Source organism: Desulfofarcimen acetoxidans DSM 771 (assembly GCF_000024205.1).
In the GTDB taxonomy this organism is placed as follows: domain Bacteria; phylum Bacillota; class Desulfotomaculia; order Desulfotomaculales; family Desulfofarciminaceae; genus Desulfofarcimen; species Desulfofarcimen acetoxidans.
This window is the reverse complement of the sequence record NC_013216.1, coordinates 3,805,583-3,859,900: the sequence shown is the minus strand read 5'-3', so window position 1 is coordinate 3,859,900 and position 54,318 is coordinate 3,805,583. Positions and strand designations below refer to the sequence as shown.

The window sequence follows — 54,318 nt, the reverse complement described above, 5'->3', positions numbered from 1 at the left end:
AGCAAACCATCCGCAAATTGGACAGTGTGATTGCCAGGGATATGGCCAAGCTCTCGAATCCATTGATGTCAATCAAGGGAATTGGGCCAGTGTTTTCCGCCGGCATTATCTCTGAAATTGGGGATATTAACAAGTTCGAAGATCAGTCCCAGTTAGCTAAATTTTCAGGTATCACCTGGAATAGCAATCAATCCGGCGAATTTGACGGTGAAGATAAACCCCTGAATAGGGCTGGAAACCGGTATCTCAGGTATTATCTGATAGAAGCTGCGGACAGTTTGAGGAGACATAATGACGAGTACCGAGCTTACTATCAAAAAAAATTTCAAGAATCAAAAAAACATGCCCATAAACGAGCTCAGGTTCTTACAGCTAGGAAGTTTGTAAGGCTGGTTTTTTCCTTACTTTCAAAGAACCAGCTTTACAGGTCGGACAGGGGATAGCTGTTTAAATAACTGCGGTAACGGTGCTGATTAATATTCCTGCGGTTGTCTGCTGCCAACTGGCTAGGAATATTAATTATCATAGTTATCCACAGGTAAAAGAGTGGTGATGCACTGAAATATTATTTGTGCACCAATATATGTTTTTCCCTGAGCTTTATTGGTGCAAACAATAACCATATTTTAAGATTATGCCTTAATATCAGGGAATAATTTTATAGCCGCAACAGGAATTTTTGGGTGTTTCTGTGGTGGTTAATTTTTTATACCCAAAAACAAGGAAAAATATGTTTTTAAATTCCCTCTTGACATATTACCCTAGCACTTTTGGCAACTTAATCAACCCATGTATCAAGAACTGCCTCCAGCACTTTAAGCTTATCCAGTGATAGGCCCTTAACCTTATCTATTACCCGGTGAGCTTCTGGGGGGAGCGGCTCCTGTTCTGGTTCTTGAGTTGTAAAAAAGTCTTGAAGAGTTATTTCTAGGGCTTTGCAGATACGCTTTATTAACTCAACATCAGCAGAACGCTCATTGTTTTCTAAACGACTAATAACCGGTTGAGATATATCCGACAAATCAGCCAGCTGTCTGGTTGTAAGTTTTCTAGTTTTTCTTAGTTCCTTAATACGTTTTCCTATATCCATAATAACACCATATTCCAAAAAAGAATAATTAATATTTATTCTACAGGCTTACTAATAGTAAGCCAATATATAAGAATATTTTATTCTAAAATAGAATCAAATCAATTGACATCGATATGTTAATATTCTATAATAGAATCAATTAAGGGGGTGTGCGGGTTGATTGGCAACAAAATCAGAATCATTAGGGAAAGTAAACATATGACACAGGATGAACTAGGAAACTTGACTGGCTATAAGCAGTCTCAAATTAGCAAAATAGAAAGTGGCTCAAGAGAAGTAAAATCACGTGAGCTAGGTAAATTCGCCGCCGCCTTAGGTGTTAAAATAACCGAACTTTTAGAAGAGCAGGCCAGTTAATTCCAGAAGAAGGGAGGCAATAAACCATGATGCATGAAGAATTTTGCAAGTTAGTGAGCCATGTAGATACCAGTGTAGAATTGCCTGATTTAGTGACCTACAGCAACACGATAGAGCCGGTCTATCTGGACTACCCAACCCAGGGTAACTTAAAGAAGGATTTTTATGTTGATATGTACATTAATTTCGGGACCAGAATCTTTGAGGATATGCTGGCAAGAGCTCGGAGGGTTGAGAGTCTTACCTCACAGATAAGAAGTATGCAATCTGAGCTGAAAAGTTTATAAGGCAGGTGGAATTTCATGAAATGCAAATGCGGTACAGAGCTTGCCGAAAGCATAAAATTCTGTCCTGAGTGCGGTAAGAAGGTGGAAAAGCCTAAACCGATACCTCAGTCGGCAGAAACAGTAATAATGCAACTTCAGCCACTACTGACATTTAATGAAGCTACGAAGCTACTTAGGATTTGCCGTAATACATTGTATTCCCTAATAGAAAAGGGAGAAATACCGTTTGTCGTAATAGGCAACCGCAAGAAATTTTTAACTAAGGAGCTTTTAGAGTGGGTTGCCAGTAAGCAGACTACTGCAAGTTAGGAGGGGGTGAAAAACTATGAAACACGTCAATTTAACTCTAGAGGTTTTACCGGCTGCCAAGGCCGCATTCCAATTATTTAGGCCAGACTTTAGCTATTTCGTCAAACAAGGATTGTGGGAAAAGATTATGGACGAACTAAAAAACAACTACGGAAAAATAGATATTGAGAAAGCCGTGAAGGCTCTTAATGAGCTGGACAAGGAGATTGCGGAATCAATTGGCTTGCCGGAAACTGCAGTAACGTACTGGGTGGAAAAAGGACTCTTAAAATGCGTTATTAAAGATTGTGTGAAGTAAAACCGGCCGGGGAAGGAGCGGGCCGGGAAGCCCGCTAAGAGGTACTTGTGGTCAGCAAGCAAAGGTTAGTTTTATATAACAAATTTTACTATAACTCACTTAATTAGCGGTGAGATAAATTTACGTAGAAAGGAGGTGAATAACGGTGGAAATAGCGTTACGAAATTGCATACAGGAAGCACGTGAGGCTTACAACATTCCCAGGCGAGTTGCAGAGGTTGTGCTTAACTGTGGTACCAGGGTACTAGAAAACTACGAGCAGCACAAATCAAGAACCCCGCTGGAAGTGACCAGAAAGGCTGCAGAAGAATTTAAGGCACTCAGGCTAGGTTTCGTCATTGAAGACATGGAAGTGTTAGTGAAAAAGGACAAAGCTGCTGCGTAGGAGGTTGGCAGTGTGAGTGATTGGGAGATATGCGAATACTGCGGGGCTGAAATGGATTTAGTGGAGTACCTAACCAGCGAACCTACCTATGATTATAACGATATTGGATACCGGGAAGTTGTTGAATGTATGCCGGTTTGTATTAATAAGCAGTGTCCGAGCAAAGTGAGAGTGGATACTGATAGTATGCCGGATGAAGATGATACACCGTTTTGAGGAGGAATAACATGGATACGGTCGAGCAACTAGAGAAATTTCTTAGTGAGAATATAGACGAAGCTATAAAAACTCCTTTTGTCGTTGATTCTATGGAGAAGGCCATATGGGCCATGTCGTCCAAATCAGAACACATAATTGTAGCAAGCAGTTTATTTATTTCCTGATAAATATTTTCTGCTGTAGCAGTTTCTGTATCTAACATGAAACATCCCTCCAAAGTTAATAAATAACCGGGTTATTCAATCTATCCTGATTCCAGTAAATTGGAAATAATAAAGGTTTTTAAGCTGCTGCAGGGTTATTATTCATCGGCAAACCTTTCTTAATAAAGAAAATTAATCTCCGGGCAAAAGAATCTGCTTCATCCTCTACGGTTTTCCAATGCCCTTCATCTTCCTGATAACTGCAGGTCCATCGTGCGCAAGTTAAAAACTCTCTATGCAGTGCATAATGGCCTAACTCATGGGCAAGGGTAAATATCCTTTCTTCCAAGTTATCTTCCTGGTTGATTAGGATTAATTTAACACCGCTATCATCGTAATATAGACCTCTAAAATCATCCTTCAAATTATCCGGAAACAATACTTCCTTAGCACGTATACCACGTTTCTTTGCCAGTTTTTTGAGGGCAGTATATATTAAGCTATCCATAATCAGCCAACCCTCCCTACTGCAGCCTCTAAGTAAGTCCGTATAATCTCCAGTTCTTCCGGTGTTGCATCCTCCAGGTGCTGCATCAAGTGAAGTATACGCTTGTGTATTTCGTTCATTTTTTCCCGCCTCTTATTAGCCTGGGCATTCCAACCTTCCGAAGTGTTGATACTTTTCTCCGATGGCTTAATTGGTGGAAATAGTATATGTCCGAGAAACCTTCTTAACCGCTCACCAAATTTATCTGCCTGTTCTTCAATCTCTGTACGGTATTTTTGATTACTTTCGTAAGCAGTTATATCCAATATGTTTTTATGTAGCTTATAGTGGGCTAGTTCATGTGCTAATACCGTAGGTTTATACCAGTTAGGTAGCAATTTATTAATAAAAATATAGTCAAGACCTTTTCCGTTATTATAGTACAGTCCAAGAACCCGGTCTTTTTTCGAACCAAAATGCTTAACCAATACCTTTACTCCACGCTTTTTAGCCATGCTTTCAAGAGCCTGCCACATGGCATCCTTCCTGTAATCGCCATAACTCCAGAAATCATCTTCAGGCGGGGCTGCAACCCCTAAAACTTTCGGCCAGGTCATTATTTACACCTCCAGGGTATATGTTTACTTTCCCCGCGAGGCTGGTTATAATATTAATAACCGCCCTTTGGGGTAGTGTGTATCAGGAAAGGAAGCCGCCAAGCTAAAGCCTTTCCTGATTTTGTTTGTAATCCAACACAATTAATGCCAGGTATTCCTTCCGTATTTCCAGGTTATTTTCAATGCCTAAACTAAGTGCAACTGCAAACCAGGCAGATATAGAACCCATTACACATCCATGGTACCAGTCAATGTTACGTTTTGCTAAGGCCCAGTCAGTGGCGTGCATCATAATATTGCCGTGAAGGCTTTGCATTAGTCTTTCTGTTTGATTATCGGTAATCATTGTGGTACCTCCTAAGTAGCGTTATTTATTGCTCGTTGTGTATCATTGTTGTCCGTTGTTATTCGTTGACCTAAGTATAAAGCATTTAAAATTCATTGTCAACATATTTCAACGAAAATCCTTGAAAGAAAAAAGATTTTATGGTACCATGTTTTTGGAGGTGATTGTGTGGCTAATTTACCACCCGATAAACGTAGTTTTACTTTGACTATGAATAAAGAAACTTATGAGAAAATAGCTGCTATAGCTGAAAAAGAACGTCGATCTGTGACGTTTATGATAAATGAGCTAATCGAAGAAGCTTTAAAAAGGAGAGAGAAAAAATAACCCGGTACCCCGACAAGGAGGAATAACCTAATGCCAAACAGTGAATTAGCTAATATGCTTCGCTCTATTATCCAGGAGGAATTACAACCGGTGCGTCAAGAGTTCCAGGAGTTCCGACAAGAAGTTAAAACTCGCCTTGATACATTAGATAAGGGCCAGAAAAAACTCCAAAGAGATGTTACCCTAATCAGAAAAGAATTAAAGGAATCATGGAAGGATATTGGTAACTTTGATGATAGAATTACTAATTTAGAAAAAATGGTTATACGATAAAAAATAACCCGGCATAACCGGGATTTTTTATTATGAAGCTAGCTTACTCTCCTATGTTAGTAATTAAACTGAATCGCTGGTATACAGGTTTTCCGATTTCAAATCGGGAAAGTAGTTCCGCAAATCTGCGGAGTGAGTTTATGGATGTGTCATCCAAGTATAAAGGTCGGTTGTGACAACCAACCTTTTATCTGACACACAGTTATTATTGACTCTCCATAGTCGGCGAGCAAGAACACATTATTTAACTTCCGCTGGGAGAGGAAATAAAACAGGGTTTTTATAAAATTAAACGATTACTCCCCACCCCTCTATCAGCTTAAGATAGTCAATTTTCCAGGCAATACGACATTGACCATACCCGTCACCTGGCTCTGGCTCCAATAGTTCACGTATAACAGGAATGTGTCTGCCTATCATTTGTGTTTCTTTTAGTATGTTTATAGGGCATTTTACATCTGGAATTACTAATATCCTACTGCGTAGAATGGTATCCTCCCTGGGTGTATCGCATATGCCAGGGTTATCAATATAACCACTGCCGATTTTTTCTTTATATATTGAAATTAATTCTTCTAACTGCTCTTTGCATATTTCCGGTACATTCCCGTTAATCTCAGACAGGGTAATACATCCTCTTGATAGAAAAGTTCCTTTTAAAAAACTTTGACCGCTATTGCTTAACAGATTCCAAAAGGTTTCAGTGTTATTGTCCTGAATTGATTTTAGAAAGAGCTTAACAATTGTAACCTCTGGCAATTCCTCTTTTATTCTCTTTTTCATATACGAGTCTCCCTGCGGAGCTTGCTTATAACTATGTCAACCACTCCGGCAAGCTGATTTTTGTCGTTTACTCCTTTTACGGTTATTGTGCCGGTATGTTCTACTACCTGCTTTGAGGATCTACCCATCATATCCACAAAGTTATCATTCGACACTACCCCAACGCCGGCATTAAAATATGCTAATTCTGGGCCTTCCTCGCCCACAATAGCATACCCAGACTTGGTTATGCTTCCCCCAGTGGCCAGCTTAGGTATTTCAGGTATATTTACACCCCACGTCTGACCTCCGCCAAGTGATTCAGGAACCCAACCGGGTACATCAATACTTAATTTATTTAGACCATCTATAAGCCAATTCATACCATCGATCATGATATTTACAGCACCTTTAAATGCATCTGTTATGCCCTGCCATAAATCTGCGAAAAATTTCTTTATGGGTTCCCAGTGTTTAATAACTTCGTAAGCAGCAAAACCAACAAGAGCAAGCCTTTCCTGGGATTCACGTAAAGCTGCGATCATATCGCTTGTGTCAAGCATAAGCTCGACATTTAGACTACCAACTGCCATTTTAATACCAACTCCTGTTTTTATTATTAAAAAGTCCCCGGATAACCAAAGCTAAGTTATTCGGGGTTTAAGAGGAGGAAAACTATCTTAAACGGGGACCGTCATTCCCCCGGTTTAAGTGAATTAAACGCGGGTTTCTAATACTACAAACGGACTTATGGTATTAGTCCCACGGTATGGGCTTAGAGGTGCATTCCAGAAACTTTGACCTGAAACACGGTATGTGAATCTAAAGCACTGCTCATCGTAAATGAAGCGCACATGAATACTAACAGCGGAGGTAACCCCACCTTTATCAGCAATAACGTACTGCCCAAAATCCGCCAGTATAATATCCCCTTTTGTACCTAATGTTTCGCAATACTCAACAGGGATAACCGGCCGACCAAATAAGGTGCCATAAGGCATTTCACTTAAACCATTTGCCGGCATATAAAGAAGTTGTCCAGCAGTACCAATAGGGATCTTAAGTTGATATAATTCCGGGATTATATCTTGGTTAATTAACCAAACTGCATTAGGTTGAGAACGAGCCCATAACCTTGCCCACATATTTATAATGTTCTCTGCTGTAAGACTCCTGGCCGCCTGAGCATTTTCCTTTGGAACAGTGACAACTGCATTTGAATTTAAGATCCCCAGAGGCATTCCTACACCAGTACCCCGGATTACAGCATCGTCAACAAGGAATCCAAATTCTTCAGCAAAACCATCCATTAATACTGATTCAAGAGTGGCTTGATCTGCTAAAAGCTCATCCGTTGCATAACACAAACCAATAAGCTTTTGTAAGTTAAGCTCCATCTGCCTGAATTTAGGCTTAGATGCTGCCACAGTTTCAGCTTCAGCGGCCCAGTAAGCCCTAATACCACCCAAGCGGGAACCAGTGGCCCGACTGTTTTCATCAATTGCATTTATTTTCATGCCGTTAGCGTTTGTGCTAATTGGAAGTTTACGGCACCGGCTTGCAATGATACCGGTTTCATATGTCCTTTTTAATAGCTCAGAAGTGAAATCTTGCTGAATGAGAAAGCCACCGTCACTGGGAACTGATTCACTCATACCAGATGCAGCACCACGGATAAGCCTTTCGTCTAATCTGCCATCAGGCATATATTCTAAGATTGGTTTTAACATATCATGTCACCTTATTCCCATGCTTGCCCGGCCCGCTACCGGGCTTTTGTATTTATTTTAGCTGCCTAATTTTACACTTCTCCGGTTCCTCTACCCGTGTACTAGCTACTTCCTGTTCCGTTAAGAATCGAAGAATGCTTGACCGCCTAAATAGTACCCGCCTTTTTCCGATCCGTATATGAGGGATGGCTTTTTTTCGCACCAAATCATATACGCTCCAGGTGCTTAATCCCAATATTACAGCCACTTCTGCTGCTTCGATTGTTTCGCGAAGGGACTTCTTAGCATCTTCTTTAAGCTGCTCTGATTTTCGTTCCACTTATCGTATCTCCTCAAACAGTTGATCCGCTTTTGGACCATATACTCCAAGCGCTTTGGCAATACGTTTCTTCCAACCGGGGTACGGTCTTTTCCATCCATTTTCAATTGCAGAAATATCAGTTGAAGCAATCCCAGTCATTCCCGATAACTTGACCTGAGTCAAACCTCTCTGTTGACGTTCTTGACGTAATCGCAACATTTTACATTTCACTCCTTATTGACTTTTGACTAACTTAATTATAGACTATATGTAAGCACATGTATATTTTTCAGATGCTTACATTATGCGTATGCTTATTAAAAATAAAAATATGCTTACATTATGGTTGGAGGTGTATTAATGGCTGGACCATCAATATATTACTGGTCATGGATGAAAAGACCAGACGTAAAAACTGAAAACGGCTTAATAATTAAAGGTGATGAAATAGAACCATATCACCCAGGAGAACACCAGAAAGAACTTCTTAATGCTGTTCAGGGAATATATGATGATAAAACCGCTATAGAATTCGTTAAACAATGGGGTATGTTGGGTTTTGCGCAAAGTGCCCCGGAAGTTGAAGAACGTTCTAACCAAATCATTGGGGCAGTCGAATTCACTTATGCTACTCGCAAAAAAGATAACCAGGACATTGACTTCAAGAGCGTTCACCAGGAAGTGCTTCAATTTTTCAATCCAAATGGTGGATTTAATCTTACACCCATTGGTGAACCTATTTCTGATATAGTCCGTTTCGCCCAATGGGTTAGGTGTTTATCCGAAGTAAAAAGATTGTTAAATTTATACCAGGAAGATTTCACGGCAGCAGCTTATGAAGCAAAAGAATGGATAAATAATCTCTCCCCTGAATGGTATAAAGTTCTTGTAAAGGTAAATATAAAAATCCTGCAAGAACAGTACGGTCCTAGTCACACCGAACCAGGTTTTTATAAATATATCTTAGATATAATTTTGCATGGATCCCAGCGCTCGTTTTCCCATCGCTCCGAAAGAGGTGTTTGGATACAGTTAAGAACAAGTCCGATTAATAACGGTACACCCACGGGACAACCAATCATCCAGTTTGACGGTCTTTTTCGATTTATCGAATATCTCCTTCTTGTTGAAGGGGGACCATCTCCAAAACGATGCGCAGATCCTAAATGTAGGCAACTATTTTTCCCGACAAAAGCAGACCAAGAATACTGCCCGCCACCACTAGGCGTAAAACGATCAAGGTGTGAAAACCGTCACGGTCAATGGATGCGGCGGAATGGAATACAAAAACCTAAAATAAAAAAGGAGGCTAAATAATGGCCGGCTGGGTTGAATCTCGTGGTAAAAACAAATGGCGATTAAATGTCCCTGATGGGACTGGCCCGGATGGAAAACGTATCACTCACAGAAAAGTAGTTGAAGCTACCAGTGAGCGCGAAGCTAAAAAACTGCTGGACGTTTTCTCTGCTGAAGTCCAAAAGGGCCAGTATATCGCACCATCAAAATTAACTTTCAAAGAGTTCAGTCAAAAATGGCTTGAAAGCAAAAAGGACTTAGCACCAAAAACCTTATATCGGTATAAGGAGATATTAAACTCCCGAATATTACCGGCAATGGGGCACCTTAAGATTGAAGACATTAAGCCATTTCATATAATGCAGTTTTATGGCAATTTACAAGAACCCGGTATAAGGGAGGATGGCAAAGAAGGTACATTATCGCCAGCTACTGTCCTTTATCACCACCGACTGCTGACCAATATATTCAATGCAGCCGTTAAATGGCAAATAATCCTTACCAATCCCGCCCTACGTGTGGAGGCACCCAAGGCCAAAAAGCATAAGGCTACTTCCTATGAGGAAGAAGACACTGCAGCTTTACTCAGTGCATTGGAGGAACAGCCGCTAAAGTTCCAGGCAATTGTTTATATTGCCCTTGGTTGTGGTCTTCGTCGCGGTGAGATCATGGGCCTGGAATGGAAGGACATTGATCTCACAAAAGGTACACTGGAGGTAAGACAGTCCAGCCAGTACCTACCCGGTCATGGTACGTTTGCAAAGTCACCTAAGAATGAAAGCTCAGAACGCATTATTGCCGTTCCTACAGAAACAATGTCGCTATTAAAACAGCACAGAGTACAGCAAAATGAGCAGCGTTTACAAGTAGGCGGCCTGTGGCAAGCCTCAGATAGACTATTTACTACCTGGGACGGAAAACCGATGCACCCGGACAGTATAACAAAATGGTTTAGTGGTTTTCTAAAAAACAACAACCTGTCTCCATTGCCTTTTCATGGTTTGCGCCATACTGCAGCCAGCTACATGATTAAGGCCGGTATCCCGCTTAAAAATATAGCCAGCCGCCTGGGTCATAGTTCACCCAACACAACCCTAAATATTTATGCCCACAGTTTTAAGTCTGTTGATGCAGAAGCAGCCAATAAAATGAATGATATTTTAACCACACGAAAAAAAGGACAGGCTTAAAACCTGTCCTTTTACGCTCCCATTTATAGTTTTAGCGTAATTAATTTCTCGGTAAAATCCCTGCTCCCAGTGGGAGCAATTTGGGAGCAAACATTTTAAAACTGCTCCCAAAACCACCCTTTCAAGCAACTTACCAAAAACAAAAACCTAGCAAATTCAAGCCTTCGCAACCTTCTTCAAACCATGCAAACTGCTTACTTCTCTCTCGTAATGCGTAGGTCGAGGGTTCAATTCCCTCCATCAGCTCCAAAGAAACCCCGAAATAGCAAGGCTTCCGGGGTTTCTCTTTTTGTATAGAATAGCGAAAGAGCAGCGTAATGGGTTTTATTTGGGTTTTATTTTTAATAAACAATACCCAAATAGACAAAATAAAACCCAATAAAAACCTAAAACCCAATAAAAACCTAAAACAAATAGCCCCACATTTGCCGCCAAACAATAAAAAGGACAGGTTTTTAGGCCTGCCCTTTTTTGCGTTCTGGTTCTGTTTTGGCTGAATTGAGAAACTGGTCTATCTTTTCGGCCGTTTCTTTATCTTTTGATTTTAACATGTGGCCGTAAATATCATATGTGGTACCTATATTTGCATCAAGGTTTTGGCTGATTAACAGTGTAATGGTTACCTGATGATATGGACCGTGATCCTTGGGTATTAAATGTGCAAAATGGAAGCATTAATTTAAGAACTGCAGAACTGAGGAAACATGCCCAAGAGGACCTCATAACTAAAATACTATCAGTTGAGTTTGACCCTAATTCCAGGGCACCTACTTGGGAATCTTTTTTAAATCGGATTATGGCCGGTAACCAGAATTTAATTAGCAGGAGCCGGAAGGACCTTACTATCAATTTTTAAGAAAGGCAGTCCCATTGAACAATCAGGTTTTTTGAAAGAAAGGTATGGCAGTATAGGTGGCCGTATGTACCGGCAGTTTAACGCGTCGTGGCTGGATAATTTAACCGGTAATAGGTTGGGTAAGTTAGGTAATGTTTTGTCTCCTACAAAGGCCAGGGATTTTGCAGTATGGGCTATGGAAACATCTGACCGGATAGGTTCAAGTTTTATTTGGAATTCAGCCTACAGCAAAGCACTTGCAAAATTATGAAAAGCTAATCCGCAATGGCCGAAATAAAGAAGATGCGTTTAATAAGCTTGTTTTGGGCGGCAAAATATCTATATTAGAACGGGAAATATCCAAGATCATGAATGATAAGAGCATTCCGCGTGATGAAAAGACAAAAATGATACAAAAGCTTAAGCTTAAAAGGCAAGCTTTACTGGCAGAAAGGAGAGGCTAATCCCTCTCCTTTATAAAATTACCCGTTAAGTGCTGCTTGATGAGATAATGAAGCTTTGCGCACAAAAAACGCACTTGCGCAGGTGTGTGCTAGTGCGCGATTGTCTACACGAACATGCAGAAGGAATAACTTCGCATTTTAAAAATATATCACGTGGAATAATTTTATGTAGCTATCGGAACCGCTATGTAATCGGCACGGGCAGCCGGTTGAGGTAAAGGAATACCATCCTGAGTTAATCCATCTAAATGCATGGTCAATGCTTCGGTGATAGCTTTCGTCGCTTCTTCTGGAGTTTTACCTGTAGCCACACAGCCCGGAACGTCCGGAAGGTAAGCAGAATAATTGCCATTAGCCTTTTCAATTATAACCAGGTACTGCATTAATACCGCCTCTCTTTCATTCCAGCTTGTTTAAATATACTGTTAAGGGTACCAGGTGCTAAATCATCACTTGGGTGTCCCGCTATGGTTACACGTCCGGGCCTGACAGAGTGTTTATATTGTCGGTGACTACCCCGCTGGGCAACTAAATACCATCCCTCTTTTTCCAGCAACTTGATTACCTCACGAACTTTCAGACCCACTGCTACCGTCATCCCCTTCCGCCATACACTCAAATAGATCCCCAGGCTGGCAGTTTAAAGCCAAACAAATTTTCTCCAGCACATCAAAGGTTATTCCTTTTGCTCTTTCATGATATAAGGCTAGTGCTGTATTTTTAGCAATGCCAGCATCCTTGGCTAACTCTGACATTTTTATCCTGCGTTCTCCAAGTATCCGGCTAAGATTCGATTTTATAGGCATAATAACCCCTCCCAATATTATTCTAACACTATTAAGAAAAAGGTTCAATAGTCTGCGACAGAATACAAGTAAATTGATATAAAAGTATTGACTTATATATCAGGGTATAGTATCATTATATCAGATATTAGATATAAAAGCTCAGAACACTGAACCGTATAGGAGGGACTTACACAATGAAAACAACAGTAATGACCATAGCAAACCGCTTACACTACACCCAGGGCCTGAGCCAAAGCCAAGCATTAAAAGCAGCCTGGCAAATGGTTAAACAGGGCAAATTCTACACAAAGGTAAGAGGCGTAACCTTTGGCAACCGGCAAAAGGCACTGGCACTCAAATCCTTCACTGGAGGGTTGTACAGGGGCAAAAACAGTAGACAGGTATAATAAGAACCTGAATGCATATTTATCTTTTAGCCTTTCTAGGACCATCATGGTCTTGGGAAGTTTTTTATGTTTTACAGATTATGCCGGGCAGTGGTGGGTGAACTGGCCAACCAGTTCCCGCCGGTGCTGGTGGTCACCACTTCAACCAAAAGGGCGGCACACATACAGCAGCGGGTAAAAAATGAAAACACGGCAGGACTGGAATTTAAGGTTATGCTGTTGAACGAAATTAAGGAGGGATTACTTTGACGATTACGGTATTTTATGTTAGACCGCAAAGAAAATGTAACTCCAAGGTCATTATGACCCCGGAGAAGGGCTGTAAGCTGCAGTTATTTTGTGCCAGTGCTTTTATGGCTATAAGTACATTTCCGGCCCATGCAAGTACCGGTGCCATTGGAAAGGCTGCTTTATCTACCTTTGGAACTGGCGGGCCTGGCATTGTTATAGTGCAAATGATGCTCATTGCTTGTGTCGGCTGGCTGTCTGGTTACATAGCCTAGGCGGTAGGGAAAGGACAGATAGTAGATATGAGTAAAATAACTACTGTGTTTTCATATATAAGCTTTGTGGCAGGTACGGTGTTTAAGGCAATAACCACAGTGGCAGAATTTTCAGGTTAACCCGAAAGGGTTTATTTTTTTTGCGTCAACCGGGTTAGTTTTGGCATACAAAAACTGGTTGGTTTGGTTGACAGCGGAATCTAAAGGGGCATTCTGTTTAATACTGTGAATTATACAACTCGAAGTCCAAGGATAACTAAATCCTTTTCTCTGCCATCAAGAACAGCTATTTTGGGTAAATAACCCCATTTTTCAAAATTAAATTTCAGGAATAATTGTAAGCTTGGTTCATTGTGTCCAAAGATGAACCCTAAGATTGTTGTAATTCCTAATTTGGGTGACTCATGTATTGCCTTTGCCAGTAATTTCTTACCTATACCCTTTCCTTGGTACTCTTCAGCAATATAAATGCTAACCTCAGCGGTAGAATTATAGGCTGGTCTGTTATAAAAAAAAGAGAAACTTAACCAACCCAAGGCATTACCTCCTTCCTCTACAACCCAGATAGGACGATTATCTGGGTTATGTTCATGAAACCAAGCTAACCTACTTTCAATTGTTACCGGGGTAGTGTCAGCCGTAACCATTCTAGAAGGGACGGTGGAATTATAAATATCTACGATAATGGGTAGATCGTTTTCAGTAGCAAGTCTTATATTCAAAGCTGTCTCCCCCAACATTTTGATTATATAATACTATATTTTTCATAACAGTTATTACTTATTCCAAGGAAAATGTGCTGACACTAGCAGGTTTGGGTTCTAGTGAACGTACCCATAAGCGATGGGCCAAGATTCCTAATGGAACTCCTTCAGCGGATGCAGCAAGACAAGAATGTAGAAAGAAGCCGGAAAGACCCGCTTGACCGATAGGTCCCAACCCTTTTGTTTCTCGATGTAAGGTATAGTTGAAAATGGTGGTATCTTGGATGGCCAAAACCACCGGTTGATTCTTGATTTTTTCTATAGTGGCCTTTCTGTGTGCATCATATATGGCTTCAACAGTTACTTAACGATAGGCAGCCTTGACATCGCTCCACTGACCAAGTGCTTCAGGCAAAGATTTTTCTGGATGCTCAGTAAGGCTTGCAACCAGTGAAACCAGTCGATGAGTGAGATTGGTATCACCAAAGTTACCCAAACGTCCGGCACACCCCTCTATCGTATAACGAATACTCCAGACCGACACCACAACCGAGCAAGCACCTCACCGAAACGCCGTTATTTGCAAAACACATAAAGCCCACGAAATCAATTTGCGTATTTGGTATAATCATCGACCCTCCGACCCCCTAAAAGCCCCCCTGGGTATGAATATAATAATTCTGCGCTGCGGTATCACCATTCTATCAAAACACACGTTGAGACAGTCGTGTTGATAGAGCGTAAATAGGTTGATATCAAAGGCTTTTAACGTTTTGGGGTTATTTTTATGGTATTTTTTATGTTCCCTTAGACTTTTGTTTTAAGGGAACTTTTTGTTAGTTAGGGGGGTGCACTTTTACGCAGAAAAATACATTTGCGCGGAAATAACAAGGTTTTTGCGGAATTGTATGTATGTACGATTTATGACACCTACTCCATTTATTGATAACCGATTGCAGTAAAAAAAGTCGTGAACATTAATTCCAAATTCCTACACTAACAATGTCATTTATAGTTGAAGCATAGCAGGGGTATAAGAGTAGCCATAGTTCTTTGCATAACAGCTTAATGAGTTCAACGTGGATAAAGCAGCAAAAGGGGTTGTAAGCATTTTATGTTAAAATTTTTTAAAAATATATAAATCGTTGAATAAATTTAAGTTATAATATAAATCAATTAAAGATTACAAGATTTTTCTTTTATCCTAGTCCAGCGAGTCTTATTGCAAAGGAGTAAAAGCCAATGCGTTGTGCCCACATCAACCCGTCAATCGCCAAAGAACAAAGTGTCAAAGAACACCTGTACAGCGTGGCTGAATTAGCCAAGGAATTCAGTTCAAAAATTTCCCTGGCAGCGACTGGTGAACTGATGGGGATGCTTCACGATATGGGGAAAGGGACCCGGAAATTTGACGCTTACATACGCTATTGCGCTCAAAATCCCCAGGACAAGTCTCTTAAGGGACAGGTCAACCATTCCACAGCGGGAGCCAAGTTGATCTACGACAGCTTCTATAACACAGCGGATAGACTGCAAAAATTTACGGCTCAACTTATTTCCCTTGCGGTCTGCTCTCATCACGGGGGCCTGATTGATTGCTTGGACCTTAGAGGCAGGGATAAATACACGGAGAGAATGAAACCAGATGAAGACATTCTTTATGACGAGGCCCTGAATTACTTTAGGTCAGAATGTTTGGAAACAAACCAACTTAAGGACCTTTTTGCGAAAGCGGCAGAAGAGATTAAAGCTGTGATTACTCACATTAATCAATTAAACAGCTCAGCAGGCCAATGCTGGTTTGCTTACGGAGTTCTCGAAAAGTATTTGTTCAGTTGTCTTATTGATGCGGACCGCTACGATACCTATCTCTTCATGGAAAACAAAGCCAGAAAGGAGAAGGTCAATAAATACGCTTTATGGGCTGAGCTTGCCGGTATTCTGGAAGCGAAACTAAGCAGTTATCCTCAAGAGAGCAAAATCAATGGGCTTAGAGCGGAAATCTCTTTAGCCTGCAGAAATTTTGCGCGAAACGGTTCTGGCGTCTATCAACTGGCGGTACCCACCGGCAGCGGGAAGACCCTTTCCAGCCTGCGCTATGCCTTGAATCATGCCCAAGAGTGTGATAAGGACAGAATTTTCTATATCATTCCATATACTACCATTATTGACCAGAATGCCAGAGAAATTAAAAATATATTAGGCCATGAAGAAATGATTTTAGAGCATCATTCCAATCTGATTGTCGCTGATGATGAGGAAGAAGTGGTCAACTACAAGCTGCTGACGGAACGCTGGGACAGCCCGATTATTCTAACCACCATGGTACAGTTTCTTAATACCTTATTTAATGGCGGAACTCAAGACGTTCGCCGATTGCATCACCTCGCCAATTCTGTGATTATCTTTGACGAAATCCAGGCCATCCCTATTAAATGCATAAGTATGTTTAACAGTGCTCTTAGTTTTCTGGCCGGTGTCTGCCAAGCAACGATAATTCTATGCACCGCTACCCAGCCTCTTCTGGAAACGACTGAAATCCCTCTAAAGTTAAGTGAAAATCCGAACATCATTTCCGATGTCTATGAGAAGTTCAGACAGTTTAAACGGGTGGATGTGATTCCGAAGCTGGTAACCGGAGGGTATAGTGCTGCGGCTCTCAAGGATTTCATTCTGGACAGAATGGATCAATTCAACAGCTTATTGGTGGTTTTAAATACCAAGAATTCGGCCAGGGAAGTTTTCAACGAATTAAAAGCGGCAAATCAGGGGCTGCCCGAAGAGAAACAGTGTCAAGTGTTTCATTTGAGTACTAATATGTGCCCGGCCCACAGGCTGAAGGCTTTACAGGCCATGAAAGAACAGTTGGGGTGCGGGAAGGTGATCTGCGTCAGCACTCAGCTCATTGAAGCCGGTGTCAATATTTCCTTTGAGTGCTTGGTCCGGTCTTTAGCCGGTTTGGACAGTATTGCTCAGGCGGCGGGACGCTGCAACCGGCATGGGGAAAAGGAACGGGGTGACGTCTATATCGTCAATCTTGAGAGGGAAGATGTCAGCAAACTTGTAGATATTAAGAAAGGACAGGAGTGTACGGAGAGAGTCCTGCGGGATTTCGAGGACAACCCGGAGAGCTTTGATCGGGATTTGCTCTCTCCCCAGGCCATGGCCAGGTATTACAAGTATTATTTCTACGAGCGTAGAACGCAGATGAATTATAACCTGAAAGGGGACAATAGAGGCAAATCATTATACGAAGTTTTGGCCGGGAATAAGGAGGCAGCGGAGGCCTTTCATAGCCGCAATGGCCGTCCGGCGGACCTGATGCTGAAACAGGCCTTTAAGACGGCGGGCCAGGAATTTCAAGCTATCGACGAAAATACAACAGGTATTCTGGCCCCGTATGAAGAGGGCCGGGACCTCATAACCCTGATCAATGGTGAATGCAGTTTGGGCGAATTGAAACGATATCTGAAAAAAGCCCAGCATTACAGCGTGAATTTATATGAAACAGACCGCAGAAAACTGGAACAAATGAAAGGACTGGTTTGGTTAAAGGATAAAACCATTCTTGCTCTGCGTGAGGGATTTTATGATGAGCAAATGGGGGTGAATCTTGATAGGAAACCCCTGGATTTTTGCGGTGTCTAAGGAGGAGAAGCTTGATGGCAATGGAGCGGGAGAACCGGGTTGAATTCAAAGTTAACGGACGTTACGCTCTTTTCAGTGATCCTATCAACCGGGTGGGCGGAGAGAAAATTTCTTATCAAGTGCCCACCTACCAAGCCTTGAAAGGGATATTGGAAAGCGTCTACTGGAAGCCTACTTTAATCTGGATTATTGATGAAGTGCGGGTCATGAACCTGATAAAAACTCAATCCCAGGGCATACGCCCCGTTAATTACAGCGGTGGGAACACCTTATCCATTTATACCTACCTGACCAATGTGGAATATCAGGTGAGAGCTCATTTCGAGTGGAATCTTCACCGCCCCAACTTGGAGCAGGATAGAAACGAGAACAAGCATTATATTATCGCCAACCGAATGATTAAATGCGGGGGCAGGCGGGACATTTTCTTAGGCACCCGAGAGTGCCAAGGCTATGTGGAGCCTTGCCGTTTTGGGGAAGGGGAGGGGGCTTATGACCATTACGGTACCCTTTCCTTCGGGTTGATGTTTCATGGCTTTGATTACCCTGATGAAACAGGGAAGGGCAAACTGGTGGTCAGGCTTTGGAAAGCGGAGATGAAGGATGGTTATCTAAAATTTATCAGACCGGAAGAATGTACCGTGAAACGAGAGCTTTCAGCCATGCGGCCTAAGAAGTTTGATGAAACGAATTTCAGTGAGTTGGCGGAGTTGTGAGGAGGGAAGGGTATTGGGCTGGATACATAAGCTTTATGATACCTATGAAAATTGCCAAGCGGAAGTAGGTATGGCGGGACCCGACGGGCAAGTGATGCCTCTTCTTCCGATTGGTCATTCGACCCAGAATGCTCAGATTGAAGTTATTCTCAATGGGGAGGGCAATTTCCGCAGTGCTAAGGTATTGGACAAAGAAGAGACGGTTACAATTATTCCGGTCACGGAAGATTCTGCCACAAGAAGCAGCGGGATAGCACCTCACCCCCTTTGCGATAAGCTTCAGTATGTTGCCGGGGATTATATCGACTATGTGACGAAAAAAAATGGGCGGGAGTTTTTTACAAAATATATGGAACAGCTTGAGGACTGGTGCGGCTCGGTTTACAGCCACCCAAAGGTTCGGGCCGTTTTCAACTACTTAAAGAAGGAAAGCCTGATTGGGGATCTGATCAGTCAAAAAATCCTGGTTTGTGATGATAAGGGGTTACTGGCAAAGGGTGTGAAAATGGGAGCCGGTGAACAAAGTGATGCCTTTATCCGCTTCCGGGTGGAAACGGAGGGTGAGGAAGAATCAGCGGTTTGGCTTGATCCTCAGGTTTATGAGAGCTATATCAATTACTATCTGAGCAGGCAGAAGGAGATTGATCTCTGTTATGTCCGGGGACAAACCATTCCCTGCTCGGATAAACATCCTGCTAAAGTTCGGAACACAGGGGATAAGTCCAAGCTGATTTCGGCCAACGATACCGTGGGCTTTACCTTTCGGGGACGCTTTAATGATAAAAGTCAGGCGGTGCGGGTGGGATATGAAACCACTCAAAAAGGCCATAATGCCTTGCGCTGGTTGATTGACAGGCAGGGCTATAAAAACGGTGATCAAGCGATAGTAGCCTGGGGCACGAAAAACCAGTTCCTGCCGCCATTTCTGAATGATACTGAGGATTTCTTCCCGGAAGAACCCCCGTCGGTTGCCACGGAAAAGGAATTTGCTCAAAGGCTGAATAAAGCAATTGTCGGTTATGGCTGTGAATTGGATACTAAGGCTGAAATTGTGATTATGGGGTTGGATGCCGCTACTGTGGGACGTTTAGCCATAACTTATTACCGGGAACTGGACGGTTGGGATTTTTTAAACCGGATTAAAGCCTGGCACAGCAGCTGCATTTGGAAACACTCTTACAAAAAGGTTCCGGATGGGTTCAATGAAAAAGGAAAGCCAAATTTTAAGTATCTCACATTTATCGGTGCTCCTTCCCCCAGAGAAATAACTTGGGCGGCCTATGGAGATAAAGCCAGCGATAAATTAAAAAAAGCAACGGTAGAGAGATTGCTGCCCTGCATTATTGACGGTGCCCGCTTGCCTTACGACCTGGTCAGTTCAGCGGTCAATCTTGTTTCCAATCCCTTGGGTCTGGAAAACTGGGAGTGGGAGAAAGCCTTAACCATAACGTGTGCCTTGATTAGAAAATATCGGTATGATAAATCCGGTAAGAAGGAGGTATGGGAGATGTCACTTGATGAAAACCAGAAGGACAGGAGTTATCTGTTTGGCAGGCTGTTAGCCATTGCCCAGCAAATTGAAGAGTATGCCCTCTATACCACAGGAGAAAAAAGAGTGACCAATGCTGAACGCTTAATGCATCAATTTAAAATTCACCCTTATAAGACCTGGGGTATTATTATCGATAAGCTCAGACCCTATCTGGACAGGTTGGGCTCCAAAGCTGCTTTTTTAACGGAGTTGCTGACGCAAGTCAATGCCATGTTGCCCTTCGAGGAATTTACCAGCCGAGACAAGTTGCAGGACAGTTATATTTTAGGATATTACTGCCAAAGGGAAGTCTTTATGGAAGAGAGAAAGCAGCGCAGAGAGGAAAAGCAAAAGAAGAAGTTAGCAAACGTTACGGAAAGGGAGAATGAACATGAGCCGATTGATAAATAAAGTGGACTTTGCAGTGATTCTTTCAGTTAAAAACGCTAACCCTAACGGAGATCCTCTTAATGGCAACCGCCCCAGGGAAAACTATGAGGGCTATGGAGAAATTTCGGATGTTTGTATCAAACGAAAAATCCGTAACCGCTTGCAGGATTTGGGACAAGATATCTTCGTCCAGTCCGACGAAAGGAGGACGGATGGATTCAGAAGCCTAAAAGATCGGGCCGATGGTTGTGCCGAGCTTAAAAAAGCCGGTAAGGACAAAGAACGCTATGCAGCCATAGCCTGTGAAAAATGGATTGATGTACGGAGTTTCGGGCAGGTGTTTGCCTTTAAGAAAGGTGACGAGGACAGTTCTGTGTCCGTAGGTATAAGAGGTCCTGTTTCTATTCATTCGGCGGTCAGTGTGTTACCCATTGAAATATCCAGTATGCAAATTACCAAAAGTGTTAATGGAGAGACAGGGAAAGACCCGGATAAAAAAAGTCCGGATACCATGGGGATGAAGCACCGGGTGGAGTTCGGTGTCTATGTGTTCTGTGGCAGCATCAATACTCAGCTGGCGGCCAAAACAGGCTTCAGTGGGGAGGACAGTGAACTGATTAGAAAGGCATTAATCACTCTCTTCGAGAATGATTGTTCCTCCGCCCGGCCAGATGGTAGTATGGAGGTTTGTAAGTTGTATTGGTGGAAACATAACTCTCAGTCTGGTCAGTATTCTTCCGCCAAGGTGCACAGAAGCTTGAGGGTTGAGCCAAAAGCGGAAAACCCTAAAAATATTGCAGATTTTGAAATCTCCCTTGAGATCTTAGACGACTTGTCTCCGGAAATTTACGACGGGATATGATGATGGAATATAATGAAGAAGATTTCCTGCTGTTGTCCGGAATACAACACTTTTCCTTTTGCAAACGCCAGTGGGCCTTAATCCATATCGAACAGCAGTGGCAGGAAAATTTGCGTACCGTTGAGGGTGGAATCCTGCATGAGAAAACCCACGACAATACCATTAAGGAAAAGCGGGGAGATTTAATCATATCACGGAGCATGGCAATCTTTTCTCGGAAATTAGGGATTACCGGAGCTTGTGATGTGGTGGAATTTCACAAGTCTCGAGATGGGGTCACACTCTATGGCCGAGATGGGACCTACAAACCCGTTCCTGTGGAGTATAAACGGGGAAAGCCCAAGCAGGACAATATGGATGTGCTGCAGTTATGCGCTCAGGCCATGTGTCTGGAAGAAATGCTCTTGTGTACGATTCCCGAAGGGTTTCTGTTTTATGGGGAACCTAAACGCAGGCTTAAAGTGCTGCTTGACGAGGAGATCCGGGAACAGGTAAAGGCTATTTGCCAAGAAATGCATGAACTGTACGACAGAAGGTATACGCCCAAAGTAAAGCCGACGAAGGGCTGTAAAGCCTGTTCCCTCAGTGAACTTTGTCTGCCTAAGCTGTGTAAAAATCCATCGGCTTTGGCCTATATGAAGAAGACTATTTCGGAAATTGAGGTTGATGAATGAGAAAATTACTGAATACTCTCTATGTGACTTCGCCCAATACTTATTTATCCCTTGATGGAGAAAATATTGTGATTTTAAAGAACGATGCTGAGGTGTTGAGAGTTCCGCTGCATAATCTGGAGGGTATTATTGCGTTTGGTTATACCGGTGCCAGTCCGGCTTTGATGGGTTCTTGTGCCAAACGTAATATAGCTTTGAGTTTTATGAAGCCCAGCGGAAAATTCCTGGGCAGAGTGGTTGGCGAAGTTAAAGGCAATGTTACCTTGCGAAAGACTCAGTACAGGTTATCAGATGATGCAGCGAAGAGCCATAAAATTGCCCAATCCTTTATCTTAGGAAAAATATATAACACCCGCTGGGTGGTGGAGCGGGCTACCAGGGATCATAGGGCCAGGCTGGATGTGGATAAATTGAAAGGAGTCTGCCAAACCCTGGCCAAGGCTTTGAAGCTGGTTGAAAATAGTCAGAATTTAGAACAACTGCGGGGATTTGAAGGGGAATCAGCGGCCCAGTACTTTCGAGTATTGGATGATTTGATTCTTCAGCAAAAAGATGATTTTTATTTTCATGCCCGGAATAAACGTCCTCCTCTGGATAATGTCAATGCCCTGCTCTCCTTTATCTATACACTTTTGGCCCATGATGCTGCGGCGGCTTTGGAAACTGTTGGGTTGGACCCCTATGTGGGATTTCTGCACCGGGATAGACCAGGAAGAATATCCCTGGCTCTGGATCTAATGGAAGAGTTGCGGGCCGTGTATGCGGACAGGTTTGTTATTTCTTTAATTAATAAGAGGGAAATTAATGGCGGCGGCTTTACCCGGATGGAAAACGGAGCGGTCATTATGGATGAAGATACGAGAAAAGCTGTTCTTAAGGCTTGGCAAAGCAGGAAGCAGGAGGAGATAAGGCATCCGTTTCTGCAGGAAAAAATGGAATGGGGACTTGTACCCTATGCCCAGGCTATGCTGCTGGCTAGGTTTATCCGGGGGGATTTGGACGGATACCCGGCGTTTATGTGGAAGTAGGTGAGATGTATTTTAGTGCTTATCACGTATGACGTAAATACTCAAACGGCGGCAGGGAGAAAGCGGCTGCGTCAAGTTGCCAAGCAATGTGTGAATTACGGACAGCGTGTTCAGAATTCAGTCTTTGAATGCGTGCTGGATATGGCTAAGTTTCGTGAGGTTCAGCATAAGCTGGAGAAGATTATTGATACGGAGAAGGATAGTCTGAGGTTTTATTTTTTAGGAAACAATTACAAGAATAAGATTGAGCATGTAGGCGCGAAAGCTTCTTTTGATGTTGAGGATACCTTGATTATTTAGTGCGAATGTGAAGCGAACATAAAATCCCTGGTGGATTCGCACCGCGAAATGGTAGGAAATTTGTCGAAGCATGTATAAATACAGGGAGGGCAATAGTATATTTAATGAAAAATGGAAGAAGATGAATGAAATATATCTATTTAAAGATAGTTATAATTAGTATTTGCTGTCGCTCCCTACACGGGGGCGTGGATTGAAATCCGAAGCTCAATCCATTGCGAACGCCTTTGGAACGTCGCTCCCTACACGGGGGCGTGGATTGAAATAAAATTAACTGAGGAATTAAAGCCATTGCCGGAAGTCGCTCCCTACACGGGGGCGTGGATTGAAATTGCGTATATGTAGATACTTACAACAGCCTGGGCAGTCGCTCCCTACACGGGGGCGTGGATTGAAATAAAAAGCACTGGAAGGAATTATTGGTGGAGGAAGTCGCTCCCTACACGGGGGCGTGGATTGAAATAAAACCACCGGCTAAAAGAAATTCATCAAAAGAAGTCGCTCCCTACACGGGGGCGTGGATTGAAATTGCTTTTGAGCCATCCAGAAATCAGCTTTTCGAGTGTCGCTCCCTACACGGGGGCGTGGATTGAAATGTTTAGGGAGCGTACGCTTGCAAAGATTGAAACTGTCGCTCCCTACACGGGGGCGTGGATTGAAATATTCGAGTCAGCCTTCCAAGCTATTTTTATTTCTGTCGCTCCCTACACGGGGGCGTGGATTGAAATCTTTTCTTGCCTTTTCGCTTAACTTGCTTGCATCAGTCGCTCCCTACACGGGGGCGTGGATTGAAATTCTTTTGGTCAATTAGCCATTGTATCTCCTTTGGTCGCTCCCTACACGGGGGCGTGGATTGAAATGATACGGAGAACCGCCTGGTGCATTTGTATGCCGTCGCTCCCTACACGGGGGCGTGGATTGAAATCCTTGACTGCCATCCGGGAAGGAAAAGTAACCAAGTCGCTCCCTACACGGGGGCGTGGATTGAAATTGGACAGTGGATATTTTATAGAAGTCAAAAATGAGTCGCTCCCTACACGGGGGCGTGGATTGAAATAGATCTGGGTGAGGACAGCGAAGACTTAGTCAAGGTCGCTCCCTACACGGGGGCGTGGATTGAAATCTTTGAACAAACCACTGCCAGGGAGATTAGGCTGGTCGCTCCCTACACGGGGGCGTGGATTGAAATTAGTAGGGAGGAGGATAATGTGAGCGATATTCAGGTCGCTCCCTACACGGGGGCGTGGATTGAAATAGAAACGCTGGCAGACAATCACTTTAACCCCTCCGTCGCTCCCTACACGGGGGCGTGGATTGAAATATCTGTATGAATAGAGAAGTTTATAATGTCTACAGTCGCTCCCTACACGGGGGCGTGGATTGAAATAAAGGTTAGAGACTTATTGTTTCTAGCCGCACAAGTCGCTCCCTACACGGGGGCGTGGATTGAAATAGGCTCTACAATAAACGTTGGAACGAATGCGGTAGGTCGCTCCCTACACGGGGGCGTGGATTGAAATGATTGCGGCTATGTCAGCAACAGAACCGAATTGGGTCGCTCCCTACACGGGGGCGTGGATTGAAATTTTTACGACGCTGGGCGACTCCCCAGTATTGCGCGTCGCTCCCTACACGGGGGCGTGGATTGAAATGGCAAAAGAACAATTAAGCCACTATCAATCACAGGTCGCTCCCTACACGGGGGCGTGGATTGAAATACTTTCCGAACATGAAGCACTTAGGAGACATTAAGTCGCTCCCTACACGGGGGCGTGGATTGAAATACCCTTTCGAGTGCCATTTGTAAATAATTTTTCTGTCGCTCCCTACACGGGGGCGTGGATTGAAATTATATATAATATACCACATACATGCATGTATGTAGTCGCTCCCTACACGGGGGCGTGGATTGAAATCCAAAACAGTGCATCGCCTGGACCACTCACGGCAAGTCGCTCCCTACACGGGGGCGTGGATTGAAATTTTGCAAACAAAGACTCTATAATAGCTAAAATAGGTCGCTCCCTACACGGGGGCGTGTGTTTTTTGTATTTCTTGTTCAGTTATTTTTGTTGGAGGTCAGGATGAAGTTTAAAAAAATTTCCTATACTGACTCTCCCTCAGGCAAGGCTTTTGTTAATTTCAGCTTTGACTAAGAATAAAGATGAAATCCGGCACATTATCAGTAGAGTAAATTATTATATGAAACATAACAGCGTTGCTCATAAACCTTATGCTAAAAAACAGCAAAATTTAATTGATAAGGGTACTGCATGAAGAATTACCGCTGTAGTATTAAATTGTGGGATTTATGATGTGGTTAAGCATTTAAAAGAGGAGGCCATCGCTAATGCCAAATAGTGAATTAGCTAATATGCTTAGCTCTATTATCCATGAGGAATTAAAGCCCATACAAGAGGACTTACAGTCGGTAAAAGGAGAATTGCAGGTAGTTAAAGAAGAATTACAAACAGTAAATGATCGACTGGATAACCTGGATCAAGGCCAACTTGATCTAAAACAAGGTCAAATTAGCCTGGAGAAGGGGCAGCGGAAGCTAGATAAGGATGTTACCCTTATCAGAAAAGAATTAAAGGAATCATGGAAGGACATTAGTGATTTTGATGATAGGATTACTACTTTAGAAAAAATGTTTATACTATAAAAACCGGCCAATTAACCGGGCTTTTTTATTTCTATGAAACATCCCAAGTGAGATAATCTAAGCCTTTTCAGCATTAGTAGGTCTTGTAGACTGTCTTTTCTGTACGGGCCTGTCCATACCATAGTAGGCAGAAGGTTCATACTACGCGGCTATGACAATGAAGGCAAATTGACGTCTTAAGAGAAACAGGCGGCGTTCTATGTTATTTGCTCGATTCAGATGATTTGTGTCGCTTATTTTGAAAGCCGCGAGGAATACAAGCAGCTAGCCAGAATCAATCGTAAAATGCTCATGTATATCGTTAATAATAAAGCCCAAATCAATAAAATATTTTAACTGCTATGGTGGTGTCGTTCTTAATGACAGCAGGCTGTGAGTTGTCGGCTCACAGCCTGCTGTCCTCGTGTTTATATTGTGTTTATCTGGTAGATTCTACTGTCCAGTTCCACCATCTAATCGTCCAGCCCCTCAAAGGTTCCAATGCAAAAATCCTCAGTACGTTTTGCAAAACAAAATAGACAAGGATACTTTATATTATGTAATATTTTTACATGATAATAACTGGTATTAAATATTAATAAAGAAAGAATTTTATTACGTTAAGATATAGATTTTCACCCTAAACCTTATCAGCAAATGATTCTCCAAAAGATTGACATTTTCTAAGATCCTCCGGTGTGGGATCGTACTGCAGTTTAATCCCTTCTGCTACTATGTCTATACCGGCTTCCTTCAACCTGTTTTCAACAATACTAACGGACTCACCGCTCCAGCCGTAAGAACCGAAAGCTGCACCAATTTTATTTTTAAATTGCAAACCTTTAATAACTTCCAGGATAGCCGCGGTGTCGCTAAGAATCCCCTTGTTAATAGTAGAACTTCCCACAATTACTCCCCTGGCTTTAAAAACCTCGGTGATTAAATCATTCTTGTCCGACGTTCCAATATTAAGCACCTTGGTGCCTATACCTTTATTTCCTAGTCCCTTGGATATGGCAAGAGCCATTTTTTTGGTTGCTCCCCACATTGTATCAAAAAGGATGACTACCATGCCTTCATTATAACCACTGGCCCACTGGTCATATTTCTCAACAATTTGCAGGGGGTTATCCCTCCAGATCATCCCATGGCTGGGTGCGATCATGTCAATAGACAGATTTAGGCTAAGCAATTCCTTGATTTTTGCTTTAACCAGTTTGCTGAAGGGAGTTAAAATATTGGCGTAATATTTTATGGCTTCTTGGTAAAGCTCGCCCTGGTCTACCTGATCATTGAACATGTACGATGATGAATAATGCTGTCCAAAAGCATCATTAGATAACAGCACATTAGCACCCGACACATAAGTAGCCATCGAATCAGGCCAATGGAGCATTGGTGTCTCCACAAAAACCAGATTATATTCTCCTAGATCAATACTGTCCCCGGTTTTTACAACATTGAAGTTCCAGTCTTTATGAAAATGCTTCTTGATCATCATGGCCCCATTTTTGGTACAGTAGATAGGCGTTTCAGGAATCTTTTCCATTAAGTAAGCCAAACTGCCTGCATGATCTTGTTCACAGTGATTAATAACTATCAAATCAATATTTTTCAACCCGATCTCTTCTTCCAGGTCGTTTACAAAATTTTCGTGAAAAGGAGTCCAAACCGTATCCACCAAGGCAATCTTTTTATCTTTTATTAAATATGAATTGTAGGTGGAGCCTCTGTGTGTTGTGTATTCTTGACCGTGAAACATTTTTAACTCCCAATCCTTTACACCGACCCAGTAGATATTGTCTTTAATCTTTAAAATTTTACATCAACTCCTTATACCTTATTTTATTCTTAAGACCTTCATATTCAACAGCGATTATCAGAAGTCCTTCTGTTATGGGTAGATTTTCTTAGTCTACAATAATTTGAAGAAAAATGTTTCAGCCTAAATTAAGGTGACCGGCAGCAGTGCCGCCTCCTTACATAATTATCACTATCTTATCACACTTCCGGATTAGTCTTGGTATAGGTTTGATAAGTCTCGCATTTAGAACAAGTGGCAGAAGGGTATATAACGATTTTTCGATCTGTTACATAGTTTTCCGCTAATACATTAACATATTCCGCAAAGCTGTTATTTCCGAATTTTACACAATATATAAGTTCACAACCTCTATCTACAATTGCCTTGGCAGGATTAGGATCTGATAGGTTTTCTTTTGATAAATCTACCGATACAACGATTTTTTTCATCTCTCTACATTTTTAATAATTCTAAATTTCTGGTTTAATCAATTTGTAGGGCAAATGACATTTTTATTAAAAATTGACCGCTAGGAATAATCTGGCGGTCAATTATTTATTTACGTATACCAGTTTACATACAACAGTTTTTAATAATAGATATTAAGGGCAAACTATACCATATGTAGAATAATTATCAAAAAAGAGGTGGTAATAATGCAATCCAAGGAATATATTGAGCATATTTTTGAGAACCAACGTATTCATTTAGATGGAAACACTTATAGGTTCTGCAGTTTTAAAAATTGTGAGGTTGTAGTAAATCAAGGCGCGTTTGTTTTATCGCATTGCGGCTTTGAAAACTGTCGGCCTATTCTTAAAGGAAATGCGCTAAACGTAGCTTATTTTATTGAGTTATTTTTTCCTGGTTGCCTACTTTGGAAAAGCGGCAAACAAAATCCCTATCGAAAACCTAAACCTGAATAGTATCATAAATATTAAGCTGACTGCTATCACCACTATCCTTCATTTGACCTCCGCTTTGCGGGGGTTTTCTTTTGTATCAATATCTAATATTTGCAATCCTTTGAACATTTTAATTTTCTATCATTTCACAAAAGGTTTTTTAAAATATATGTCAAAATATATCTTTGAGGTGATTTATATGAGTAAGAGAAATAAAACAAGTAATGCAAACAAGATGAAAAAAAATCAAGAAACAGCTCTAACCCCAAAAGCAAAAATATTTATTGTTGGGGCAGCCGGTTTTGCTGTTATTTTGGCTTCCGCTGTTGGTTATGGCACATATAAAAATAATCAGGCTGCGGATAATGTATCATCGCCAGCGGCTAAAACCCCCTCAGAAACCACGGCTAAGCCTATTGCGATTGATCCCAATAAAAAGGAGCAAACAATAAATATCAATGGTAAACAAGTACCTATTCAGATGAGTGTAGGCAAAAAAGATAATGGCAATCAATCCAAACCATAACCGGTCGGATAATACCCACTATTTATTTTACTGGAAATCAACAGGCGTGTTATCCGAATCAATTTTGATTTCTATTGGTTGTAGAATAACTTACTCTTGCATCACCTGTGGATATTGTAAGAGAAAGACTGATTGATAATAAAGGTTATTTTCATAAGAAGGGAATAACCTGCCTGGATCGAATATGAAGTCAGGAGGTGTTGGTTTTGACGGATAATATTGGGGCAATATTTGATCACATCAGGGATTGTGTTATATATGGAGTTGCTTGCCCGAATTGCAGTACATTGTTTGAGTTAGATGAGGACAGTGATAGCATTAAATGTCCGGTATGTGATGAGGAGATTAGACTGCCGTAGATTTCTTGCCTTCTGTGATAGCTGTGGCATGTACTTCGCCTGGGTCAATGACTGCTGTAACATCACTGCCCTGTATTTTTCCCAAGGCCGGTTTTTCTACCGTTGCATGCAGCCACGATATTGATTCCGGTGTCATACTGGCTGAACCGGTTTAATGATGGTTACGGAGAACCTTTGGGGTATGTTAAGTATGAGCGGTTCCCTTCCGCTTTCGTTGGAGAGAGTCAAAATCAGTTTTTTATGAGTAATACCGAGTGGTTCCTATGTCACAGCAAAAAACGTTTCCCGCGGTGGAGATATTGCCAATCGGCAAACCCTTGTTCACGCAGTTTCCCGGTATGTTCACAACACCCAAAGGAAGTTTCCACTTTAGCCTGCACAGACTTGGAATGAATACCGTATTTACCTTTAGCGAATGCTTTCATGTCACCTTTATCGAACCGGCAGTGATTTTTTATATGGATTGTGCGATGAACAGTGCAGCTTATGCCCATATTTTGGCGGCCATTTTTTTTAAAGCCGGGGAAAAGCGGCAAGTATTCTATTGGCGGAGCAGAGAGGAAGTGTTTGTGTATATACTTGTCGCCTTAACGGGCGACCGCTCCTTTCATCCCACGGAATGAGTCCGTGGGTTTTTGGGAGCGATTTTCAATAAATTAAATGTTTTATTATTAGGCATGAGAAAATTACTTTAAATTCTCTGGGTTTAACCCCTCCAATTGAGGGATTACAAACCTTCCATCCTTTCTTATTAAAACATCATCAAAATATATTTCCCCACCACCGTATTCCAGCGTTTGAATATATACCAGATCCCAGTGGATAGCTGATTTATTTCCGTTAAAACATTCATCATAAGCGCTTCCTGGTGTAAAATGAATAGAGCCTGCAATTTTCTCATCAAACAGGGTATCTTTCATTGGTTTTGTGATATAAGGATTTACACCCAGAGCAAATTCACCTACATATCTTGCCCCTTTGTCAGTATCGAAGACTTTATTTATTTTTTCCGTATCATTAGCTGTAGCTTGAACAATTTTCCCATCCTTGAATTCAAGCCTGATGTTTTCATAAGTAAAACCCTGGTATTGAGCAGGTGTGTTGTAGGTAATATAGCCGTTTACGGAGTCTTTTACCGGGGCGGAAAAAACCTCCCCATCCGGTATGTTTCGTTTCCCGGCGCACTTAATTGCCGGGAGAGATTTTATAGAAAAGGTCAAGTCGGTTCCTGTGCCCACAATCCTCACTTTATCTGTTTTGTTCATTAATTCTACCAGAGGAGTCATTGCTTGCGACATCTTTTCATAGTCTAAGTTACAAACATTAAAGTAAAAATTCTCGAAGTTTTCTATACTGGTATTGGCCAGCTGTGACATGGAAGGGGAGGGATATCTTAATACCACCCATTTAGTCTTGGGAACTCTGATTTTCATATGAACTTCATTAATAAAATATTTATTGTACAACTCAAGCTTATCTTGTGGTACATCAGATAATTCTGCCGAGTTGTTGCCTGACCGGATGCCTATATAAGCGTCCATGTCTTCCATTCTGGCTGCTTCGTATTTAGCCATCATTTTTAATTGTTCCTCACTTGCATTTATTAACAGGGATCTGTTAACAGAGTTGTCCTTTATGGTAACAAAGGGTACTCCTCCGACTCGGCAAACTTCTTTTATCAATTCTTTAACAAACGGTAATTCAAGTCCTATTGCTTCTATAAGGATTTTTTCTCCGGGCTGTAGGTCGCAGGAATAGTTAACAAGGTTTCTTGCCAGTGTAATTATTCTTGGGTCTACCAATAATCTCTCCTCCTGTATTAGTATTATTTTTTTCAGAGGTTAATAAAACTTTTTTCTACACTATTACAATAATATAACGAAAAAACTATTGAAAAAACCCTTGAAGAATAAATCTCAATATTATTAGTTTTATTTTTAATCTTGTAGTTATTAAGATCCTATAAATATTTCTAGTATTTAGCATAATTATAATTATTATCACAAATAATGTATATCGCAATGTGATTCTGATTAATTAATTTAGATATTTTGGGTAGCATTTTGCTCAGGTTGTATGCGTAAAAAGCAATCAGAAGTACAGGAGTGAGACATATATTAAATTTGCCTTTTGAAATTTATTTGAGAATTGTTCTTTCTATGATAGCTGGGATAATAATGGGTTCCGAAAGAACGATTTATAATAAGCCTGCCGGTATTCGCACTTTTTCATTGGTAAGTTTGGGTTCCACACTGATTATGCTTTTATCTGTGTACGGAGCTGAGAGGCTAGGTATTAAAGCGGAGGTCGATCCTTTCCGTGTCGCTGCGCAAATTGTCAGTGGTATCGGCTTTATCGGAGCAGGAGTGATTTGGAACAGTAAAAACGGTGTAAAGCGAGGGATAACAACTGCTGCTGAACTATGGGTCGTTTCTGCTATAGGCATGGCTTTGGGAGTTGGCATGTATGATCTGGTTGTATTGGTAATGGTTTGTATCTTCATGGTTATGCGTATAGGGCATATAATGGGTAAATATACCAGAAATAAAGTAAAAAGAGAGCATGCCCCTGAGCAGATGAAATAGCTTGAATAAATGATCATGGGCAGGTTAGATTTTAACCGGGTACCCTGGTATATTTCCTGGCATTTTTTTAAATACTAGCTATATTACAATCTAAGGGGGCTAAAAAATGAATCATCAAACTAATCCATTTCTTCAACATGTAGCGCGTCACGGTCAAAGATTACTTGGTGAGTCTAATAAGGCGGTGTCAGTTTCTAATGCTTTAATATCAGCTTGTGATGAGATACTCTTTTCGCTAAATTCCGGCAATATGCAAAGTGCTGCTAATGCCGCTCACCATGCCAGAAATATGGCCAGCCAGGTAGCTGCCTCATCCCAAGAATTAAATCAGGCTATAAATGAACGCATGGAGATGGCTTCCCATGTTTTAAGTAAAGTGCAACACCGTGTTAACGAATTATCAAGCGTTTTGCAATCAATAAGAAGTTCAGATTACAATTATGGCAACACTACCGGAGCATGTTGTCATGGTTCATCCATACAATACCAGCCAGGTTCTGTATATACGAGCTAATATCAGGCATAGTAGAGTAAAACGGGATAGATTCCCGTTTTACTTGATCCTATAGATAAATGCTTGAAGCCACAAGATAGTAGGAGAAATACAATAAATTTTCTGGTGAATTTCAGATTATTATAATGAGTCTATTTCTTAAATAACTAATTAAAAATATACTTTTGTGCCATCCCATTAAAACACCGGACTAAGCGGTTTATCCGGGATGATAAATGTGGTAAAATAGTGTCTTAAGGGGATAGGAGAGATGAAATTGAAAAATGCCGTTATTATTTTATCCGGAGGCATGGATAGCACAGTTTGTATGGCTTATGCCGGGAGTCGTGAGTATAACCTGTACCCTATCACCTTTAATTACGGGCAGAGGCATGCTTATGAAGTCGGACAGGCTAAAAAGATAGCTTCATATTTCCAGTCGAACAGACACCTGGTAGTTGATCTGGCTTTTTTTCGAGAAATAGGAGGCAGTGCTCTGACTTCAGAAGCTATAGAACTGCCGTTAAACAGGACAGAAAAGGAAATTGGTTCTGGGATTCCGATTACTTATGTTCCTTTTCGTAATGGAGTTTTTCTTTCTCTGGCTGTTGCTTATGCTGAAGCAGTGAAAGCGCAGGCTATATTTATCGGTGTGAACGCACTGGATTATTCGGGTTATCCTGACTGCAGGCCGGAATTTATAGAAGCATACCAAACTGTTATTGATGCCGGTACCAAACAAGCCAGTGAGGATAAGCAGAAACTTCAGATTATAACACCTTTGCTGTATAAAACTAAAGCTGAGATAGTCAAAATGGGTATGGATTTGGCTGCTCCGCTGCAGCTGACCACCAGCTGCTATCGTGGAGAAGAACTGGCTTGTGGCCGCTGTGATTCCTGCTTGCTCAGGCTAAAGGGTTTTAGTGAAGCTGGTTTTATCGATCCTATTTCGTATGAGAGTTACTAGAGGATATTGCGATGAAAGTCAATGAGATATTCTATTCACTGCAAGGGGAAGGTATAACTGCTGGATACCCGACTGTGTTTATACGTTTGACCGGATGCAACCTCAGGTGTCTTTACTGCGATACTGTTTATGCTTATGAAGAGGGACAGGAGATGTCTGTGAAGGATGTTGCGGACAGAGTGCATGAATACGGAGCACATTATGTCTGTATTACAGGTGGAGAACCTCTGCAGCAAAAAGCTGAGTTGAAGCTCTTGCTGTCATTGCTCAATAGGTATACGGTTACTATTGAGACAAACGGTTCATTATCACTGGAGGATTTAAGTTTCAACTATTGCCACTTTGCTATGGATATCAAAACACCTGGCTCGGGCATGCATTTGTATAATGACTTTTCAAATATTGAGTTCTTGCGCAGTAAGGATGAGATTAAATTTATAATTGGTTCCCGTACTGATTATGATTTTGCGCGGGGAATAATAGAGAAGTATAAGCTTGCACAAAAGGTGATAGTAACCTTTTCACCTGTATTTGGTTTAGAGCCGCGTTTTCTGGCGCAGTGGGTTTTAGAGGATAAGCTCTTTTTTGTCAGAGTGCAGCTGCAAATTCATAAGTATATATGGGAGCCGGGGGCGAGAGGTGTTTGAAGAAAGCAGACAAATAATTAGAGGTGAGTATACTGTTTGAACTTAAAGTAACGGAGCATTTCGACTCGGCTCATTATCTCAGAGAGTACCCGGGCAAATGTAAAAATGTGCATGGTCATACCTGGTACATAGAAGTTGTGCTGCAGGGAGAAAATCTGGATTCTACAGGAATATTGATTGATTTTTCTGAGTTAAAGGGGTTAATTAAGAATATAATTGAGCCCTTTGATCACCAATTGTTAAATGAACAGGTTCCCTTTGAGGTTGATAATCCTACCTCAGAAAATTTGGCCAGGTATTTTTATCATGAAATAAAGAAAAAGTTGTCGGATAAGCCGGTGAAGCTTGTTAGGGTAACGGTTTCTGAATCGCGAGCCACAGCCGCAGCTTATTTTGAGTAATAAGGTTTTCTATGGAGTTTCGCACAACCCTGTCTTGTTATTTTAGTTTATTTTGGTTACAATGGTAAAAAATGAAATATGCTGGCCTTTTTAAGGAGGTTTTTTTGTGAAAAACGTGGTCAGTGTTAGTTTGGGTTCAGCCAAACGAAATCATATAGTTGAAACTGAGCTGTTGGGTCATAAGTTTCGTATCAGCCGTATTGGTACTGACGGTGATTTTGAACGGGCAATAGATATTTTAAAGTCACTGGACGGACAGGTGGATGCCATAGGCCTAGGTGGCATAGACGTTTACCTGGTAGTCGGTGAAAAATGCTATACTGTACGTGACGGCTTAAAGTTAATGGATGCTGTGAATAAAACACCGGTAGTTGACGGCAGTGGCTTAAAAAATACTCTGGAGCGGGAAGTTGTGTTAAGCTTGGCCAAAAAAGGAGGCTTTTTTAAGCCAGGTACAAAGGTTTTAATGGTTAGTGCCTTGGACCGGTTCGGTATGGCGGAGGCTTTTGAGGAAATAGGTTGTCTGGTTACTTTCGGTGATATGATTTTTATTGCAGGTATTCCTTATGCAGTAAGAACTGTTGCTGAACTGGAGGAGTTAGCAGCTAAATTGTTGCCTGAAATGGTGAAGCTTCCCTTTCATATGTTGTACCCAACCGGGAAAAAGCAGGAGACTGTAGACCGGGAAAGAGCAGTTAAATTTGCCTCATTTTATAATGAAGCTGAGGTCATTGCCGGTGATTTTCATCTAATAAAGCGCTTTTTGCCGGAAAAGTTGCACGGCCAGGTTATATTAACCAATACAACCACAGAAGAAGATGTCCTGTGTTTGGAAAATGCCGGAGCGGGCTGTTTAATTACAACTACTCCGGAACTACATGGACGTTCTTTTGGAACCAATGTGATGGAAGCGGTTCTGGTGGCATTAATGGGTAAACCGGTCGAAATGATAAGGTCACAGGATTATTTGGATATCTTAAAACAATTAAATTTTTCACCTCGCATAAAATATTTTAGCTCTGAGTATGTTTTGCAAGCTACTTAAGGATTGTGGCTTAAGAGCAATGGTTTCTAAATAATTGGAGGACAATTTATGGCTACGCACCAGGAAATTAAAGAAAGTCTCATGTGTTTTTTAGATAACTACCAGAAGAATGAGCGATTAAAAATAATGAACCGGGATTGGAATCGTGTAATTAGTATCCTGGTCAGGGACAATCAGTCGCAGTTTACCATGGTTCTGGAAAAGGGTGTACTTGAAATCAAAGAGGGGGCAGCGCAAAATCCTGACTTAACGGTAGAAGCGGACAGCGAAGTTTTAGCTGATTTGTTTTACGGAGATATAACCCCTACCGAGCCTTATATCAACGGAACCTTGAAAATTCTTGGATCGGAAGAGGATATATTGCGCTTAGATTTTATCTCTTTGCTGATTTGGGGTGAATGATTTTGAGGTTGAAGCGAGTCCTGTCGCTTCGTACTGTGGTGGCTGCCAGTGCCGGGTTGACTTTTGCCAGCTCTTCTTTTGTTGCTGCAGTACAGGTAGCGGGTTTTATGGCCGGTGACAGTGTCTGGCTGGCCATTCTTACGGGCGGGCTTTTATGTTTATTATCGGCCGCCTGTTTTTCTGAACTAAATGCGGCGCTTCCTTCTGCAGCCGGGATAAGGCTGTATTTTGGCCGGGCTTTTAACGAAAAATTGGCCTTGACCGTAGCTCTTTTATATATGGCGGTGCTTTTAGGAGTCATAGGTGCTGAGAGTTATGTGCTGGCCGGTGTCTTTAAAGAGGTGTTTCCCGGAACTACCTCTTTATTCTGGATTTCATTAATGCTTTTACTGGTCACGGCCATGAATATCAGAGGCATTAAAATAGCTGGTGCCTTTCAGGATGTATTTACATACGGTCTTGTCTTATCCTTGATGATTATGTCGTTAATCGGGATAAGTAAGTTTGGCATTGAATGGCAATCGCTGGTATCCCCGGGTAGTCCTACGGGTATTATTAACGCGGTAGCTGTGGGTGTCTTTTTATTTGTAGGTTTTGAGTGGATCACACCGCTGGCGGAAGAAGTCATTGACAACAAGGTAATCTCCAGGGGTATGTTTTTGGCTATAGGCTTGTTAAGCATTACCTATGCGCTTTTTACCCTGTCAATGACAGTTAGCGTTGATAAGCAAGTTCTCCAGGCTTCCTCAGTGCCTCAGATATTGTTTGCCAAAGCCGTTTTGGGAGAACCGGGATTCGTATGGATGACGATTTTAAGCCTGGTTGCTTCGATAACCACTTTCAACGCCGGGTTAATCAGTGTTTCACGGTTTATGTATGCCTCAGCCCGCGAGCATGTTCTGCCGCAGGTTTTTGCCAGAGTTAGCGCGCGCTTCTTTACGCCCTGGGCGGCCATATGTTTTTTATTTGTCGCTTCTTTTGTAATCTCTGCGACTGTTGTCCTGACCGGACGGTATATGGTGCTGATCAATATGGCTGCGGCCATGGAATCTATTGTTTATGCTCTGGTCGGGTTGGCTGTTATTCGCTTACGCTCCAAAGAGCCTGAGTTATCACGTTGCTACAGGGTCAAGGGCGGTAAGCTGGTTCCCGCCGCTTGCTTTTTGATTTTTTCTGTGCTGGCCGTTGCAGTTTTAAGCACAAACCTGCTTATTGCTGTCTATTTGCTTGCGGGATTAATTTTCTGTTTGGCCTATGTGCTTTTTATAGTACCGAAATTAAAGAAAAAATATGCCCGTCCAAAACAAACCAGAAGGAGACCGGTACGTACAGAGACTAATAACAATAATTAAGGTTATAACCCCAGTGCTTGGTAGATTTCTAAATCTACCCGGTCATCATGGAGAAGGCGCTTATCTTTTCGCAGTTTTTCGATGGCCTCTTTTATTTCCTTGTTGAATAAGCCGTTGATATCGCCTTTATAGTAACCCCGCTTTTTTAAAATCCTCTGTACTTCCGCTACATCTGAGCCTCTCTCACCCAGTGAGAGTATGCGGTGAGTATGATTAGGCACACCAAAGGGGTTTCCGGTAATATAAACAGGGGTTCCGACGGATATTAACGGATAAATTGCTTCCACGTTGGAATTATGCATCCGGATACAGCCGTGGCTTTCATATCCGCCGATACTGTAGGGTTTATTGGTACCGTGAATGCCGAAAATACCCCATGGTACGTTCAAACCAATCCATCTCGTGCCAAAACCTGTCCCCCAGTTCATGGCTTTGCGGACAACTGTCCAACTGCCTATCGGTGTGGGTGTTTCCGGTTTGCCGACAGCCACATAATATTGACGATAAGGTTCGTTGTCAATAAACACTGTCAATGTGCGGTTTACTGTATCGACTACGATACTGGGCTTGCCCTGTGGCGGTGGTGATTCTTTTTGTGTTACCGTTGCACCATGCTCGGATAGCAGCATGGCCCAGATAGTGACGTTAACAATACCGTCTGTTTTTACCCCATGTTTTTCTTGCAAAGCCTGCACTGCTTGGGCTGTGCTTGGACCGAATACGCCATCAATTTTATCCTCATATAAACCTAAATCCATTAATTGCTCCTGCAATTCCTGTACATCTTTTCCTTTCATATTGGGTGAGCATAAGTACAGGACTCGTTCCTGTTCGCAATTAAAAGGGCAAACTGTATTTGCTTCTACGTTCGAGATAAAGGTAAAGTACGAAACGAAAAAAATAATTATCCATATACTAGTTCCTTTTACCACTACTATTCCTCCTCCAGTGACATTATAGTTATCTGTGATAATAATAAAAAATATGTAATTGTTCATATTTTTATCGGATTTTCTTTGGCAATTAGAGAAGGAATTGCAAATAAAATGTTGAATGTTTATATATAATCAAATTATATTGAGAGGGTTTAGAATGTATGGGATGTTGAAGGGTAAAATGAAAGGTCTGTTTGGTTTTTGGGTTTTGTTTGCGGCCCTGCTCCTGTTGCCTTCCGGTGTGCTGGCAGCTTCCGTAGCTTCAGTCAACGGTGACAATATTAATGTCAGGGAGGGACCTGGTACAACCTCCGATATTGTTGGAGAGTTAAATAAGGGTGATAGTGTTACTGTTCTGGAAAAATCCGGTGATTGGTACAAGGTTAAGCTGTCTAACGGTGACGGTTGGGTTTTAAGCAGTTTTTTAAATCTTAGTGAGCAGAATTCTGACGATTCGGCAGACTGGCTCTACGCTGGGGCCGGTAGTAACGATAATCAGGTTAAACCTGCTCAAACAGCTGCAACAGCACAAAAAGAGGTGACTCTGCCTGAATGGCTCCGGCCAAGAGAGGGTAAGCTTGCATCTGCTGGTAACTCCGGCAGCACCGATAACTCCAATAACACGGGCAGCACCGGCAACTCGAACAACTCCAGTGATACAAACAACTCAGGCAGCAAAACCGGGGAACAGCCTTTTGTCTGGGACGGGGGGGAACTTACTAAGATAGATGTGTGTGACAATAGTGATGAAGTAGTTGTTACTGTCTATGCCACAGGTAAAATGCAGTTAAGCGCCTTTACTATTGACAACCCGTCTAGATTAGTTTTGGATTTAACTGGAGTAATACCGGGGGACATACCTTCCACTATGCAAGTATCTTCAAATATTGTTCAGCAAGTTCGCACTGCTTTATATAGCAAGGAACCGGTTAAGTCCAGAGTTGTGCTTGATTTAATGAAACAGTCAGGATATAAAACTACTTTGTCAAGTGACCAAAAAACCTTAACTGTTCAGTTAGATAAAGGACAGCGGACTGTGGTTAAAAGCGGCAAGAAGCTAATTGCGATAGATCCCGGACATGGTGGTAAGGATTGTGGGGCTATCGGTTGTACCGGCTTATATGAAAAAGATGTAACCTTGGACGTTTCACGTCAGGTTGTTGACTTGCTGAAGAACTCCGGCTATGACGCTGTGCTGACCAGAACAGATGACACCTATGTAGGACTTGACGAGAGGACTGACTATGCTAACAGCCTGAATGCTGATTTATTTGTCAGTGTGCATATAAACTCCAGTGAAGCACAGACTCCTTCAGGCACCAGTACTCACTATCGTTCTGAGGAAGGAAAAGTCTTGAGCACATATATTCAGTCCGCTCTGATAGCAGGTTTGGGGCGCAAGGACAGGGGAGTTCTATATAATAATTTTGCTGTATTGAGAACTTCCAATATGACTTCTGCTTTAGCTGAACTGGCTTTTATATCTAACCCGGAGGAAGAGTCCCTGTTGAAAACAGCCGACTTTCGCAGTAAGGCGGCTCAGGCAATTGTTCAGGGTATAAATAATTATTATCGTGATATTCAGTAAGTATTTATTTTCCAAAGCAGGCCTGTTAACAGGCCTGCTTTGATATTACTCTAGCAAATTATGCTTGTAATGGATTTGTAGATAAGTTAAGGTTAGTACCGCATAATTTCCAGCGTGCACGAGTGCCATTGCTGCTCGAAAGTTGCTTTTGAGGGACAATCGGAATAATGTTATAGATGTCGAAATGGGGGTAGACTGTATTAATTAATCGTTGTAAAATTATATAGGTCAAAAAGATTGGTATATTCGACCATTTGTTAGGGGGTTTTCTATTGCCCAAGGTAGGAATTACAACTACGATACCGGTTGAAGTAGTATATGCGGCGGGTTGGCAGCCGGTGGATTTAAATAACAGTTTTATTGCTTCTAGCAATCCCCGGCTTCTGGTGGAAGAAGCCGAAATGGCCGGTTATCCGCGCAATATCTGTGCCTGGATTAAAGGCATTTATAGTACTGTTCGCAAAGATGAGCAAATTAAAACCTTAATTGCAGTGACTCAGGGCGATTGCAGCAATACCCATGCTTTGATGGAAACCCTGCAATTAACGGGAATCAATGTAATACCTTTTGCTTATCCCTATGACAGGGATTATGATATGTTGAAACTGCAGATAGAAAAGCTGATGGAGGCCTTTGGGGTTAACTGGCAGCAGGTATATGAGGCCAGACAAAAATTAAATAAGGTGCGTGAAAAGGTCAGGAAATTAGATGAAATGACTTGGAGGAGCAATCTGGTTAGCGGCTGGGACAATCATTTTTACCAGGTTTGCTGCAGTGATTTTAACGGCAACCCGGAAGAGTTTAATAAACGGGTAGAAGACTTTTTAAAAGGGTCTAATGAAACTGCTCCCAAACAGGAAAAAATACGTCTTGGCTATATAGGTGTGCCGCCTATTTGTGATGATCTTTATGCCTATCTTGAAGAGCGTGGGGCCAGGGTGGTATATAATGAAACACAGAGACAGTTTACCATGCCCGATAGTGTGGGTGATTTTGTTGAGCAGTACAGGAAGTATACCTATCCCTATGGCATATTCTATCGACTTGCAGACATAGAGAGGGAGATAGAAAGGCGAAATATAGATGGGATTATTCATTATGCCCAGAGTTTTTGTTTTCGCCAGATTGAGGATTTGATTATCAGAGAAAGACTGAGTCTCCCCGTGTTAACTCTGGAGGGGGATATGCCCAACAGCCTTGATGCCCGGACACGTATGAGAGTGGATGCTTATTTGGAAATGTTGAGGTGACAAAAATTGCTGTGGGGAATTGATCTGGGCAGTAGAAACGTGAAAATCGCCGTTATGAGAGAGGATGAGAGCTTTTCCTTTTATAAATTCGATACCATTGGTTTCTATAAGAAATTTGGTAGAATGAAGGATGGCCAATTGACAGTAGATTTTACAAATCTGGGTCTTGACCGGGAAGTGAGGGCGATAAACGAAAAGTTTGCCGGTGATTTAAGCGGGCCGGCTTATGGAATAAATGCACCGGCAAAGGTTGTGGCTACAGGTTATGGCCGCCAGACAGTGAAGCTTAAGGGAGCAGAAAATATAGTTGAAATAAAGGCTCATGTGTTGGGAGCTAATTTTCAGACAGGTCTTAAGGATTTTACTCTACTGGATTTAGGTGGGCAGGACAGCAAAGTTGTGCTGGTAAAAGGCGGTCGTATGGCAGATTTTCAAACTAACGACAAGTGCGCTGCCAGTACCGGCCGCTACCTGGAAAATATGGCTGCCGTGCTGGAGATTGATTTAAAGGAACTTAGCCGTCATAGACTGGATCCGGTGGAATTGACGGCTACCTGTGCTATTTTTGGGGAAACTGAGTTGATTGGCAAGATAGTGGAAGGGTACTCCATCAGCAGTTTGGCAGCCGGGGTAAATTACAGTATTTTTAAGCGTCTGAAGCCTATGTTAAGCAAACTTTTGAGCCAAGCGCTGGTGTTTACCGGTGGGGTGGCTTATAACCTGGCCATAAGAGAAATACTGAAGGAGGAGTTGGGTGTCAAAGTACTGGTTCCCGATTATCCTGAATTTAACGGAGCGATTGGCTGCTGTATTTTTGGTTGCCGGAATGTTTAGATTTAACTGCTGCAGAAGAATACACATGCAGGTTTACCATGCATGAATTACAATCTTTGAGAAATTAAACAGTAGAAAAGGTATTTCAAAAGGGGGGTTAATATGCAATTAACCGTATTGGGATGCTGGGCACCTTACCCCCGCGCCGGTGGGGCCTGTTCGGGTTATTTATTGCAAGACGGGGACATAAATATAATGTTAGATATTGGGCACGGAAGTCTGAGCAGGTTGATGCAGGTGTTGGATTTTCGCTCTCTGACAGCTTTAGTGATAACTCATTTTCACCCGGATCATTATAGCGATGTTTATGCTTTGCGACATGCTGTGGCAGGAGCCATCAGAGATAAATCCAGACAGGGACCGCTCACTTTGCTTATGCCTTCGGAACCGGCGGCAAACTTTACGGAGATTTCCGGTTATGGTGATGCTTTTGCAGTTAAAGCAATAGACAGCCTGTCCCCGGATTCGTATAGCGGTACCGGCAATTGGCAGCTGGGCGGTTTAAAATTGCGTTTTATGCCGACTGTGCATAAGAAGCCTTGTTATGCTGTGCGTATTGAGGGTTTAACGCAATTTGTTTATACAGGTGATACCGCCTATTCCAGTGAACTGGTTGATTTTTTTAGAGGGGCTGATTTGCTGCTCAGTGAAGCCAGCGGGTTCGACAGTGATACTTCGATTTTGTCCGGAAGCCACATGACAGCAAGGCAAGCAGGTGAATTAGGGAGATTAGCCGGTGCAAAAAAATTAATGATAACCCACTTTTGGCCGGAATACGAGCAGGCAGACTTGTTGACACAAGCACAAGAGAGTTTTGGCAGTAAGGTTGAACTGGCCAGGGAAGGGCGTACATATAAAATTTGATACTGTAAGAGTAAATTTGGTTTAACGAAAATATGTTTTTATCTAACTGCTTTGTCTAATTAAGGAGGTTGTTGCTTTGTCCAGGGTTGACGGAAGAAAGCCGGATGAAATGAGACAGGTTAGAATGACCAGAAATTTTAATAAGTATGCTGAGGGCTCGGTATTGATTGAAGTAGGGGATACTCATGTGTTATGTACTGCGACAGTGGAAGATAAGGTGCCTCCTTTCCTGAGAGGTGCGAATAAGGGCTGGGTTACTGCTGAGTATGCCATGCTGCCGCGAGCGACTGATTTGAGAACCGGCCGTGAAAGAGGCAAGGTATCCGGGAGAACCATGGAAATTCAGCGTTTAATCGGGCGTGCTTTGCGTTCTGTAGTTAATCTCGAAGCTCTGGGAGAGAGAACTGTCTTAGTTGATTGTGACGTTTTACAGGCTGACGGGGGTACGCGCACTGCATCAATTACCGGGGCTTTTGTGGCTATGACCGATGCATTGTACAAACTTGCTGTAAACGGGCAAATTAAAAAGTTTCCGATTAAAGAGTTTATTGCTGCTACCAGTGTGGGTCGGGTTAATAATGAAATGGTCTTAGACCTTTGTTATAAGGAAGATTCTGCGGCAGAGGTGGATATGAATATTGTAATGACCGGCGGCGACCGTTTCGTGGAAATACAGGGGACAGGGGAGGAAGCTACTTTTTCCCGCGCTGAAGTAAACAGTTTGCTGGATTTGGCTGCAGGTGGGATAAAGAGTTTGATTGCCTTTCAGTCCGAAGTCCTTGGCAGTATAGCAAAAAAAGTAGGTGTTTAGAGTGCGTTTGGTTCTGGCAACACGTAATAACGGGAAGGTAAGGGAATTAGTAGAATTGTTGAAGGACTACCAGGTGGAGGTTTTATCTTTAGAACAATATCCTGATTTCCCTGAAATTGAGGAAGACGGTGATACCTTTGAGGCCAATGCCATAAAAAAGGCTAAAGATACTGCTGCTTATACAGGCTTGTTGGTACTGGCGGATGACTCAGGGCTGGAGGTAGACTGCCTGAACGGTGAACCTGGAGTTTATTCAGCCAGGTTTGCCGGTGAACCCAAGGATGACAGAGCTAATAATGAGAAGCTTTTAAGACTTCTGACAGATGTGCCAAGAGAAAAACGCGGCGCCAGATTTCGCTGCGTGGCAGCAATAGCTGTACCGGGCGGTCCGGTTTATACGGCTGAGGGAGTGTGTTCTGGCTTTATAATTACCGATCTGCGCGGGGAAGAGGGTTTTGGCTATGATCCTCTTTTTTACCTGCCGGAATATGATAAGACCTTTGCTGAGCTGGACTTAGCCCTAAAAAACAAAATCAGTCACAGGGGCAGGGCTTTAGCTGAGGCAAAAGTTATATTATCCAAACTGCTGCAAAACATTTGAATATTAGTTAATATAAAAGTAACCAAGCACCGGCGGCAAAAATCAGCAAGGGTGCGGGGGGGTTCCGTTTTGAGGATAGGCGTTTTTAGTGATACTCATGGTGATTTGAGTAATGTTCCCATTGCATTGTCCAGAATGGGCAGGCTGGACTTGGTTTTGCATGCCGGTGACTGTTACGGGGATATAGACCAGTTAAGAAAGCTGGTAGATGATATTCCTGTGAAGGGTGTTCTCGGTAATTGTGATACGTGGTGCGGCGGCCCGCGTGAAGAGATGTTTGAGGCGGCAAGGAAAAAAATATATCTGGTGCATGGACACCTGTATAATATTAAAAACGGATTTCATAAGTTATTTTTGCGTGCCGAAGAGTTGGGCGTTGATGTGGTAGTTTACGGCCACACCCACCGGGCTGAGAGTCTTTTATACGGGAATATTCTAATGTTTAATCCGGGCAGTATATCGCGCCCCCGCAACCAGGATTATCCCAGTTACGGGATGCTGGAGATAACTGAGCAAAAAATTAATCACCGTATATATTATATAGAGAAAGCATATTAATTTGCAGAAAGTCTTTGACTTTCCTAATAAAATGAGATATAATAATTAATGTTCTGGAAAGCTTCCAGAATGGTTAAGCGGGTGTAGCTCAATGGTAGAGCGTCGGCCTTCCAAGCCGATTACGAGGGTTCGATTCCCTTCACCCGCTCCATATGTCCCAGTAGCTCAGCTGGATAGAGCAACGGACTTCTAATCCGTAGGTCAGGGGTTCGAATCCCTTCTGGGACGCCAAAAAAGTGAGGAACTGCAAGCGATTGCGGTTCTTTTTATTTTGTATAGACAGCGAAAGAGCAGCATAATCATTAGCTCTACGACTTTTTGACCACATAAATTTTTGCTGTTATACCCCCATACGGTGACGGATGCATCGTATATATTATTAGGGTGTACTGTCTCTAATCTTTATTATAATTCCATTTACGTCGAATCAAATTTTCAACACTCACTAAGTTAATAAAACCAGGAGGTGACCGGAAACTCTATTTGAGAATTTTATAAAAAATTATAGAAGGAGAATGATTAGATTGCTCATAAAGAATGTAACCGGGGCTTTAGTGTTAGCTTTATTTGTTTTTATTACTAACACAGCATTTGCGACAACAGAAATTAGTGGTTTATCAAAGCAGTATTTGCAAACGTATCAAGAAGAGCAGGTGCAGGAAACTTCCTCAGTCGACAAGCAAACAGAGCAGTATACCTTTAGTCCGGATGTGCCTATTAATGGTTTATTTTGGACCATTGGAAGCTGTAATGATAAACAGGGTTATTGGAACACCTTGGGCGAGTTTTTTGAGAAACTTCCTGATCCCACCAAGGAATAATTTACTGTGCCATGAAAGGGAAAATGAAAAACAGTGGTATCCCTGCACTACAAGAACAGAGCAATGAAATCGCGCCTAGGTTGTTGCCTTCTATTTGCATGACCAGAAAATTGGATTCTGGTCATGTTTAGCTTGTTGAGGGGGAATTAATTGCTGCAATGCTAAATGGTTAGATTCCTTTAAAATATATTAAAACCAATATACCTAAAATTATTCTATAATAACCAAAAGGCTTGAAGTCTTTCTTTGAAATATAATTCATAAAGCCGGCAATTACTGTTAATGCTACTGCAAAAGAAACAATAAATCCAACTATCAATACGTAAAATTGAGATGGAGTTAACGCAAAACCAATTTTAAGAAGGGAATAGGATGTGGCTGCAAACATTGTAGGAATTGCTAAAAAGAATGAGTATTCAGCTGCTACAAGACGGGAGGATCCTAACAACATTGCACCGATTATTGTAACGGCAGACCTGGATGTGCCGGGAATCATTGCAAGACACTGGATAAAGCCTATTAAAAGAGCAGTTTTGTAATCTAAAGCATAAATATCATTTATACTACTTTGCTTTGTTCTCCTTTCAATAAAAACTAAAATAAAACCGCCAATTAGTAATGTGATAGATACTGTGATTGGATTAAAAAGCTCCTCTTCAATATATTCACCCAGGGCTGCACCAATAAATAATGCTGGCAAAACACCTATAATAGTTTTTTTCCAAATCTCAAGTGCTTTTCTTTTCTCAATTATATTTGCTTTTCCAATAGGGAAAAGTTTCTGTTTGAAATAGAGTACAACTGAGAGTATAGCCCCTAATTGTATTACAATATCAAACATATGTGCAAAATTTCCTGTAAATCCAACAAACTCATTAACTAAGATTAAATGTCCCGTGGAAGATACTGGTAGAAATTCGGTAATGCCTTCTACTATTCCAAGTATAATTGCTTTTAAAATATCAATCATTTATTCCGGTTTCCTTTCATCATTAACTATAGGATCCATAAAACAATAGTATTATTTTACTACGAAATTTGGCATTTTTCTATTGCACTTTTAAAATATTATATGTAGCAAGATGATATGTACGATAGATATTATCATAAAATGCCGATGTGAACATGCGGTGAATATTAATGAACAGGAAATGAACATTGAGCAGGACCTGTGGTTATATTGATGTGTGGCTAAGTGCAGTATTATTTTGTTGTGTTATAATTGGTTTTAAAAGAAGAATTGATAATAAACCTGCGCAGTTGGTCAGCATGAATAAATTCAAAGCCTGCAACAGGCAGATTGTAAAAAAGCTTCTTCCAGACTAAGCGTACTTCATATTGTATGTTGTAGCCGTTAATATGCAAACATGCAAAAATTTTATCCTTTGACTGTAATATCTTGTTCAACTCCGGTGTTATATAGACTTGCATGCCTCCCGGCGAAAAATCAATTGTTTTTGTAGGAACCATCAGTAAATTCGTTTTGAATATAACGTCATGACAAAAAGGTGCTCGTTTATAGTATCTTTCTTCTGAGACAATCAAATTTGTTGGCAATAGCAAGCCATATGTTTGATGAATATTTTTACCAATTGCTTCTACTAGAGTTTCACCAGTGTAGCAAGCTGTTTCCAGGGTCACTTTCATTTTAATAGGCTGCTTTTTCCGCAAACTTAAAGGTTGTTTGTTTGCCAGAGGCAGATTAATCCAGAACATTTTCTCTTCCAGTTTAGTTATAGTTGCTTCAAAATTATATTTCTGTGAATCATGCAGCCAAATTTTACGGTTAACAATAATTATCTCATTGCTGGGTACCATAATTATTCCTCCGTTTAAAGTGTTCTGTATTAATTCTACTAAAGTGTACATTTATTGTATAGAGATAATTAAATAATATTAAATTAAATTAAAGAAAAAAAGAAAGAGTTTTTCAACTGGAACTATATCTATTAATGTCTGCACTATGCGGATTGTGAATTGAATTTCTGTATCAAACAGTGAGCCTCCAAAAAAACGGAGGCTATTTTTTCTCTTTATTTGTAATTTAACCTGCTAGTTGAAATGGCTGACTGTATGTTATAATTATTTTACTGCACATTGACCGGAATGCTGGAAGTGCCTGATGGCAATTGCAAACAATAATTTTGCCATCAGAATTAGGCGCGTAGGATTTTTGACCTAATGGTTGGAAATTTTACGGCCTTATTGTTTTAACGAACTCCAACGGAGAGTGAACGATTTGACTTTATCTGATAATGCATTAGTGGAAAGGAGCAAGCAAGGCGATTTAGAGGCTTTTGACTTGCTGGTTCGCCGCTATGAGGTTAAAATATACAACATGGCCTATCGTTTTATGGGCAATAGTGCTGACGCCAGTGATCTGGCCCAGGAGACTTTTATTCGCCTGTATAAGTCACTGCCTACCTTCCGGGGGGATTCGGCCTTTTTAACCTGGCTTTACCGTATTTGTGCAAATGCTTGTCGTGATGAATTGCGCAAACGGAAAAGAAAGCAAGAGATTTTCTGGGATGAAATTAGTTGTGGGGTAGAGTCGCAGGCTATGTACAATAATGATCCTTTGCCGGAAGATTTACTGGAGCAGCGTGATCTAAAGGAGTGCCTGCAATTCTGCCTGGATAGTTTATCTGAAGAACACAGGTTGATAATCATATTGCGTGAAATACAGCAGCTCAGTTATGATGAGATCGCTCGTGTTTTGGACTGTACGATGGGTACGGTTAAATCAAGGCTTTCCCGTGCCCGCCTGGCGCTTAAGGAAAAAGTAATGGCTCATCCGGAACTTTCAGGTTCGGTAAAACGTCATAAAAAGGAAAGGGAGTAATGCAGTATGGAATGTCAAAAAGTACTCCAATCACTGTCATCCTTTATTGACGGGGAACTGGATAATTCCGAAACAGCTCAAATCAAACAGCACCTTAGTTCCTGCCCTGCCTGTCATGAAGAATGGAAGCTGCTGTTAGGCGTTACTTCCCTTTTGCACTCGCTGCCTGAAGTAATGCCTGAGCCCGAATTTCATTCAGAATTGTGGTCCAAATTGAAAATAAATTCTCCTTCCCCGGTTAGCCATACAAGTGCAGAACAAAATAACGAAACGCAAATTGCCAGGTTAACCGATGAAACTGGGTTGAAAAATAATATTCAGAAAAGAAAGGGCAGTTTGTTATCTCTATGGCGAAATTTAACTGCCGGTCCCTGGTCAAGACTTACGGCTTGTGCGGCCTTGCTGGTATTGGCTATTGGTATTACTTCATTATGGTATAGCGGGAATAATAGTTACCAAAATGATCATTCTCCTCAAATAAGTATGAATGGTGGTACGATTGAGAACCGGAATTCAAAAGAAAACACCGGTAGTGCAAATACTGAATCAGGTTCTGCTGATTTCAGCAGCTCGCTCGAAGAGAGTAAGAAAACTGCCGCTAAAGTTACAGAAGAGCAACTGCCCGATAAAACATCTCCCGTAGACACTCCTTTAAAGGAAATTGAGCAGAACCAAACGAAGCAGAAGACTGACAGCAGTCAAGAAAATGGTACTGTTATGCGAGACCGCAGCAGGACAGAGGAACTGCCCTCTTCTATTGCCGGCAATGAATCGACTGCCGGCCCGAGACAGGATTTAACCGGTGCTCCTTCTGTGATGTTTCAGCGTAATGGGGAAAGCTTTTCTATTAACAGCTTAAAAGCAGAAGATAGCGCCGCTTCCAGCGGTGTAGATTCGCCGACAGCAGCAAAACAAGCGCCTTCGTACGAACCGAAAAGTATTTCAGTGCAGTTAAAGGTGCCAAACACTATTGATGCGACGGCGCAAATTCTGATTCTCAGTAAGAGTCAAAAGGCAACTGCCAGTGTCGAAAATAACAGCATCACTATAACGGTCCCGCCTCAAAATTATGAGCAGTTGGTTACTCAGATTAAAAGTTTGGATCAGGCAGAAAACAAAGCTGATGGTATTAACGCGGTTCAAGAGAGTAAAAGCTTGATGGTGCGAATAAATGAACAGGAACCGTAAAAACTAAAAGTGATGTCAATTTAGGTTAAGCAAATAAAATATATAAGACAACGAATTCTGAAAGTATTTATTCTTGCTAATATTAACAAAGACAGTTACAATATATAAAGTAAGCACAAATTCCCCGCACATAAAATGCATGTGGATTTGTTCATACTGTAATATGATGTTGAAGATAAGAAAGGGGGTTTTAACCCTTGCGTGAAAAGGTTGAAGAAGTTTTAGGAAAGGTTCGCCCGTACCTGCAAAGAGACGGCGGGGACGTTGAATTAGTTGATATCACTCCTGATGGAGTAGTACAGGTTAAGTTAAAAGGCGCCTGCAGTGGCTGACCCGGTGCAACAATTACCCTTAAACAAGGGATTGAGCGGGTGCTCAAGCAGGAAGTTCCGGAAGTCAAAGGAGTAGTTCAAGTTTAAGCTAAATAAAACCTCTGCCTTTTTAATGGCAGAGGTTTTTATACGTGCGCCCGGCATGCTTGTGATATAGCCATGAACAAGTCATTGTTTAACGAAAGGGCATATTTGTTTTGCATAAATAAGATTGGTGTTGCATAATTACCGGCAGGCACGAGTGCCTGTGGCTGGCTCGAAAGTCGCTTAAGACCACTTTCTTGTAACTTAAAATTATGTGGGAGGGTTGATCGTGATGTCATTTAAAACAGCAGTTTGCCAGATGTTGGTAAGTCACTCGAAAAGTGATAATATCAGTAAGGCTAAAAGTATGATAGAAGAAGCGGTGTCCCAGGGCGCCGAATTGATAATAATGCCGGAAATGTTCAACTGCCCTTATGAAAACACTTCTTTCCCTGACTTTGCTGAGAGCTATCCGGACGGGGAGACTGTAAAATTTCTTGCCCAAACAGCTAAGGAGAATAAAATATATCTGGTTGGCGGCTCCGTGCCGGAATCTGCTGAAACAGAGTCGGGCCGGCAGATTTTTAATACCAGTTTCTTTTTTGACCCGCAGGGTCAGTTAATTGTCCGCCACAGGAAGGTTCATCTTTTCGATATAGACATTGAAGGCGGGATTTCCTTTAGGGAATCAGATACACTGGGGAGGGGCGATCAAATTACAGTGGCCGGAACAAAGTGGTGCGATATAGGCCTGGCCATCTGTTATGATATGCGTTTTCCTGAATTAATGCGAGCCATGGTATTAAAGGGCGCCAAAATGATTCTCATCCCGGCTGCATTTAATACAACGACTGGTCCCGCACACTGGGAAATAACATTGAAAACCAGGGCTGTAGATAACCAGACTTTTGTTATAGCAGCTTCTCCTGCCAGAAATTTGGAAGCTGCCTATCATGCCTACGGTCATTCCCTGATAGTGGATCCCTGGGGAGAGATCCTGGCGGAAGCAGGTACCGGAGAGGAAATAATTTATGCAAGTATTGATTTGGAACTGGTAGACAGAGTACGACGCCAGCTGCCGCTTCTCCGTCACAGGAGAACGGATTTGTATAGACTGGAAGTAAATTCACAGCCAATGGCACAAAAATAATCGTTTGAGACATTATAAGCAGGTTTGGCTATAATAGCCGTATCAGTTGTTTATTGCAGCTTAATTTGCTAAAATGCAATAGGGGTGACTAAAATTGGCTTTAACAACAGCACTGATTGGTTTACCGCTGGTCGGAAAAACCACTTTATTTAATCTTTTGACCGGTTCTTCTATGGAAATTTCAGAGTTTTTCTCCGGTAAAACCGAAACCAGCACCGGTATGGCTAAAATTCCAGACCGGAGAATACGTTATCTTTCGGAAATGTATAAACCAAAGAAAACTACTTTTGCGGAGATACAAATTTCCGATGTTCCCGGTTTGGTAAGGGGTGCCAGCCAGGGCAAGGGAGTGGGCAACCAGTTTTTGAATGCTATACGCAATGTAGAAATTCTGGTGCAGGTGGTTCGGGCTTTTGAAAACAAGGACATTGCCCACGCCGATGAGACGATAGACCCTTTGAGGGATGTCGAGACTATAGACATGGAGCTTTTGCTGGCCGATATGGATGTAGTGGAAAAGAGAATTGAGCGTATTAAAGGCAGCAAAAAAATCAAAAAAGAAGATGCCGCGGAGTTGGAAGTACTGCAGAAAATAATGGCGGGATTGGAAAATGAAACTCCCATTCACAACCTTGGTTTAAGTGAAGAGGAAAAGGATATGTTGAAAAACTACAGCTTTTTAACAGAGAAGCCTGTTATACTGGTAATCAATATAGATGAAAGCCAGTTTAAGGCTAAGTCCTATCCACAGAAGGAGGCACTTAGTCAACTGGCGGCAGAAAAAAATATTCCCTTAATAGAGGTCTGTGGGAAAATTGAAATGGAAATCAGCCAACTGCCGGAGGAAGATAAGGAAATTTTTCTGGAGGATCTGGGAATTACAGAGTCGGGTATTGATTTGCTGGCTAAAGCAGCCTACGATCATCTGAATCTAATGCCGTTTTTTACTAGCGGAGAGGATGAAGTGAAGGCCTGGACCATAGAGAAAGGTACTAATGCCAAGAAAGCGGCCGGCAAAATTCACTCTGATATTGAGAGGGGCTTTATCCGGGCTGAGGTTGTGAAGTTCGATGATTTAGAGAGATTAGGCTCTATGGCCAAAATAAAAGAAAGCGGCCTTCACAGGCTGGAGGGTAAAGAATATATTGTTCAAGACGGGGATATTATTAATTTCAGGTTTAATGTATAACTGGGGGTAGTGTATGGAGAACTTAGAAAAAGTTATCCTTGTGGGAATCGAACTGCCCGGTATGAGTTCGGAGCAGGTTGAGGAATCAATGAATGAGCTGGCTGCCCTGGCTGATACTGCCGGAGCGGAAGCAGTGGATTCCTTTATCCAGAGAAGAAACAGGCCGGATTCCAAATATTTTATCGGTAAGGGGAAGGCGGAAGAAACATCGCAAAGATGCAGAGAGTTGGAGGCGCAGCTGGTAATTTTCGATCACGAGCTTTCACCTTCCCAGATTCGCAACCTAATTGACTTGATGGAAGTCAGGGTTCTGGACAGAACGCAGCTGATTCTGGATATCTTTGCCCAGCGAGCCAGCACTAAAGAGGGTAAGCTGCAGGTAGAACTGGCACAGCTGAAATACTTGTTGCCGCGCCTTACCGGTCAGGGCAAGTTTCTTTCCAGACTGGGCGGTGGGATTGGCACCAGAGGCCCGGGTGAGACTAAGCTGGAAACAGACAGAAGGCGCTTGCGCGAACGGATTGTGGATATTCAGGCGGAATTAGAAGAAGTAAAGAAACACCGGGCTCTTTTGCGCAAGGGCAGAAAACAGGTTCCCGTGGTTTCTCTGGTGGGCTACACCAACGCGGGCAAATCAACACTGCTAAACAAGCTGACCGGTTCGGATGTGCTGGTAGAGGATAAGCTTTTTGCCACACTGGATCCTACTACCAGGCAGGTTATTCTCCCTAATAACGATGAAATACTTGTAACTGACACTGTCGGTTTTATCCAAAATCTGCCGCACCATTTGGTCGCGGCTTTTCGTGCTACGTTGGAAGAAGTGATTGAGGCTGATCTGCTTTTGCATGTGGTGGACAGCACTCATCCAAATTGTTTTGAGCAGTATAAAGCGGTTCAGTCAGTCCTTAGCTCTCTGGAGGTGGAGAATAAGCCCTCAATTCTGGTTTTAAACAAAGCAGATGGTTTGCCTAAACCGGATTTAAACCTGTGGATAAATATTGCCGGAACACCTGTCACGGCTATTTCTGCTTTAACCGGGGAAGGCTTGCCCGGACTGCTGGAGACTATAGCGAAGAACCTGGCTTATCGCAGAGTCAGGACCACTTTCCTCATTCCTTACGCTAAAGGTTACTTATTGTCTCAGGTGCATGAGCAAGGCTTGGTGCTGTCTGAAGAGCACGGCAATGACGGTGTCCGTGTAGAGGTGGAAATAGAAAGGGTCTGGGCGGAAAGGATTGCTGCCGGGCTTAAATAATGAAAAAATTGGCAGAATAAATAAAGCCCCCATGTAAGAGAATAGATGTAAATGATTGGGGGTGATAAGATGATCAGCGGAAAGATTACGGAAAGAGAAAAGCTTTATCTGAACGACCAGCTAAAAGCTGAGGAACTGTGCGGTAAAAAATTGCGTTTGTTTATGAGTCAGACTCAGGATCAGAACTTACAGAGTGTTTTGCAGATGGCAGCGGATCAAAGTCAAAAGCATTCTAATGCTATTAAAGGCATGCTGCAGGAATCAGGCATACCTGTACAATCAATGCAATAATATTCGATTATAAGGGGGTACAGGAACATTGTTCTTAACAGAAAAAGATATTATGACCGATCTTTTGAAGGATGTTAAAGCCCTGTCAAACGGTTATCATACCACTATTTTGGAATCAGCCAACGATAGAATACGCAATACTTTGATTCAAATAAACAATGAACAGTTGGATATGCAAAAGCGTATTTTTGATTTAATGCAGGAGAAAGGCTATTACCAGGTGGAACCGGCTCATATCGGTTACGGCGTTCAGGATTATACATATCGCCCCATGCAGCAGCAGGGCATGCAGCAGGTGCAGTCAAATGTCTACCAGCAGCAGCCTTTTCCTCAGGTAAGGTATTAATAAACTAATAGTTCGTTTTCTTAAAAGCTTTACATC

The 54,318-nt window shown here is 42.0% G+C and carries 75 protein-coding genes, 2 tRNA genes and 1 CRISPR repeat array (1 of these 78 running past the window's edge); of the genes, 56 read left to right on the top strand and 21 right to left on the bottom strand.

The features are described 5' to 3' along the window. Positions 1-443, top strand: partial view of an IS110 family RNA-guided transposase gene (locus tag DTOX_RS17880; RefSeq protein WP_015756467.1) — the end only. 784 nt of this gene lie to the left of the window's left edge; the window shows 443 of its 1,227 coding nt (coding positions 785-1,227); the start codon falls outside the window, past its left edge; its stop codon occupies positions 441-443. Positions 444-778: 335 nt separating this feature from the next. Here the strand turns inward: DTOX_RS17880 and DTOX_RS17875 are convergent, their stop codons facing one another. Next, entirely contained in the window at positions 779-1,090 is a 312-nt protein-coding gene (locus DTOX_RS17875; protein WP_042316192.1) for a helix-turn-helix domain-containing protein, read from the bottom strand. Between the two features lie 159 nt (positions 1,091-1,249). Between DTOX_RS17875 and DTOX_RS17870 the strand changes: the two genes are divergently transcribed. The 7 genes from DTOX_RS17870 to DTOX_RS23255 all read left to right on the top strand — a co-directional run bounded on the left by DTOX_RS17870 (position 1,250) and on the right by DTOX_RS23255 (position 3,112). Beyond that, positions 1,250-1,450 carry a helix-turn-helix domain-containing protein gene (locus DTOX_RS17870; protein ID WP_015759076.1) on the top strand — a complete coding sequence of 67 codons (201 nt, stop codon included), beginning with the start codon at positions 1,250-1,252 and terminating at the stop codon, positions 1,448-1,450. A 26-nt stretch (positions 1,451-1,476) separates the two neighbouring features. Continuing rightward, on the top strand, positions 1,477-1,737 hold the full coding sequence (locus DTOX_RS17865) for a hypothetical protein (protein ID WP_015759075.1): 261 nt from the start codon (positions 1,477-1,479) through the stop codon (positions 1,735-1,737). A 15-nt stretch (positions 1,738-1,752) separates the two neighbouring features. Further along, positions 1,753-2,046 carry a helix-turn-helix domain-containing protein gene (locus DTOX_RS17860; RefSeq protein ID WP_015759074.1) on the top strand — a complete coding sequence of 98 codons (294 nt, stop codon included), beginning with the start codon at positions 1,753-1,755 and terminating at the stop codon, positions 2,044-2,046. Positions 2,047-2,062: 16 nt separating this feature from the next. Next, positions 2,063-2,344: a hypothetical protein gene (locus tag DTOX_RS17855; protein ID WP_015759073.1), complete on the top strand. Its 282-nt coding sequence runs from the start codon at positions 2,063-2,065 to the stop codon at positions 2,342-2,344. A gap of 145 nt (positions 2,345-2,489) precedes the next feature. Beyond that, entirely contained in the window at positions 2,490-2,729 is a 240-nt protein-coding gene (locus tag DTOX_RS17850) for a hypothetical protein (RefSeq protein ID WP_015759072.1), read from the top strand. 12 nt (positions 2,730-2,741) lie between these two features. Continuing rightward, positions 2,742-2,945, top strand: coding sequence for a hypothetical protein (locus DTOX_RS17845; RefSeq protein ID WP_015759071.1), 204 nt, complete (start codon positions 2,742-2,744; stop codon positions 2,943-2,945). Positions 2,946-2,956: 11 nt separating this feature from the next. Next, positions 2,957-3,112 (top strand): hypothetical protein, encoded by a 156-nt coding sequence (locus DTOX_RS23255; RefSeq protein ID WP_015759070.1) that lies wholly within the window; start codon positions 2,957-2,959, stop codon positions 3,110-3,112. A gap of 118 nt (positions 3,113-3,230) precedes the next feature. Here the strand turns inward: DTOX_RS23255 and DTOX_RS17840 are convergent, their stop codons facing one another. The 3 genes from DTOX_RS17840 to DTOX_RS17830 form a co-directional block, all read right to left on the bottom strand. After that, positions 3,231-3,599, bottom strand: coding sequence for an ImmA/IrrE family metallo-endopeptidase (locus DTOX_RS17840; RefSeq protein ID WP_015759069.1), 369 nt, complete (start codon positions 3,597-3,599; stop codon positions 3,231-3,233). Between the two features lie 2 nt (positions 3,600-3,601). Next, the gene (locus tag DTOX_RS17835) at positions 3,602-4,195 is read right to left on the bottom strand and encodes an ImmA/IrrE family metallo-endopeptidase (protein WP_015759068.1); all 594 of its coding nucleotides are present in this window, start codon (positions 4,193-4,195) and stop codon (positions 3,602-3,604) included. Positions 4,196-4,298: 103 nt separating this feature from the next. Continuing rightward, entirely contained in the window at positions 4,299-4,541 is a 243-nt protein-coding gene (locus tag DTOX_RS17830; RefSeq protein ID WP_015759067.1) for a hypothetical protein, read from the bottom strand. Positions 4,542-4,709: 168 nt separating this feature from the next. On the opposite strand from DTOX_RS17830, the gene DTOX_RS23250 reads away from it, so the two are divergent. Together DTOX_RS23250 and DTOX_RS17825 are read left to right on the top strand one after the other, a co-directional pair. Next, positions 4,710-4,868: a ribbon-helix-helix domain-containing protein gene (locus tag DTOX_RS23250; RefSeq protein WP_015759066.1), complete on the top strand. Its 159-nt coding sequence runs from the start codon at positions 4,710-4,712 to the stop codon at positions 4,866-4,868. 30 nt (positions 4,869-4,898) lie between these two features. After that, positions 4,899-5,141 carry a hypothetical protein gene (locus DTOX_RS17825; protein ID WP_015759065.1) on the top strand — a complete coding sequence of 81 codons (243 nt, stop codon included), beginning with the start codon at positions 4,899-4,901 and terminating at the stop codon, positions 5,139-5,141. Positions 5,142-5,429: 288 nt separating this feature from the next. On the opposite strand, the gene DTOX_RS17820 is transcribed toward DTOX_RS17825, so the two are convergent. The 5 genes from DTOX_RS17820 to DTOX_RS17800 all read right to left on the bottom strand — a co-directional run bounded on the left by DTOX_RS17820 (position 5,430) and on the right by DTOX_RS17800 (position 8,153). Next, the gene (locus DTOX_RS17820; protein ID WP_015759064.1) at positions 5,430-5,924 is read right to left on the bottom strand and encodes a hypothetical protein; all 495 of its coding nucleotides are present in this window, start codon (positions 5,922-5,924) and stop codon (positions 5,430-5,432) included. Continuing rightward, on the bottom strand, positions 5,921-6,496 hold the full coding sequence (locus DTOX_RS17815) for a hypothetical protein (RefSeq protein ID WP_015759063.1): 576 nt from the start codon (positions 6,494-6,496) through the stop codon (positions 5,921-5,923). Before DTOX_RS17815 ends, DTOX_RS17820 begins: the two co-directional genes overlap by 4 nt. A gap of 123 nt (positions 6,497-6,619) precedes the next feature. Next, positions 6,620-7,633, bottom strand: a complete 1,014-nt coding sequence (locus tag DTOX_RS17810; RefSeq protein ID WP_015759062.1) for a phage major capsid protein — start codon at positions 7,631-7,633, stop codon at positions 6,620-6,622. A gap of 52 nt (positions 7,634-7,685) precedes the next feature. After that, positions 7,686-7,952 carry a helix-turn-helix transcriptional regulator gene (locus DTOX_RS17805; RefSeq protein WP_015759061.1) on the bottom strand — a complete coding sequence of 89 codons (267 nt, stop codon included), beginning with the start codon at positions 7,950-7,952 and terminating at the stop codon, positions 7,686-7,688. Next, positions 7,953-8,153, bottom strand: coding sequence for a helix-turn-helix domain-containing protein (locus DTOX_RS17800; protein WP_015759060.1), 201 nt, complete (start codon positions 8,151-8,153; stop codon positions 7,953-7,955). 141 nt (positions 8,154-8,294) lie between these two features. Between DTOX_RS17800 and DTOX_RS17795 the strand changes: the two genes are divergently transcribed. From DTOX_RS17795 to DTOX_RS17770, 5 genes are all read left to right on the top strand, one after another. After that, positions 8,295-9,251, top strand: a complete 957-nt coding sequence (locus DTOX_RS17795; protein ID WP_015759059.1) for a hypothetical protein — start codon at positions 8,295-8,297, stop codon at positions 9,249-9,251. Further along, positions 9,251-10,420 carry a tyrosine-type recombinase/integrase gene (locus DTOX_RS17790; protein WP_015759058.1) on the top strand — a complete coding sequence of 390 codons (1,170 nt, stop codon included), beginning with the start codon at positions 9,251-9,253 and terminating at the stop codon, positions 10,418-10,420. The genes DTOX_RS17795 and DTOX_RS17790 overlap by 1 nt, the downstream gene beginning before the upstream one ends. A 631-nt stretch (positions 10,421-11,051) precedes the next feature. Then, entirely contained in the window at positions 11,052-11,276 is a 225-nt protein-coding gene (locus DTOX_RS25450; RefSeq protein ID WP_042316187.1) for a hypothetical protein, read from the top strand. Positions 11,277-11,307: 31 nt separating this feature from the next. Next, complete coding sequence (locus tag DTOX_RS17775) at positions 11,308-11,526, top strand: hypothetical protein (RefSeq protein WP_157863011.1); 219 nt, start codon at positions 11,308-11,310, stop codon at positions 11,524-11,526. After that, the gene (locus tag DTOX_RS17770; RefSeq protein WP_042316185.1) at positions 11,513-11,719 is read left to right on the top strand and encodes a hypothetical protein; all 207 of its coding nucleotides are present in this window, start codon (positions 11,513-11,515) and stop codon (positions 11,717-11,719) included. Before DTOX_RS17775 ends, DTOX_RS17770 begins: the two co-directional genes overlap by 14 nt. A 164-nt stretch (positions 11,720-11,883) precedes the next feature. On the opposite strand, the gene DTOX_RS17765 is transcribed toward DTOX_RS17770, so the two are convergent. From DTOX_RS17765 to DTOX_RS17755, 3 genes are read right to left on the bottom strand one after another with little or no spacing between them, the layout of a single operon-like run. After that, the gene (locus DTOX_RS17765; RefSeq protein WP_015759056.1) at positions 11,884-12,102 is read right to left on the bottom strand and encodes a type II toxin-antitoxin system HicB family antitoxin; all 219 of its coding nucleotides are present in this window, start codon (positions 12,100-12,102) and stop codon (positions 11,884-11,886) included. Further along, positions 12,102-12,305 carry a type II toxin-antitoxin system HicA family toxin gene (locus DTOX_RS17760; RefSeq protein ID WP_422698384.1) on the bottom strand — a complete coding sequence of 68 codons (204 nt, stop codon included), beginning with the start codon at positions 12,303-12,305 and terminating at the stop codon, positions 12,102-12,104. The genes DTOX_RS17765 and DTOX_RS17760 overlap by 1 nt, the downstream gene beginning before the upstream one ends. Beyond that, positions 12,286-12,525 carry a helix-turn-helix domain-containing protein gene (locus DTOX_RS17755; protein WP_015759054.1) on the bottom strand — a complete coding sequence of 80 codons (240 nt, stop codon included), beginning with the start codon at positions 12,523-12,525 and terminating at the stop codon, positions 12,286-12,288. Before DTOX_RS17755 ends, DTOX_RS17760 begins: the two co-directional genes overlap by 20 nt. A 176-nt stretch (positions 12,526-12,701) precedes the next feature. On the opposite strand from DTOX_RS17755, the gene DTOX_RS17750 reads away from it, so the two are divergent. From DTOX_RS17750 to DTOX_RS17740, 3 genes are all read left to right on the top strand, one after another. After that, positions 12,702-12,914 carry a hypothetical protein gene (locus tag DTOX_RS17750; RefSeq protein ID WP_015759053.1) on the top strand — a complete coding sequence of 71 codons (213 nt, stop codon included), beginning with the start codon at positions 12,702-12,704 and terminating at the stop codon, positions 12,912-12,914. A 66-nt stretch (positions 12,915-12,980) separates the two neighbouring features. Further along, positions 12,981-13,163, top strand: a complete 183-nt coding sequence (locus DTOX_RS17745) for a hypothetical protein (protein ID WP_015759052.1) — start codon at positions 12,981-12,983, stop codon at positions 13,161-13,163. Beyond that, the gene (locus tag DTOX_RS17740) at positions 13,160-13,417 is read left to right on the top strand and encodes a hypothetical protein (protein WP_015759051.1); all 258 of its coding nucleotides are present in this window, start codon (positions 13,160-13,162) and stop codon (positions 13,415-13,417) included. Before DTOX_RS17745 ends, DTOX_RS17740 begins: the two co-directional genes overlap by 4 nt. Positions 13,418-13,647: 230 nt before the next feature. Here the strand turns inward: DTOX_RS17740 and DTOX_RS17735 are convergent, their stop codons facing one another. After that, positions 13,648-14,139: a GNAT family N-acetyltransferase gene (locus DTOX_RS17735; RefSeq protein ID WP_015759050.1), complete on the bottom strand. Its 492-nt coding sequence runs from the start codon at positions 14,137-14,139 to the stop codon at positions 13,648-13,650. 346 nt (positions 14,140-14,485) lie between these two features. Beyond that, a complete protein-coding gene (locus DTOX_RS24545; protein WP_015759049.1) occupies positions 14,486-14,668 on the bottom strand; it encodes an IS4/Tn5 family transposase DNA-binding protein in 183 nt (60 codons plus the stop codon). Positions 14,669-15,363: 695 nt separating this feature from the next. Between DTOX_RS24545 and DTOX_RS17730 the strand changes: the two genes are divergently transcribed. The 8 genes from DTOX_RS17730 to DTOX_RS17695 all read left to right on the top strand — a co-directional run bounded on the left by DTOX_RS17730 (position 15,364) and on the right by DTOX_RS17695 (position 25,935). Then, positions 15,364-17,769: a CRISPR-associated helicase/endonuclease Cas3 gene (locus tag DTOX_RS17730; RefSeq protein ID WP_015759048.1), complete on the top strand. Its 2,406-nt coding sequence runs from the start codon at positions 15,364-15,366 to the stop codon at positions 17,767-17,769. A gap of 20 nt (positions 17,770-17,789) precedes the next feature. After that, positions 17,790-18,485 (top strand): type I-C CRISPR-associated protein Cas5c, encoded by a 696-nt coding sequence (gene cas5c / locus DTOX_RS17725; protein ID WP_042317435.1) that lies wholly within the window; start codon positions 17,790-17,792, stop codon positions 18,483-18,485. Positions 18,486-18,498: 13 nt separating this feature from the next. Next, positions 18,499-20,427 (top strand): type I-C CRISPR-associated protein Cas8c/Csd1, encoded by a 1,929-nt coding sequence (gene cas8c, locus DTOX_RS17720; RefSeq protein ID WP_015759046.1) that lies wholly within the window; start codon positions 18,499-18,501, stop codon positions 20,425-20,427. Next, positions 20,408-21,268: a type I-C CRISPR-associated protein Cas7/Csd2 gene (cas7c, locus tag DTOX_RS17715; protein ID WP_015759045.1), complete on the top strand. Its 861-nt coding sequence runs from the start codon at positions 20,408-20,410 to the stop codon at positions 21,266-21,268. Before cas8c ends, cas7c begins: the two co-directional genes overlap by 20 nt. 2 nt (positions 21,269-21,270) lie before the next feature. Further along, positions 21,271-21,942: a CRISPR-associated protein Cas4 gene (cas4, locus tag DTOX_RS17710; protein ID WP_042316179.1), complete on the top strand. Its 672-nt coding sequence runs from the start codon at positions 21,271-21,273 to the stop codon at positions 21,940-21,942. Beyond that, the gene (gene cas1c, locus DTOX_RS17705) at positions 21,939-22,970 is read left to right on the top strand and encodes a type I-C CRISPR-associated endonuclease Cas1c (protein ID WP_015759043.1); all 1,032 of its coding nucleotides are present in this window, start codon (positions 21,939-21,941) and stop codon (positions 22,968-22,970) included. The genes cas4 and cas1c overlap by 4 nt, the downstream gene beginning before the upstream one ends. Positions 22,971-22,979: 9 nt before the next feature. After that, positions 22,980-23,270, top strand: a complete 291-nt coding sequence (gene cas2, locus DTOX_RS17700) for a CRISPR-associated endonuclease Cas2 (RefSeq protein WP_042317434.1) — start codon at positions 22,980-22,982, stop codon at positions 23,268-23,270. A gap of 168 nt (positions 23,271-23,438) precedes the next feature. Next, positions 23,439-25,253: direct repeats of the CRISPR family, unit length 32 nt; unit sequence GTCGCTCCCTACACGGGGGCGTGGATTGAAAT. A 367-nt stretch (positions 25,254-25,620) separates the two neighbouring features. After that, positions 25,621-25,935 carry a coiled-coil domain-containing protein gene (locus DTOX_RS17695; protein WP_015759041.1) on the top strand — a complete coding sequence of 105 codons (315 nt, stop codon included), beginning with the start codon at positions 25,621-25,623 and terminating at the stop codon, positions 25,933-25,935. A gap of 619 nt (positions 25,936-26,554) precedes the next feature. Here the strand turns inward: DTOX_RS17695 and DTOX_RS17690 are convergent. Both DTOX_RS17690 and DTOX_RS17685 read right to left on the bottom strand, forming a co-directional pair. Then, the gene (locus tag DTOX_RS17690) at positions 26,555-27,733 is read right to left on the bottom strand and encodes an anaerobic nitric oxide reductase flavorubredoxin (protein WP_015759040.1); all 1,179 of its coding nucleotides are present in this window, start codon (positions 27,731-27,733) and stop codon (positions 26,555-26,557) included. Between the two features lie 182 nt (positions 27,734-27,915). Continuing rightward, positions 27,916-28,167 (bottom strand): hypothetical protein, encoded by a 252-nt coding sequence (locus DTOX_RS17685; protein ID WP_015759039.1) that lies wholly within the window; start codon positions 28,165-28,167, stop codon positions 27,916-27,918. A gap of 207 nt (positions 28,168-28,374) precedes the next feature. Here DTOX_RS17685 and DTOX_RS17680 point away from each other — a divergent pair, with 207 nt between their 5' ends. From DTOX_RS17680 to DTOX_RS23245, 3 genes are all read left to right on the top strand, one after another. Continuing rightward, entirely contained in the window at positions 28,375-28,644 is a 270-nt protein-coding gene (locus DTOX_RS17680) for a hypothetical protein (protein ID WP_015759038.1), read from the top strand. Between the two features lie 178 nt (positions 28,645-28,822). Next, positions 28,823-29,149: a hypothetical protein gene (locus DTOX_RS17675; protein ID WP_015759037.1), complete on the top strand. Its 327-nt coding sequence runs from the start codon at positions 28,823-28,825 to the stop codon at positions 29,147-29,149. Between the two features lie 206 nt (positions 29,150-29,355). Then, positions 29,356-29,508, top strand: coding sequence for a hypothetical protein (locus tag DTOX_RS23245; protein ID WP_157863010.1), 153 nt, complete (start codon positions 29,356-29,358; stop codon positions 29,506-29,508). Here DTOX_RS23245 and DTOX_RS23240 read toward each other — a convergent pair. Beyond that, positions 29,495-29,644 carry a hypothetical protein gene (locus tag DTOX_RS23240; protein WP_157863009.1) on the bottom strand — a complete coding sequence of 50 codons (150 nt, stop codon included), beginning with the start codon at positions 29,642-29,644 and terminating at the stop codon, positions 29,495-29,497. The genes DTOX_RS23245 and DTOX_RS23240 overlap by 14 nt on opposite strands. A gap of 127 nt (positions 29,645-29,771) precedes the next feature. Here DTOX_RS23240 and DTOX_RS17670 point away from each other — a divergent pair, with 127 nt between their 5' ends. Beyond that, entirely contained in the window at positions 29,772-30,131 is a 360-nt protein-coding gene (locus DTOX_RS17670) for a hypothetical protein (protein ID WP_015759036.1), read from the top strand. A gap of 63 nt (positions 30,132-30,194) precedes the next feature. Here the strand turns inward: DTOX_RS17670 and DTOX_RS17665 are convergent, their stop codons facing one another. Then, positions 30,195-31,310, bottom strand: coding sequence for an aminopeptidase (locus tag DTOX_RS17665; protein ID WP_015759035.1), 1,116 nt, complete (start codon positions 31,308-31,310; stop codon positions 30,195-30,197). Positions 31,311-31,667: 357 nt separating this feature from the next. Here DTOX_RS17665 and DTOX_RS17660 point away from each other — a divergent pair, with 357 nt between their 5' ends. The 8 genes from DTOX_RS17660 to DTOX_RS17625 all read left to right on the top strand — a co-directional run bounded on the left by DTOX_RS17660 (position 31,668) and on the right by DTOX_RS17625 (position 37,400). Continuing rightward, positions 31,668-32,093, top strand: coding sequence for an MgtC/SapB family protein (locus DTOX_RS17660; RefSeq protein WP_157863133.1), 426 nt, complete (start codon positions 31,668-31,670; stop codon positions 32,091-32,093). Between the two features lie 106 nt (positions 32,094-32,199). Continuing rightward, on the top strand, positions 32,200-32,607 hold the full coding sequence (locus DTOX_RS17655) for a hypothetical protein (protein ID WP_015759033.1): 408 nt from the start codon (positions 32,200-32,202) through the stop codon (positions 32,605-32,607). Positions 32,608-32,863: 256 nt separating this feature from the next. Continuing rightward, a complete protein-coding gene (queC, locus tag DTOX_RS17650; RefSeq protein WP_015759032.1) occupies positions 32,864-33,553 on the top strand; it encodes a 7-cyano-7-deazaguanine synthase QueC in 690 nt (229 codons plus the stop codon). An 11-nt stretch (positions 33,554-33,564) separates the two neighbouring features. Beyond that, positions 33,565-34,200, top strand: coding sequence for a radical SAM protein (locus tag DTOX_RS17645; RefSeq protein WP_015759031.1), 636 nt, complete (start codon positions 33,565-33,567; stop codon positions 34,198-34,200). A 23-nt stretch (positions 34,201-34,223) separates the two neighbouring features. Beyond that, positions 34,224-34,601, top strand: coding sequence for a 6-carboxytetrahydropterin synthase QueD (gene queD / locus DTOX_RS17640; RefSeq protein ID WP_015759030.1), 378 nt, complete (start codon positions 34,224-34,226; stop codon positions 34,599-34,601). Positions 34,602-34,707: 106 nt separating this feature from the next. After that, a complete protein-coding gene (locus DTOX_RS17635; protein WP_015759029.1) occupies positions 34,708-35,646 on the top strand; it encodes a hypothetical protein in 939 nt (312 codons plus the stop codon). 48 nt (positions 35,647-35,694) lie between these two features. Further along, the gene (locus DTOX_RS17630) at positions 35,695-36,048 is read left to right on the top strand and encodes an SCP2 sterol-binding domain-containing protein (protein ID WP_015759028.1); all 354 of its coding nucleotides are present in this window, start codon (positions 35,695-35,697) and stop codon (positions 36,046-36,048) included. Then, the gene (locus DTOX_RS17625; protein ID WP_015759027.1) at positions 36,045-37,400 is read left to right on the top strand and encodes an APC family permease; all 1,356 of its coding nucleotides are present in this window, start codon (positions 36,045-36,047) and stop codon (positions 37,398-37,400) included. The genes DTOX_RS17630 and DTOX_RS17625 overlap by 4 nt, the downstream gene beginning before the upstream one ends. A gap of 2 nt (positions 37,401-37,402) precedes the next feature. Here DTOX_RS17625 and DTOX_RS17620 read toward each other — a convergent pair whose 3' ends face one another. Then, positions 37,403-38,332 (bottom strand): L,D-transpeptidase family protein, encoded by a 930-nt coding sequence (locus DTOX_RS17620; protein ID WP_015759026.1) that lies wholly within the window; start codon positions 38,330-38,332, stop codon positions 37,403-37,405. Positions 38,333-38,492: 160 nt separating this feature from the next. Between DTOX_RS17620 and DTOX_RS21710 the strand changes: the two genes are divergently transcribed. The 10 genes from DTOX_RS21710 (at position 38,493) to DTOX_RS17570 (ending at position 45,662) form a co-directional block, all read left to right on the top strand. Further along, positions 38,493-39,923, top strand: coding sequence for an N-acetylmuramoyl-L-alanine amidase (locus DTOX_RS21710; RefSeq protein WP_015759025.1), 1,431 nt, complete (start codon positions 38,493-38,495; stop codon positions 39,921-39,923). Positions 39,924-40,195: 272 nt separating this feature from the next. Continuing rightward, the gene (locus DTOX_RS17610; protein ID WP_015759024.1) at positions 40,196-41,173 is read left to right on the top strand and encodes a 2-hydroxyacyl-CoA dehydratase family protein; all 978 of its coding nucleotides are present in this window, start codon (positions 40,196-40,198) and stop codon (positions 41,171-41,173) included. Positions 41,174-41,179: 6 nt separating this feature from the next. Continuing rightward, complete coding sequence (locus DTOX_RS17605; protein WP_015759023.1) at positions 41,180-42,007, top strand: acyl-CoA dehydratase activase; 828 nt, start codon at positions 41,180-41,182, stop codon at positions 42,005-42,007. A 102-nt stretch (positions 42,008-42,109) separates the two neighbouring features. Then, positions 42,110-42,871: an MBL fold metallo-hydrolase gene (locus DTOX_RS17600; protein ID WP_015759022.1), complete on the top strand. Its 762-nt coding sequence runs from the start codon at positions 42,110-42,112 to the stop codon at positions 42,869-42,871. A gap of 76 nt (positions 42,872-42,947) precedes the next feature. Further along, positions 42,948-43,682, top strand: coding sequence for a ribonuclease PH (gene rph / locus DTOX_RS17595; protein ID WP_015759021.1), 735 nt, complete (start codon positions 42,948-42,950; stop codon positions 43,680-43,682). 1 nt (position 43,683) lies between these two features. Then, positions 43,684-44,283, top strand: a complete 600-nt coding sequence (locus DTOX_RS17590) for an XTP/dITP diphosphatase (protein WP_015759020.1) — start codon at positions 43,684-43,686, stop codon at positions 44,281-44,283. Between the two features lie 69 nt (positions 44,284-44,352). After that, the gene (locus DTOX_RS17585; protein WP_015759019.1) at positions 44,353-44,841 is read left to right on the top strand and encodes a metallophosphoesterase; all 489 of its coding nucleotides are present in this window, start codon (positions 44,353-44,355) and stop codon (positions 44,839-44,841) included. A 77-nt stretch (positions 44,842-44,918) separates the two neighbouring features. Next, positions 44,919-44,992, top strand: a tRNA-Gly gene (locus tag DTOX_RS17580). A gap of 3 nt (positions 44,993-44,995) precedes the next feature. Then, positions 44,996-45,072 (top strand) — tRNA-Arg (locus DTOX_RS17575). Between the two features lie 284 nt (positions 45,073-45,356). Then, a complete protein-coding gene (locus DTOX_RS17570) occupies positions 45,357-45,662 on the top strand; it encodes a hypothetical protein (protein ID WP_157863006.1) in 306 nt (101 codons plus the stop codon). A gap of 169 nt (positions 45,663-45,831) precedes the next feature. On the opposite strand, the gene DTOX_RS17565 is transcribed toward DTOX_RS17570, so the two are convergent. Together DTOX_RS17565 and DTOX_RS17560 are read right to left on the bottom strand one after the other, a co-directional pair. Then, positions 45,832-46,632: an undecaprenyl-diphosphate phosphatase gene (locus DTOX_RS17565; protein ID WP_015759017.1), complete on the bottom strand. Its 801-nt coding sequence runs from the start codon at positions 46,630-46,632 to the stop codon at positions 45,832-45,834. Positions 46,633-46,865: 233 nt separating this feature from the next. Continuing rightward, complete coding sequence (locus DTOX_RS17560; protein ID WP_015759016.1) at positions 46,866-47,480, bottom strand: PilZ domain-containing protein; 615 nt, start codon at positions 47,478-47,480, stop codon at positions 46,866-46,868. A 421-nt stretch (positions 47,481-47,901) separates the two neighbouring features. Here DTOX_RS17560 and DTOX_RS17555 point away from each other — a divergent pair, with 421 nt between their 5' ends. The 8 genes from DTOX_RS17555 to DTOX_RS17520 all read left to right on the top strand — a co-directional run bounded on the left by DTOX_RS17555 (position 47,902) and on the right by DTOX_RS17520 (position 54,282). Next, the gene (locus DTOX_RS17555) at positions 47,902-48,504 is read left to right on the top strand and encodes an RNA polymerase sigma factor (protein ID WP_015759015.1); all 603 of its coding nucleotides are present in this window, start codon (positions 47,902-47,904) and stop codon (positions 48,502-48,504) included. A gap of 6 nt (positions 48,505-48,510) precedes the next feature. Continuing rightward, on the top strand, positions 48,511-49,692 hold the full coding sequence (locus DTOX_RS17550) for an anti-sigma factor (protein WP_015759014.1): 1,182 nt from the start codon (positions 48,511-48,513) through the stop codon (positions 49,690-49,692). Between the two features lie 197 nt (positions 49,693-49,889). Beyond that, on the top strand, positions 49,890-50,111 hold the full coding sequence (locus DTOX_RS22495; protein WP_015759013.1) for a NifU family protein: 222 nt from the start codon (positions 49,890-49,892) through the stop codon (positions 50,109-50,111). A 229-nt stretch (positions 50,112-50,340) separates the two neighbouring features. Continuing rightward, the gene (locus tag DTOX_RS17540) at positions 50,341-51,198 is read left to right on the top strand and encodes a carbon-nitrogen hydrolase family protein (protein ID WP_015759012.1); all 858 of its coding nucleotides are present in this window, start codon (positions 50,341-50,343) and stop codon (positions 51,196-51,198) included. A 94-nt stretch (positions 51,199-51,292) separates the two neighbouring features. Further along, positions 51,293-52,387 carry a redox-regulated ATPase YchF gene (ychF, locus tag DTOX_RS17535; protein ID WP_015759011.1) on the top strand — a complete coding sequence of 365 codons (1,095 nt, stop codon included), beginning with the start codon at positions 51,293-51,295 and terminating at the stop codon, positions 52,385-52,387. 13 nt (positions 52,388-52,400) lie between these two features. After that, entirely contained in the window at positions 52,401-53,645 is a 1,245-nt protein-coding gene (gene hflX / locus DTOX_RS17530) for a GTPase HflX (RefSeq protein ID WP_015759010.1), read from the top strand. 69 nt (positions 53,646-53,714) lie between these two features. Beyond that, complete coding sequence (locus tag DTOX_RS17525; RefSeq protein WP_015759009.1) at positions 53,715-53,936, top strand: YvdQ family spore coat protein; 222 nt, start codon at positions 53,715-53,717, stop codon at positions 53,934-53,936. A gap of 28 nt (positions 53,937-53,964) precedes the next feature. Then, on the top strand, positions 53,965-54,282 hold the full coding sequence (locus DTOX_RS17520; protein WP_015759008.1) for a spore coat protein: 318 nt from the start codon (positions 53,965-53,967) through the stop codon (positions 54,280-54,282). Positions 54,283-54,318: the final 36 nt, after the last annotated feature.

Coding starts and splice junctions, on each gene's coding strand:
- DTOX_RS17865 (WP_015759075.1), top strand. CDS start 1,477: ATGATGCATGAAGAATTTTGCAAGTTAGTGAGCCATGTAGATACCAGT.
- DTOX_RS17750 (WP_015759053.1), top strand. CDS start 12,702: ATGAAAACAACAGTAATGACCATAGCAAACCGCTTACACTACACCCAG.
- DTOX_RS17815 (WP_015759063.1), bottom strand. CDS start 6,496: ATGGCAGTTGGTAGTCTAAATGTCGAGCTTATGCTTGACACAAGCGAT.
- DTOX_RS17800 (WP_015759060.1), bottom strand. CDS start 8,153: ATGTTGCGATTACGTCAAGAACGTCAACAGAGAGGTTTGACTCAGGTC.
- DTOX_RS17560 (WP_015759016.1), bottom strand. CDS start 47,480: ATGGTACCCAGCAATGAGATAATTATTGTTAACCGTAAAATTTGGCTG.
- DTOX_RS17765 (WP_015759056.1), bottom strand. CDS start 12,102: ATGCAGTACCTGGTTATAATTGAAAAGGCTAATGGCAATTATTCTGCT.
- DTOX_RS17570 (WP_157863006.1), top strand. CDS start 45,357: ATGATTAGATTGCTCATAAAGAATGTAACCGGGGCTTTAGTGTTAGCT.
- DTOX_RS17655 (WP_015759033.1), top strand. CDS start 32,200: ATGAATCATCAAACTAATCCATTTCTTCAACATGTAGCGCGTCACGGT.
- DTOX_RS17830 (WP_015759067.1), bottom strand. CDS start 4,541: ATGATTACCGATAATCAAACAGAAAGACTAATGCAAAGCCTTCACGGC.
- DTOX_RS17835 (WP_015759068.1), bottom strand. CDS start 4,195: ATGACCTGGCCGAAAGTTTTAGGGGTTGCAGCCCCGCCTGAAGATGAT.
- DTOX_RS17790 (WP_015759058.1), top strand. CDS start 9,251: ATGGCCGGCTGGGTTGAATCTCGTGGTAAAAACAAATGGCGATTAAAT.
- DTOX_RS17695 (WP_015759041.1), top strand. CDS start 25,621: ATGCCAAATAGTGAATTAGCTAATATGCTTAGCTCTATTATCCATGAG.
- DTOX_RS17540 (WP_015759012.1), top strand. CDS start 50,341: ATGTCATTTAAAACAGCAGTTTGCCAGATGTTGGTAAGTCACTCGAAA.
- DTOX_RS17795 (WP_015759059.1), top strand. CDS start 8,295: ATGGCTGGACCATCAATATATTACTGGTCATGGATGAAAAGACCAGAC.
- DTOX_RS17875 (WP_042316192.1), bottom strand. CDS start 1,090: ATGGATATAGGAAAACGTATTAAGGAACTAAGAAAAACTAGAAAACTT.
- DTOX_RS17660 (WP_157863133.1), top strand. CDS start 31,668: ATGATAGCTGGGATAATAATGGGTTCCGAAAGAACGATTTATAATAAG.
- DTOX_RS17730 (WP_015759048.1), top strand. CDS start 15,364: ATGCGTTGTGCCCACATCAACCCGTCAATCGCCAAAGAACAAAGTGTC.
- DTOX_RS25450 (WP_042316187.1), top strand. CDS start 11,052: ATGGACCGTGATCCTTGGGTATTAAATGTGCAAAATGGAAGCATTAAT.
- DTOX_RS17755 (WP_015759054.1), bottom strand. CDS start 12,525: ATGCCTATAAAATCGAATCTTAGCCGGATACTTGGAGAACGCAGGATA.
- DTOX_RS17675 (WP_015759037.1), top strand. CDS start 28,823: ATGAGTAAGAGAAATAAAACAAGTAATGCAAACAAGATGAAAAAAAAT.
- cas7c (WP_015759045.1), top strand. CDS start 20,408: ATGAGCCGATTGATAAATAAAGTGGACTTTGCAGTGATTCTTTCAGTT.
- DTOX_RS17840 (WP_015759069.1), bottom strand. CDS start 3,599: ATGGATAGCTTAATATATACTGCCCTCAAAAAACTGGCAAAGAAACGT.
- DTOX_RS17685 (WP_015759039.1), bottom strand. CDS start 28,167: ATGAAAAAAATCGTTGTATCGGTAGATTTATCAAAAGAAAACCTATCA.
- hflX (WP_015759010.1), top strand. CDS start 52,401: ATGGAGAACTTAGAAAAAGTTATCCTTGTGGGAATCGAACTGCCCGGT.
- cas4 (WP_042316179.1), top strand. CDS start 21,271: ATGGAATATAATGAAGAAGATTTCCTGCTGTTGTCCGGAATACAACAC.
- DTOX_RS23255 (WP_015759070.1), top strand. CDS start 2,957: ATGGATACGGTCGAGCAACTAGAGAAATTTCTTAGTGAGAATATAGAC.
- cas5c (WP_042317435.1), top strand. CDS start 17,790: ATGGAGCGGGAGAACCGGGTTGAATTCAAAGTTAACGGACGTTACGCT.
- DTOX_RS17825 (WP_015759065.1), top strand. CDS start 4,899: ATGCCAAACAGTGAATTAGCTAATATGCTTCGCTCTATTATCCAGGAG.
- DTOX_RS17550 (WP_015759014.1), top strand. CDS start 48,511: ATGGAATGTCAAAAAGTACTCCAATCACTGTCATCCTTTATTGACGGG.
- DTOX_RS21710 (WP_015759025.1), top strand. CDS start 38,493: ATGTATGGGATGTTGAAGGGTAAAATGAAAGGTCTGTTTGGTTTTTGG.
- DTOX_RS17645 (WP_015759031.1), top strand. CDS start 33,565: ATGAAAGTCAATGAGATATTCTATTCACTGCAAGGGGAAGGTATAACT.
- DTOX_RS17565 (WP_015759017.1), bottom strand. CDS start 46,632: ATGATTGATATTTTAAAAGCAATTATACTTGGAATAGTAGAAGGCATT.
- DTOX_RS17525 (WP_015759009.1), top strand. CDS start 53,715: ATGATCAGCGGAAAGATTACGGAAAGAGAAAAGCTTTATCTGAACGAC.
- DTOX_RS17600 (WP_015759022.1), top strand. CDS start 42,110: ATGCAATTAACCGTATTGGGATGCTGGGCACCTTACCCCCGCGCCGGT.
- DTOX_RS17810 (WP_015759062.1), bottom strand. CDS start 7,633: ATGTTAAAACCAATCTTAGAATATATGCCTGATGGCAGATTAGACGAA.
- cas1c (WP_015759043.1), top strand. CDS start 21,939: ATGAGAAAATTACTGAATACTCTCTATGTGACTTCGCCCAATACTTAT.
- DTOX_RS17670 (WP_015759036.1), top strand. CDS start 29,772: ATGTCACAGCAAAAAACGTTTCCCGCGGTGGAGATATTGCCAATCGGC.
- DTOX_RS17625 (WP_015759027.1), top strand. CDS start 36,045: ATGATTTTGAGGTTGAAGCGAGTCCTGTCGCTTCGTACTGTGGTGGCT.
- DTOX_RS17680 (WP_015759038.1), top strand. CDS start 28,375: ATGCAATCCAAGGAATATATTGAGCATATTTTTGAGAACCAACGTATT.
- DTOX_RS17855 (WP_015759073.1), top strand. CDS start 2,063: ATGAAACACGTCAATTTAACTCTAGAGGTTTTACCGGCTGCCAAGGCC.
- DTOX_RS23240 (WP_157863009.1), bottom strand. CDS start 29,644: ATGACACCGGAATCAATATCGTGGCTGCATGCAACGGTAGAAAAACCG.
- DTOX_RS17820 (WP_015759064.1), bottom strand. CDS start 5,924: ATGAAAAAGAGAATAAAAGAGGAATTGCCAGAGGTTACAATTGTTAAG.
- DTOX_RS17745 (WP_015759052.1), top strand. CDS start 12,981: ATGTTTTACAGATTATGCCGGGCAGTGGTGGGTGAACTGGCCAACCAG.
- DTOX_RS17860 (WP_015759074.1), top strand. CDS start 1,753: ATGAAATGCAAATGCGGTACAGAGCTTGCCGAAAGCATAAAATTCTGT.
- DTOX_RS17630 (WP_015759028.1), top strand. CDS start 35,695: ATGGCTACGCACCAGGAAATTAAAGAAAGTCTCATGTGTTTTTTAGAT.